This is a genomic window from Burkholderia sp. Ed8, assembly GCF_040761425.1.
Lineage (GTDB): Bacteria > Pseudomonadota > Gammaproteobacteria > Burkholderiales > Burkholderiaceae > Burkholderia > Burkholderia seminalis.
Genome location: NZ_CP142885.1, coordinates 2,450,756 through 2,506,443 on the forward strand (window position 1 = coordinate 2,450,756; position 55,688 = coordinate 2,506,443).

57 protein-coding genes (2 of these 57 running past the window's edge) are annotated in these 55,688 nt (G+C 68.9%); 27 read left to right on the top strand and 30 right to left on the bottom strand.

All coding sequences use genetic code 11. The features are described from left to right. The 7 genes from VXM69_RS11210 to VXM69_RS11240 form a co-directional block, all read right to left on the bottom strand. Positions 1–476 carry the 5' portion of a DUF3156 family protein gene (locus tag VXM69_RS11210; RefSeq protein WP_034189466.1) on the bottom strand. Its footprint begins 112 nt before the window's first position, so the window shows 476 of its 588 coding nt (coding positions 1–476); its start codon is at positions 474–476; the stop codon falls past the left edge of the window. Beyond that, positions 473–1,975, bottom strand: a complete 1,503-nt coding sequence (locus VXM69_RS11215; RefSeq protein ID WP_034189465.1) for an APC family permease — start codon at positions 1,973–1,975, stop codon at positions 473–475. The genes VXM69_RS11210 and VXM69_RS11215 overlap by 4 nt, the downstream gene beginning before the upstream one ends. A gap of 239 nt (positions 1,976–2,214) precedes the next feature. Then, the gene (locus tag VXM69_RS11220) at positions 2,215–3,555 is read right to left on the bottom strand and encodes an aspartate aminotransferase family protein (RefSeq protein ID WP_034189464.1); all 1,341 of its coding nucleotides are present in this window, start codon (positions 3,553–3,555) and stop codon (positions 2,215–2,217) included. 63 nt (positions 3,556–3,618) lie between these two features. Continuing rightward, a complete protein-coding gene (locus tag VXM69_RS11225) occupies positions 3,619–5,121 on the bottom strand; it encodes an aldehyde dehydrogenase family protein (RefSeq protein WP_367188597.1) in 1,503 nt (500 codons plus the stop codon). A 179-nt stretch (positions 5,122–5,300) separates the two neighbouring features. After that, entirely contained in the window at positions 5,301–5,540 is a 240-nt protein-coding gene (locus VXM69_RS11230; RefSeq protein WP_226194094.1) for a hypothetical protein, read from the bottom strand. 37 nt (positions 5,541–5,577) lie between these two features. Then, the gene (locus tag VXM69_RS11235; RefSeq protein ID WP_200088836.1) at positions 5,578–6,306 is read right to left on the bottom strand and encodes a LuxR family transcriptional regulator; all 729 of its coding nucleotides are present in this window, start codon (positions 6,304–6,306) and stop codon (positions 5,578–5,580) included. 161 nt (positions 6,307–6,467) lie between these two features. Beyond that, entirely contained in the window at positions 6,468–7,349 is an 882-nt protein-coding gene (locus VXM69_RS11240) for a neutral zinc metallopeptidase (RefSeq protein WP_034189460.1), read from the bottom strand. 401 nt (positions 7,350–7,750) lie between these two features. Between VXM69_RS11240 and VXM69_RS11245 the strand changes: the two genes are divergently transcribed. From VXM69_RS11245 to VXM69_RS11265, 5 genes are all read left to right on the top strand, one after another. Beyond that, complete coding sequence (locus VXM69_RS11245; protein ID WP_367188598.1) at positions 7,751–8,542, top strand: SDR family NAD(P)-dependent oxidoreductase; 792 nt, start codon at positions 7,751–7,753, stop codon at positions 8,540–8,542. A gap of 171 nt (positions 8,543–8,713) precedes the next feature. Continuing rightward, positions 8,714–9,757 carry a LysR family transcriptional regulator gene (locus VXM69_RS11250; protein WP_367188599.1) on the top strand — a complete coding sequence of 348 codons (1,044 nt, stop codon included), beginning with the start codon at positions 8,714–8,716 and terminating at the stop codon, positions 9,755–9,757. 99 nt (positions 9,758–9,856) lie between these two features. Continuing rightward, complete coding sequence (locus VXM69_RS11255; RefSeq protein WP_367188600.1) at positions 9,857–10,546, top strand: hypothetical protein; 690 nt, start codon at positions 9,857–9,859, stop codon at positions 10,544–10,546. Positions 10,547–10,629: 83 nt separating this feature from the next. Further along, positions 10,630–11,937, top strand: a complete 1,308-nt coding sequence (locus VXM69_RS11260) for an MFS transporter (RefSeq protein ID WP_049033354.1) — start codon at positions 10,630–10,632, stop codon at positions 11,935–11,937. A 46-nt stretch (positions 11,938–11,983) separates the two neighbouring features. Next, the gene (locus VXM69_RS11265) at positions 11,984–12,685 is read left to right on the top strand and encodes a DUF2848 domain-containing protein (protein ID WP_034189531.1); all 702 of its coding nucleotides are present in this window, start codon (positions 11,984–11,986) and stop codon (positions 12,683–12,685) included. Positions 12,686–13,033: 348 nt separating this feature from the next. Here the strand turns inward: VXM69_RS11265 and VXM69_RS11270 are convergent, their stop codons facing one another. Beyond that, positions 13,034–14,014, bottom strand: coding sequence for an NAD-dependent epimerase/dehydratase family protein (locus VXM69_RS11270; protein ID WP_226227693.1), 981 nt, complete (start codon positions 14,012–14,014; stop codon positions 13,034–13,036). Positions 14,015–14,112: 98 nt separating this feature from the next. On the opposite strand from VXM69_RS11270, the gene VXM69_RS11275 reads away from it, so the two are divergent. Then, a complete protein-coding gene (locus VXM69_RS11275) occupies positions 14,113–15,015 on the top strand; it encodes a LysR family transcriptional regulator (RefSeq protein ID WP_049033348.1) in 903 nt (300 codons plus the stop codon). A gap of 31 nt (positions 15,016–15,046) precedes the next feature. Here VXM69_RS11275 and VXM69_RS11280 read toward each other — a convergent pair whose 3' ends face one another. After that, positions 15,047–15,367: a hypothetical protein gene (locus VXM69_RS11280; RefSeq protein WP_367188601.1), complete on the bottom strand. Its 321-nt coding sequence runs from the start codon at positions 15,365–15,367 to the stop codon at positions 15,047–15,049. 60 nt (positions 15,368–15,427) lie between these two features. Next, on the bottom strand, positions 15,428–16,300 hold the full coding sequence (locus VXM69_RS11285) for a LysR family transcriptional regulator (protein ID WP_034189453.1): 873 nt from the start codon (positions 16,298–16,300) through the stop codon (positions 15,428–15,430). 144 nt (positions 16,301–16,444) lie between these two features. On the opposite strand from VXM69_RS11285, the gene VXM69_RS11290 reads away from it, so the two are divergent. Further along, on the top strand, positions 16,445–17,905 hold the full coding sequence (locus tag VXM69_RS11290) for an MFS transporter (RefSeq protein WP_367188602.1): 1,461 nt from the start codon (positions 16,445–16,447) through the stop codon (positions 17,903–17,905). A 66-nt stretch (positions 17,906–17,971) separates the two neighbouring features. On the opposite strand, the gene VXM69_RS11295 is transcribed toward VXM69_RS11290, so the two are convergent. After that, positions 17,972–18,169: an oxidoreductase-like domain-containing protein gene (locus VXM69_RS11295; RefSeq protein ID WP_034189451.1), complete on the bottom strand. Its 198-nt coding sequence runs from the start codon at positions 18,167–18,169 to the stop codon at positions 17,972–17,974. A gap of 161 nt (positions 18,170–18,330) precedes the next feature. Between VXM69_RS11295 and VXM69_RS11300 the strand changes: the two genes are divergently transcribed. Next, positions 18,331–18,753, top strand: a complete 423-nt coding sequence (locus tag VXM69_RS11300) for a RidA family protein (protein WP_034189450.1) — start codon at positions 18,331–18,333, stop codon at positions 18,751–18,753. A 76-nt stretch (positions 18,754–18,829) separates the two neighbouring features. Here VXM69_RS11300 and creD read toward each other — a convergent pair whose 3' ends face one another. From creD to VXM69_RS11325, 5 genes are all read right to left on the bottom strand, one after another. Beyond that, positions 18,830–20,215, bottom strand: coding sequence for a cell envelope integrity protein CreD (creD, locus tag VXM69_RS11305; protein WP_367188603.1), 1,386 nt, complete (start codon positions 20,213–20,215; stop codon positions 18,830–18,832). A gap of 103 nt (positions 20,216–20,318) precedes the next feature. Continuing rightward, the gene (gene creC / locus VXM69_RS11310; RefSeq protein ID WP_367188604.1) at positions 20,319–21,770 is read right to left on the bottom strand and encodes a two-component system sensor histidine kinase CreC; all 1,452 of its coding nucleotides are present in this window, start codon (positions 21,768–21,770) and stop codon (positions 20,319–20,321) included. Between the two features lie 15 nt (positions 21,771–21,785). Continuing rightward, positions 21,786–22,496, bottom strand: coding sequence for a two-component system response regulator CreB (gene creB, locus VXM69_RS11315; protein WP_124670307.1), 711 nt, complete (start codon positions 22,494–22,496; stop codon positions 21,786–21,788). A gap of 79 nt (positions 22,497–22,575) precedes the next feature. Then, on the bottom strand, positions 22,576–23,289 hold the full coding sequence (locus VXM69_RS11320) for an SDR family NAD(P)-dependent oxidoreductase (protein ID WP_069245965.1): 714 nt from the start codon (positions 23,287–23,289) through the stop codon (positions 22,576–22,578). Between the two features lie 56 nt (positions 23,290–23,345). Further along, positions 23,346–24,254, bottom strand: a complete 909-nt coding sequence (locus VXM69_RS11325; protein WP_367188605.1) for a sterol desaturase family protein — start codon at positions 24,252–24,254, stop codon at positions 23,346–23,348. Positions 24,255–24,894: 640 nt separating this feature from the next. Here VXM69_RS11325 and VXM69_RS11330 point away from each other — a divergent pair. The 6 genes from VXM69_RS11330 (at position 24,895) to VXM69_RS11355 (ending at position 30,312) form a co-directional block, all read left to right on the top strand. Continuing rightward, complete coding sequence (locus VXM69_RS11330) at positions 24,895–25,971, top strand: hypothetical protein (RefSeq protein WP_367188606.1); 1,077 nt, start codon at positions 24,895–24,897, stop codon at positions 25,969–25,971. A 91-nt stretch (positions 25,972–26,062) separates the two neighbouring features. Continuing rightward, the gene (locus VXM69_RS11335; protein WP_367188607.1) at positions 26,063–26,368 is read left to right on the top strand and encodes an EF-hand domain-containing protein; all 306 of its coding nucleotides are present in this window, start codon (positions 26,063–26,065) and stop codon (positions 26,366–26,368) included. Between the two features lie 45 nt (positions 26,369–26,413). Further along, positions 26,414–27,127 (top strand): response regulator, encoded by a 714-nt coding sequence (locus VXM69_RS11340; protein ID WP_034189445.1) that lies wholly within the window; start codon positions 26,414–26,416, stop codon positions 27,125–27,127. Next, positions 27,127–28,473, top strand: coding sequence for an ATP-binding protein (locus VXM69_RS11345; RefSeq protein WP_367188608.1), 1,347 nt, complete (start codon positions 27,127–27,129; stop codon positions 28,471–28,473). Before VXM69_RS11340 ends, VXM69_RS11345 begins: the two co-directional genes overlap by 1 nt. A 227-nt stretch (positions 28,474–28,700) precedes the next feature. After that, positions 28,701–29,468 carry a DUF4410 domain-containing protein gene (locus tag VXM69_RS11350; protein ID WP_367188609.1) on the top strand — a complete coding sequence of 256 codons (768 nt, stop codon included), beginning with the start codon at positions 28,701–28,703 and terminating at the stop codon, positions 29,466–29,468. A gap of 151 nt (positions 29,469–29,619) precedes the next feature. Continuing rightward, complete coding sequence (locus tag VXM69_RS11355; RefSeq protein WP_367188610.1) at positions 29,620–30,312, top strand: dihydrodipicolinate reductase; 693 nt, start codon at positions 29,620–29,622, stop codon at positions 30,310–30,312. A 104-nt stretch (positions 30,313–30,416) separates the two neighbouring features. On the opposite strand, the gene VXM69_RS11360 is transcribed toward VXM69_RS11355, so the two are convergent. Both VXM69_RS11360 and VXM69_RS11365 read right to left on the bottom strand, forming a co-directional pair. Beyond that, positions 30,417–31,226: an SDR family oxidoreductase gene (locus tag VXM69_RS11360; protein WP_367188611.1), complete on the bottom strand. Its 810-nt coding sequence runs from the start codon at positions 31,224–31,226 to the stop codon at positions 30,417–30,419. Further along, positions 31,223–32,056, bottom strand: coding sequence for a molybdenum cofactor biosynthesis F family protein (locus VXM69_RS11365; protein ID WP_049029534.1), 834 nt, complete (start codon positions 32,054–32,056; stop codon positions 31,223–31,225). Before VXM69_RS11365 ends, VXM69_RS11360 begins: the two co-directional genes overlap by 4 nt. Positions 32,057–32,226: 170 nt before the next feature. Here VXM69_RS11365 and VXM69_RS11370 point away from each other — a divergent pair, with 170 nt between their 5' ends. From VXM69_RS11370 to VXM69_RS11380, 3 genes are all read left to right on the top strand, one after another. After that, positions 32,227–33,021, top strand: coding sequence for a helix-turn-helix domain-containing protein (locus VXM69_RS11370; RefSeq protein ID WP_367188612.1), 795 nt, complete (start codon positions 32,227–32,229; stop codon positions 33,019–33,021). Between the two features lie 180 nt (positions 33,022–33,201). Continuing rightward, complete coding sequence (locus VXM69_RS11375; RefSeq protein ID WP_367188613.1) at positions 33,202–34,155, top strand: DMT family transporter; 954 nt, start codon at positions 33,202–33,204, stop codon at positions 34,153–34,155. Positions 34,156–34,342: 187 nt separating this feature from the next. Continuing rightward, positions 34,343–34,891 (top strand): hypothetical protein, encoded by a 549-nt coding sequence (locus VXM69_RS11380; RefSeq protein WP_049030176.1) that lies wholly within the window; start codon positions 34,343–34,345, stop codon positions 34,889–34,891. 97 nt (positions 34,892–34,988) lie between these two features. Here VXM69_RS11380 and VXM69_RS11385 read toward each other — a convergent pair whose 3' ends face one another. Then, a complete protein-coding gene (locus VXM69_RS11385) occupies positions 34,989–35,123 on the bottom strand; it encodes an entericidin A/B family lipoprotein (RefSeq protein WP_021158165.1) in 135 nt (44 codons plus the stop codon). Positions 35,124–35,356: 233 nt separating this feature from the next. On the opposite strand from VXM69_RS11385, the gene VXM69_RS11390 reads away from it, so the two are divergent. Then, complete coding sequence (locus tag VXM69_RS11390; RefSeq protein ID WP_034189438.1) at positions 35,357–36,652, top strand: aspartate carbamoyltransferase; 1,296 nt, start codon at positions 35,357–35,359, stop codon at positions 36,650–36,652. Positions 36,653–36,783: 131 nt separating this feature from the next. Here the strand turns inward: VXM69_RS11390 and VXM69_RS11395 are convergent, their stop codons facing one another. Together VXM69_RS11395 and VXM69_RS11400 are read right to left on the bottom strand one after the other, a co-directional pair. Continuing rightward, positions 36,784–37,203, bottom strand: a complete 420-nt coding sequence (locus VXM69_RS11395) for a type II toxin-antitoxin system VapC family toxin (protein ID WP_367188614.1) — start codon at positions 37,201–37,203, stop codon at positions 36,784–36,786. After that, on the bottom strand, positions 37,200–37,439 hold the full coding sequence (locus tag VXM69_RS11400) for an Arc family DNA-binding protein (RefSeq protein ID WP_367188615.1): 240 nt from the start codon (positions 37,437–37,439) through the stop codon (positions 37,200–37,202). The genes VXM69_RS11395 and VXM69_RS11400 overlap by 4 nt, the downstream gene beginning before the upstream one ends. Positions 37,440–37,760: 321 nt before the next feature. Here VXM69_RS11400 and VXM69_RS11405 point away from each other — a divergent pair, with 321 nt between their 5' ends. From VXM69_RS11405 to VXM69_RS11440, 8 genes are all read left to right on the top strand, one after another. Further along, positions 37,761–40,004 carry a TonB-dependent receptor gene (locus VXM69_RS11405; RefSeq protein WP_367188616.1) on the top strand — a complete coding sequence of 748 codons (2,244 nt, stop codon included), beginning with the start codon at positions 37,761–37,763 and terminating at the stop codon, positions 40,002–40,004. A gap of 3 nt (positions 40,005–40,007) precedes the next feature. Then, positions 40,008–40,763 carry a tetratricopeptide repeat protein gene (locus tag VXM69_RS11410; RefSeq protein ID WP_034189434.1) on the top strand — a complete coding sequence of 252 codons (756 nt, stop codon included), beginning with the start codon at positions 40,008–40,010 and terminating at the stop codon, positions 40,761–40,763. Then, positions 40,760–41,443: a Fe2+-dependent dioxygenase gene (locus tag VXM69_RS11415; RefSeq protein ID WP_034189433.1), complete on the top strand. Its 684-nt coding sequence runs from the start codon at positions 40,760–40,762 to the stop codon at positions 41,441–41,443. The genes VXM69_RS11410 and VXM69_RS11415 overlap by 4 nt, the downstream gene beginning before the upstream one ends. A 120-nt stretch (positions 41,444–41,563) precedes the next feature. Next, positions 41,564–41,803, top strand: coding sequence for a type II toxin-antitoxin system Phd/YefM family antitoxin (locus VXM69_RS11420; RefSeq protein WP_048245635.1), 240 nt, complete (start codon positions 41,564–41,566; stop codon positions 41,801–41,803). Further along, the gene (locus VXM69_RS11425) at positions 41,800–42,195 is read left to right on the top strand and encodes a type II toxin-antitoxin system VapC family toxin (RefSeq protein ID WP_059556955.1); all 396 of its coding nucleotides are present in this window, start codon (positions 41,800–41,802) and stop codon (positions 42,193–42,195) included. Before VXM69_RS11420 ends, VXM69_RS11425 begins: the two co-directional genes overlap by 4 nt. 186 nt (positions 42,196–42,381) lie before the next feature. After that, complete coding sequence (locus VXM69_RS11430; RefSeq protein ID WP_051701010.1) at positions 42,382–43,020, top strand: M15 family metallopeptidase; 639 nt, start codon at positions 42,382–42,384, stop codon at positions 43,018–43,020. 102 nt (positions 43,021–43,122) lie between these two features. After that, on the top strand, positions 43,123–43,707 hold the full coding sequence (locus tag VXM69_RS11435) for an NTP transferase domain-containing protein (RefSeq protein ID WP_034189431.1): 585 nt from the start codon (positions 43,123–43,125) through the stop codon (positions 43,705–43,707). A gap of 178 nt (positions 43,708–43,885) precedes the next feature. Continuing rightward, a complete protein-coding gene (locus VXM69_RS11440) occupies positions 43,886–44,026 on the top strand; it encodes a hypothetical protein (protein WP_021158153.1) in 141 nt (46 codons plus the stop codon). Between the two features lie 68 nt (positions 44,027–44,094). Here the strand turns inward: VXM69_RS11440 and VXM69_RS11445 are convergent, their stop codons facing one another. From VXM69_RS11445 to panE, 8 genes are all read right to left on the bottom strand, one after another. After that, positions 44,095–44,853 (bottom strand): SDR family oxidoreductase, encoded by a 759-nt coding sequence (locus VXM69_RS11445; protein WP_367188617.1) that lies wholly within the window; start codon positions 44,851–44,853, stop codon positions 44,095–44,097. After that, entirely contained in the window at positions 44,850–46,394 is a 1,545-nt protein-coding gene (locus VXM69_RS11450) for an FGGY-family carbohydrate kinase (protein ID WP_367188618.1), read from the bottom strand. The genes VXM69_RS11445 and VXM69_RS11450 overlap by 4 nt, the downstream gene beginning before the upstream one ends. A 31-nt stretch (positions 46,395–46,425) precedes the next feature. Beyond that, positions 46,426–47,514: an alcohol dehydrogenase catalytic domain-containing protein gene (locus VXM69_RS11455; protein ID WP_059556778.1), complete on the bottom strand. Its 1,089-nt coding sequence runs from the start codon at positions 47,512–47,514 to the stop codon at positions 46,426–46,428. 46 nt (positions 47,515–47,560) lie between these two features. Beyond that, positions 47,561–48,568 carry an ABC transporter permease gene (locus tag VXM69_RS11460; RefSeq protein ID WP_367188619.1) on the bottom strand — a complete coding sequence of 336 codons (1,008 nt, stop codon included), beginning with the start codon at positions 48,566–48,568 and terminating at the stop codon, positions 47,561–47,563. Further along, a complete protein-coding gene (locus VXM69_RS11465) occupies positions 48,555–50,075 on the bottom strand; it encodes a sugar ABC transporter ATP-binding protein (RefSeq protein WP_367188620.1) in 1,521 nt (506 codons plus the stop codon). The genes VXM69_RS11460 and VXM69_RS11465 overlap by 14 nt, the downstream gene beginning before the upstream one ends. A gap of 62 nt (positions 50,076–50,137) precedes the next feature. After that, positions 50,138–51,082, bottom strand: coding sequence for a substrate-binding domain-containing protein (locus VXM69_RS11470; RefSeq protein ID WP_069245968.1), 945 nt, complete (start codon positions 51,080–51,082; stop codon positions 50,138–50,140). Between the two features lie 119 nt (positions 51,083–51,201). Beyond that, a complete protein-coding gene (locus tag VXM69_RS11475) occupies positions 51,202–52,161 on the bottom strand; it encodes an AraC family transcriptional regulator (RefSeq protein ID WP_034189425.1) in 960 nt (319 codons plus the stop codon). Between the two features lie 239 nt (positions 52,162–52,400). Further along, positions 52,401–53,348 (bottom strand): 2-dehydropantoate 2-reductase, encoded by a 948-nt coding sequence (gene panE / locus VXM69_RS11480; RefSeq protein WP_367188621.1) that lies wholly within the window; start codon positions 53,346–53,348, stop codon positions 52,401–52,403. A gap of 253 nt (positions 53,349–53,601) precedes the next feature. Here panE and VXM69_RS11485 point away from each other — a divergent pair, with 253 nt between their 5' ends. Next, entirely contained in the window at positions 53,602–55,155 is a 1,554-nt protein-coding gene (locus VXM69_RS11485; protein WP_367188622.1) for a methyl-accepting chemotaxis protein, read from the top strand. A gap of 25 nt (positions 55,156–55,180) precedes the next feature. On the opposite strand, the gene VXM69_RS11490 is transcribed toward VXM69_RS11485, so the two are convergent. Continuing rightward, positions 55,181–55,688: the 3' portion of a response regulator transcription factor gene (locus VXM69_RS11490; RefSeq protein WP_049030065.1), read on the bottom strand. Its footprint extends 170 nt past the window's final position; only the last 508 of its 678 coding nucleotides appear in the window; its start codon lies off the right edge, out of view; it ends in the stop codon at positions 55,181–55,183.

The following is a 55,688-nucleotide window of genomic DNA, read 5'->3' on the forward strand; positions in this document are numbered from 1 at the left end:
TTCACGACCTCGCTGCCGCCGAACGGCACGATCGCGAGCGTCCAGCGGCCGTCGCGCGCGCCGATCGTGCACTCGGTCAGGTGCAGCGGCCGCAGCGCGTCGACCAGCGACGGCTCGGCGACCAGCGCGGTCAGCGTGTCAGCGAATACGGGGTCGCATTCCGAGTCGCGTACCCCGTCGATCCCCGTCCGGCGCAGCCAGCCGGTCTGCCGCACGCGGGCGCTACCCTGCGCGGCCGGCCCGCGCACGGTCGCGGCCACCTTCACGCTGACCGTATGCATCAGGAACTGCCGCTCGACGCGCTCGTCGACACTCACGCGCACGCCGTTCGGCAGGCACGCCGTGGCGCCGCCCATATCGTCGGCCTCGCGCGCGGCCTGCAGGTCGGCCAGCACCCGCGCGGCGATCGCGCCGGGCCGATGACCGGGCGGCGGCGCGTCGGGCGCCGCGCGCCAGCGGGCGAGCGCGGCCTTCACGACGCAACGTGCTCGTTGCGCAGCACTTCCTCGACCGGCACCGGCCTGAACGGATGCCGGCGCTGCACGACGAGCGTCCAGAACAGCGCGTACAGCGCGGTGAGCCCGAGCATCGCGCCGAACGGCACGTAGATGTCGCGCGCGTTCATGCCCGGCGGCGTGATGTACCAGATCGCGAGCACGATGCCGACGCTCGACACGATCTGCGGCAGCGGGAACAGCGGCGACCGGTACGGGCGCGGCAGGTCCGGGCGGCGGATGCGCAGCATCACGACCGATGCCGTGACCAGCAGGTACGCGGTGCCCCACGCGCAGGTCGCGGCGAGCACGAGGTGCAGGATGCTGTCGAGATTGCCGTTGATCAGCCACGCGTGGAAGATCGGCACGATCGCCGCCGCCACGATGCCGACCACGGGCGTCTTGAAGCGCGGATGCAGGTATGCGAAGCAGCGCGGCAGCGCGCCGTCGATCGCCATCCCGTACAGGATGCGCGGCAGCCCGGCCATCAGCGTATTGATCGTCGCGGCGCCCGCGCACAGGAACGCGATGCCGAACCACACGCGGCCGAACGGGCCGAGCACCTGCAGCGCGAACGCGGGAATCGCGCCCGGCGTGTCGAGCAGGTGCGTGAGGCCGTCGGGGCTCACCGGCACGTTCGCGACCTGGCGGCGGATCGCCGCGCCGTACAGGAACATGCAGATCGCGACGCCGACGAGGCCGAGCGCCATCGCGCGCGGAATCGTCCTGCCCGGCGCCTTCATTTCCGGCGCGAGCGGCGTGACGAACTCGCAGCCGACGAACATGAACATCGCCATCCCGACGAGCGACAGCACGGCCGGCACCGACGTGCCGACTTCCGAGCCGCCGAACCAGCCGTCGAGATGCACGGCGGGCGCGGCCGCGAGACCGAGGATCCCGAAGATCATCAGCGACAGCCACATGCCGGCCGTCAGCACGATCTCCAGCTTGCTGAACACCTTGATGCCGACGATGTTGGTGACCGCGAACGTGACCACGAGGCCGACGCCGACGAGCCACGAGCTGTTGTGCTTCTCGAACGCCGCGTTCAGCGATTCGAAGTTGACCAGCGCCATGATGCCGCTCAGGATCGTCTCGGCCGTGCCGGCGAACACGTGCACGAGGAAATACGCGGAAATCGTGCCGGTGATCGCCCAGAAGCGGCCGAGCCCGCACGACAGATAATCGTAGACCGAGCCGGCCGTCGGCAGCATCGCGGCGGCTTCGGAGAACGTGGTGGCCTGCGCCTGCATCATCACGAACGCGATGATCATCGCGACCGCGAACGCCCAGCCGCCCATCCCGAAGCCCGACGTCGCGGTGAGGATCACCGGGCTCGCCATGATGAGGCCGACGGCGCTCGCCAGCGCGGTCGGAAAACCGACCGCACCGGCCTTCAGCGCGGTGCCGCCGCCCGCTTGCGCCGGCGAGCCGGCGGACGTGTCGCCCGCGGCGCCGGAAACGCCTGACCATCCCGACATCTTCGTCTCCTTCCAGTGCTGGCCCGAACCCGCGCTTCGTCGGCGGCTGGTGCCAAATTTGCCTTGCGATCGGCCCGGGGCGGCGCTTCAGCGCTTCGTTCCCGGACCCCTGTCGATCACGGCGTGATCCGATGTCGAAAAAATACGCAGGCAAAAAAACCAGGTCATAGCGCAAATCGGCAAACCCGCGGCGGCGTTCGCGCGTCCCGCCGCCGGTTTGCCTTCATGCGGCTACGCCGTCACGCGAACGGCACGGCCTCGAAGCCCGCCGCGAGGGCGTCGACGATCCGGTCGAGCTGCTCGCGCTGGATCACGAGCGGCGGCGACAGGATGATCTTGGTGCCGACCGGGCGCACCAGCACGCCGTTCTCGCGGGCGACTTCCGCGACCGCGTTCGCATAGCCGGACAGCGGGTCGATCGGCTCGCGCGTGTCCTTGTTCGCGACGAGGTCGAGCGCGAGCATCAGCCCCTTGCCGCGCACCTCGCCGACCGCCGCGAAACGCTCCGCGAACGGCTTCAGCGCCTCGAGCAGATACGCCCCCTGCTTCGCCGCATTCGCCGGCAGGTCTTCCTTCACGACGATGTCGAGGCTCGCGATCGCGGCCGCGCATGCGACCGGGTGGCCCGCATACGTATAGCCGTGCATGATCGCGCCGCCGAAATCGGCGTTCGCCGCGAATGCCTCCTCGATCCGCGCGTTCACGACCGTCGCGCCGAGCGGCACGTAGCCCGACGAGATCCCCTTCGCGAGACACATGATGTCCGGGCGCACGCCCCAGCCGCGGCTGCCGAACAGGCTGCCGCTACGGCCGAAGCCCGTCACGACCTCGTCGGCGATCAGCAGCACGCCGTAGCGGTCGCACACCTCGCGCACGAGCGGCCAGTAGTTGGCCGGCGGCACGATCACGCCGCCCGCGCCCTGGATCGGCTCCGCAATGAACGCGGCGACCGTGTCGGGGCTCTGGAACTGGATCTCGCGCTCGAGCAGTTCCGCGCAGATCCGGCCGAGTTCCTCGGGATCCTGCGTGAACGGGTTGCGGTACAGCCACGGCGTCTCGACGTGGAAGCAGCCGGGCAGGTTCGGTTCGTAGTTGCGGCGGAACACCGTGTTGCCGTTGACCGATGCGCCGCCGAAGTGCGTGCCGTGATAGCCCTGCTTCAGCGAAATGAACTTCGTGCGGTCGGCCTGGCCGCGCACCTTCCAGTACTGGCGCGCGATCTTCAGCGCGGTCTCGATCGAATCGGAGCCGCCCGAGCTGTACAGCACGCGGCGCATCCCCTCCGGTTCGAGCATGTCGATCACCTTCTTCGACAGTTCTTCCGCGCGCGGATGCGAAATGCCGTCGAACAGCTGGAAGTATTCGAGCTCGTCGAGCTGGCGCACGATCGCGTCCTTCACCTCCTGGCGGTTGTGGCCGACATTCACGTTCCACAGGCCCGCGACGCCGTCGACGAGCTTGCGGCCCTGTTCGTCGAACACGTAGCAGCCGTCGCCGCGCACGATGCGGATCGGCTTGCGCTGCTTCATCTCGTTCGGGTGCACCATCGGGTGCCAGAATTTCGCTTCGTTGTAGCTCATTGCAATCTCCACTGTCGGATCGTTTGAACCTGGGTCGTTCGGATTCGGGGGCCGCACCGCGCGTCAGTGCGCGATGCAGACGGATTTGGTTTCGGTGAAGCCTTCGATCGCGTACTGGCCGAATTCGCGGCCGATGCCCGATTGCTTGTAGCCGCCGAACGGCATCGACGGATCGAGCGGGATATGGCAGTTCACCCAGACGGTGCCGGCCTCGATCTGCGGCACGAGGTTCATCACGCGCTTCAGGTCGTTGCTCCAGACGCTCGCGGCAAGGCCGTACGGCGACGCGTTCGCGAGACGCACGGCGTCGGCCGCGTCGTCGAACGGCACCACGACGATCACGGGGCCGAACACCTCGTCGCGCACGATCGCGCTGTCCGGATGCGGATCGGCGATCACGGCCGGCTTCACGTAGTAGCCGGGCAGGTCGTCGGCCGGCGTGCCGCCCGCGAGGAACGTGAGGCCCGCGCGGCGCGCGCCTTCGATGTGCTGGACGACCTTGTCGCGATGATGCGCGGACACGAGCGGATTGATCTGCGCGGTCGTGTCGAGGCCCGCGCCGAGCTTCATCGACTGCGCGACGCCGGCGAGGCCGTCGGCGAGCTGCGCGAACTTGCTGCGGTGCACATAGAGGCGCGACGCGGCCGCGCACACCTGCCCCTGGTTGAAGAACGCGCCGGCAGCGACGCCGTCGAGCGCCTGCGCGACGTCGACGTCGTCGAGCATCACGATCGGGTTCTTGCCGCCGAGCTCGAGCGAGAAACGCGTCATGTTCTGCACGGCCGCCGCGCCGACCAGCTTGCCGGTCGCGGTCGAGCCCGTGAACGAGATCTTCGCGATCGACGGGTGGCTCGCGAGCGCCGAGCCGCAGACGCGGCCGCCCGTGACGACGTTGAACACGCCGGGCGGCACGCCGGCCTCGCGGGCGAGTTCGGCGAGGCGCAGCGCGGTGAGCGGCGTTTCCGGCGACGGCTTCAGCACGATCGTGCAGCCGGCCGCGAGCGCGGGAATCAGCTTCCACACGGCGATCATCAACGGGAAATTCCACGGCACGATCGCGGCGACCACGCCGACGGGCTCCTTGCGCGTGTAGGCCGTATAGCGCACGCCGGGCGGGAACGGGATCGACACGTCGAGCGTCTGGCCGGTGATCTTGGTCGCCCAGCCTGCCATGTAGCGCACGTATTCGACGCTCGCGCCGACCTCGATCGCGCGCGACACGTGGATCGACTTGCCCTGGTTCAGCGTTTCCAGCTGGGCGAGCGTCTCGGCGTCGCCTTCGATCAGGTCGGCGAGTTTCAGCAGGATGCGTTCGCGGTCGGCCGGGCGCAGCCCGCTCCATACGCGCGTGTCGAACGCGCGCTTCGCGCTGGCGACCGCGCGGTCGACGTCGCGAGCGTCGGCGTCCGCGACCGTCGCGAGCCGCTCGCCCGTCGCGGGGTCGTACACGTCGAGCCGCGCAGCCGATTGCGCGGGCTGCATGTCGCCGTCGATGAAGAGGCCGAAATCGCGCGCGACGAAGGTGCGCACGGTGTCGCTGACGGCGACGAAGTTCGTGTTGCTCATGGGCGTCTCGATGATTGTCGTGGCTGGACCGCGTGCCGGTGAGGCACGCGGGCGTCGGACCACTGTATCGACGAGGGATCGCGCCCGGTGAGCGCAAATTGGCAGCGCGTGACGGAAGGCGGCGGGTTCGAACCCCGCGGGTCGGATGGCGGGGCGTGACGAAGGAACCGACCGACAGGCTAGTTCTTGAAACCCTGCGACATAGACGCGAGGAAGTCGTATGCCTGGTAGTCCAGCCAGTACACCCCGAGTGCCAGCGGGATCAGAAAATACAGCGAATCGTACGTCCCGCTTCGCACGGTTCTGACGATGAAGATCGGCAGCGCAATGCTCAACGCGACGACCACCAGCGAAGCGGCAGTGAGTGCGACATCCATTTTCCCGGCCCTTTGATTGTTATCGAAACGACGATCGTGCATGGTACTGCACGACGTCGGGGCCCCGCTTGCAGGACGACTACAGAAACAGCGCCCCGACCAGTTCGGTACGGTTCGACACGCCGAGCTTGCGATACATGCGCATCAGGTGGGTCTTGATCGTCGGTTGCCCGAGCGCTAGATCGCGCGCGATCTCCTTGTTCGAGCGCCCGTCCCGCACGAGGCGCGCGATCTGTTCCTCGCGATAGGTGAGCCGCTCCTCGCAGCCGATTCGGTGGATCCCCCGCCGCGCGCGCAGCAGCGGGCCCAGCGCGGCTTCGGCCATCGGCTGCAGCCGCGCGAGCGCGTCGATTTCGCCGGGCGCGAACCGCCCTGCCGTGCTGTGGCCGGACGCGTCCCCGGTCCCGAAACGCAACAGCGAAAACGCGCCGATCGTGCGGCCCGCGTCGCGCAGCCAGATCTCGACGACGTCGGCCACGTCGTGGCGCCGCAGGAAACGGGTCCAGTACGCGGACGCCTCGCGTCTTTCGTCAGGCAATTGGGAGGCGAGCGTCACGACCGCGCGCTCACCGGCCGCGCAGCGCGACGGATGCAGCGGATCGAGCATCCGGTAGCGGGCGACATAGGTGCGATGCATCGATTCCGGCATCCCGAACAGCTCGAAATCGGCCGGTTCGCCGCTCTGGTCGAGCCGGTAGAACACGATCGCGGACGGGCTCGCGAACGCGTCGAACACCTCCACGCACGCGCGCAGCGCGCGCGGCCAGTCGGCGGCGGCGTGATCGACGGGAACGGATGGGATCGGCATGGTGGAATCGGCGGCGGGCGAACGGATCGAATAGCGAAGTCCGGGCCAGCCTACCGGCGCCGAAAAGCGCCGGTGAGCACAAATCGGCAAATCGTCCCGGTCCGGCGACGGTGGCCGGTCCGGCCGGGACGATACGCGCGCGACGATGCGCGCGCCATCATTCAGCGCGCGTTCGCGGAGAACGTGTCGCAGGCGCTCACCTCGCCCGATTCCATCCCGCGCCGCAGCCAGTACACGCGCTGTTCGCTGGTGCCGTGCGTGAAGCTTTCCGGCACGACGTAGCCTTGCCCCTGCTGCTGCAGGCGATCGTCGCCGATCGCGGCGGCCGCCTTCAGCCCCTGCTCGAAATCGCCGGGCTCCATCAGCCGCTGGTTGGCGCGCTGCGCATTGTTCGCCCACACGCCGGCGAAGCAGTCGGCCTGCAGCTCCATCCGCACCGACAGCGCGTTCGAGCGCGCCTGGCTCGACCGGCGGCGCGCCGCATCGACCTTGTCGGAAATGCCGAGCAGGTTCTGCACGTGATGGCCGACTTCGTGCGCGATCACGTAGGCCTGCGCGAAATCGCCGCCCGCGCCGAAACGCTTGCGCAGTTCGTCGTAGAAACCGAGGTCGATATATACCTTGCGGTCGGCCGGGCAATAGAACGGCCCCATTGCCGTCTGGCCCGTGCCGCAGGCGGTCGGCGTCGAGTTCGTGAACATCACGAGCTTCGGCGCCTGATACTGCGCGTGCAGCTGGGTCGAGAAGACGCCCGTCCACGTGTCCTCGATGTTGGCGAGCACCTTGCGCGTGAACACCGCGCCCGGATCGGCGGCCGGCGCGCCCTGGCGTTGCTCCGGCGCGGGTTGCGCCTGCTGCTGGCGGCCCTGCAGCGCCGACGCGCCCTCGAGCACCACGCGCGGGTCGATCCCGAAGAAATACGACGCGGCCAGCGCGACCACGATCGTGCCGATGCCGATCGTCGCACCGCGCCCGCCGCCGAAACCGCCGGCGCCGCGGCGATCCTCGACGTTCATGCTTTCTCTTTCGTCGTCCAGCCTCATTGCCGGCCCCTCCCTGTCCTTGTCGATGGTCCGGCCGCGCCAGCGCGCAACCGGGCGATACGTCGCGACGACTCGATCCAGCGGCGGACGCGATACCCGCGCAGCGGATGCACGCTCGCGCCGTTCCTGCCGGCCCGCCGCGCCGCTCGCACGACGGAATCGGCCGGCCGACGCGCCGCGCGTCGATGCGCGCGTACGCCCGCGCTATTTTGCCGGGCTTTCGCGACTTATCCCAAAAATGTGGAGGATAGAGCGATTCGGCGCCGGACATCGTCAGCCTTTGCAAAATGGGCAGGACCGAACCGGCCGTCCGGACGGCCTTCATTCATCCTTTCGGCGGATACCGCCGCGTGCCGGCGCCGCCTAAAGTGGCCGCTCACGACACCTTTCCGGAGAACGACATGACGCACCCGCCCTCCCGCACGATCGCGATCACCGGCGCGGGCACCGGCATCGGCGCCGCGTGCGCGCGCCGCTTCGCCAGCCGCGGCGACCGCGTCGTGCTGATCGGGCGCCGTCAGGCGCCGCTCGACGCGCTGGCCGCCGAAACGGGCGGTCTCGCGCTCGCGGGCGACGCCGCGAGCACGGCCGACTGGGCCGGCTTCCTGCCGCGGATCGCCGAACGCTTCGGTCACGTCGACGCGCTCGTCGCATGCGCGGGCGGCCACGGCACCGGCCGCGCGGACGAAACCGACGATGCGCGGTGGCGCGACGCGATGCACGCGAACCTGGACACCGCATTCGTCAGTGCACGCGCGTGCCTCCCCGACCTGATCGCGCAGCGCGGCAGCATCGTGCTGGTCGCGTCGATCGCGGCGCTCGCGGCCGGGCCCGGCGTATGCGGCTACACGGTCGGCAAGCATGCGCTGATCGGGCTCGCGCGCTCGCTCGCGCGCGACTATGGCCCGCAAGGCGTGCGCGCGAACGCCGTCTGCCCGGGCTGGGTCCGCACGCCGATGGCCGACGCGGAAATGGAGCCGCTGATGGCCGCGCACGGCGATTCGCTCGACGGCGCGTACGCCCGCGTCAGCGCCGACGTGCCGCTGCGGCGGGCGGCCGATCCGGACGAAATCGCGGCCATCTGCGCGTTCCTCGCGTCGCCGGATGCGTCGTTCGTCACCGGCGCGACGCTCGTCGCCGACGGCGGCGCGATGGCCGTCGACGTGCCGACGCTCGCGTTCGACCGGCTTTGATGCAAGCCGGCACACCGCCCGCGTGACACCGGGTGGCAGCCGGCGAGTCGGCCGCCGGCCGCCCGTACCCGCGACGACACACGCGGCGCCCGTCCGTTTCCCACCCCGGAAATCCGCTACCATCGACCGATCCCGCCGCCGCTCCCGGCCGGCCTCTGCGTTCGGACATCGATGAACATCCGGTTTCTTGAAACCTTCGTCTGGCTCGCGAAGCTGGAAAACTTCCGGCTCACGGCCGAAAAGCTGCACACGACGCAGGCCGCCGTGTCGAGCCGCATCGCATCGCTCGAGGAGGCGTTCGACGTGCGCCTGTTCGATCGCAACACGCGCTCGGCCACGCTCACGCCCGCGGGGCGGCGCATGCTGGCCTATGCGGAGCGCATCGTGCGGCTCGACGGCGAAATGCGCCGCGACATCGATGCGGCGAGCGACGCGGGCCTGATCCGGATCGGCGTGATCGAATCGATCGTGCACAGCTGGTTCCCGGCGCTGATGGCGCAACTGCGCGAGCGCTATCCGCGCCTCGACGTCGAGATCACGAGCGACACGACGCTGCACCTGACCCGTCTGCTCAGCACCGACGGCGTCGACCTGATCCTTCAGACCGACCCGGTGCCGGGCCCCGACTTCACGAACCTGCCGCTGTGCGAGTTCCCCGTACGCTGGGCCGCGAGCCCGCGCCTCGGGCTCGGCGGCCAGCCGCTCGACGTCGCGCGCCTGGCCGGGTTTCCGATCATCAGCTTCTCGCGCCACTCGGGTCCGCATGCGACGATCGAGCGCCTGTTCGCGGCCGTCGAGCGGCCGGCCAGCATCAACTGCATCACGTCGGTCGCCGCGATGATCCGCCTCGTCGCCGACGGCTTCGGCGTCGCCGCGCTGCCGCCCGCGATCATCGGGCGCGAGCTGCAGGAAGGCGCGCTCGAACTGCTCGACGTCGAACCGGAATTCCCCGCGCTGCCGCTCGTCGCGACGTACCGCAGCCAGGGGCTGCCGGTGGCCGCGCGCATCGCCGAACTCGCGAGCGAAGTCGCGCGTGCAACGGCCCCGGCTACGAGCTTCGCAAAGCCTGCCGCCCCGGCCGCGCCCGATCGCATCGACACGGCGGCGGCACGCAAGGCAAGCCGGACGACAACAGCAACGCCGACAAAAACGAAACGCACGACGCGAGCCGCACCGGCGTCCCCCGCCGCGACACGCCGCCCGCGCCGCTCATAAGAAAACCTGTTCACCGCGAATTTGTTTTCTTGTTGGACGGGCGCGGCCCGTCTTCGGGACACTGCGGTTCCTGACACCCCCGTCACAAGGAACCCCGCGATGACCCGCCTTTCCCTCCCGCACGGCCAGCTTTGCGTCTGGACGGATATCGACCCCGCGCACGAAGCCGACTTCAACGCGTGGTACGACCGCGAGCACATGCAGGAACGTGTCGCGATTCCCGGCTTTACGCATGCACGGCGCTTTCGCGCGACCGACGGCGGCCCGCGCAAGTACCTCGCGCTGTACGTGACGGAGGCGCTCGACGTGTTCCGCGGCGACGCGTACCGCCGCGCGTTCACGCAGCAGACCGCCTGGTCGCTCGCGAACTTCGAACGCATGACGGGCACGCAACGGCGCGTCGGCGAGCTGACGATCGAGGCCGGCGACGGCGAAGGCGCGCATCTCGCGCTGTTCGTGCTGCCGCCGCAGCACATCGACGTGCCGCCACTGCGCGCGCGCTTCGACGACGCGCTGCACGAACCGGGCATCCACGCCGCACGACTCTTCCGCACCGCGCCCGACCTGTCCGCGCCGATCGGCGCGGATGCGGCCGCCCGCCCGGCCGCCGATGCACTCGTACTGGTCGAAGGCAGCGACGCAGCCGTCACGCGCCGCGTGGCCGCCGCGCTCGCCGGGCACGACGACGTCCGCACGTTCGACCTGCTGTGGCGCGCCGCCGCGCCGCCGCGGGTTGCGTACCGTGACGCCGAAGCCGAACCGGCCGCCGCGGCCGCATTGCCTGCCTGAACGCCGACACCGGCGCTCGCCGCACCGCACGCGGTCCGCACGCCGGTCCCTCTCCCGTCATCCGTCACGACCCGCCCGATACCATGAGCACTCTCGCCCAGCCCGCCGCCCACGCGCCCCGCCGCGTCCGCACCCGCCGACTCGCGACCGCGAGCATGATCGGTACGTCGCTCGAGTGGTACGACTTCACGATCTACAACACGCTCGCCGCGCTCGTTTTCAATCACCTGTTCTTCCCGTCGGTCGATCCGCTGGCCGGCACGATCCTCGCGTTCTCGACCTATGCGGTCGGCTACGTGTCGCGCCCGCTCGGCGGTTTCGTGTTCGGCAACCTCGGCGACCGCATCGGCCGCCGCGCGGTGCTGATGCTCACGCTCGTGCTGATGGGCGTGACGACCGCGCTGATGGGTGCGCTGCCGACCTACGCGCAGGCCGGTATCCTGAGCCCGGTCCTGCTCGTCGCGCTGCGTTTCGTGCAGGGCGTCGCGCTCGGCGGCGAATGGGCCGGCGCGGTGCTGCTGTCGGTCGAGCATGGCGACCAGAAGCGGCGCGGGCTGTCCGCGTCGTGGACGCAGATCGGCCCGTCGTTCGGCACGCTGCTCGGCACCGGCTGCATCGCGCTCGTGACGCTGTCGACCACGTCCGACGCCTTCCTGTCGTGGGGCTGGCGCGTGCCGTTCGCGGCCAGCGCGCTGCTCGTCGTGTTCGGTTTCTGGCTGCGGCGCGGCGTCGACGAAACGCCGCAGTTCGAGCAACTCGCCGAATCGCACGCGACCGCCGACGTCCCCGTCGCCGACGTGCTGAAGTATCACTGGAAGCGTCTGCTGATCGCGGGCGGCTCGCGGATCGGCTCGGACGTGCTGTATGCGCTGATCGTCGTGTTCACGCTGACCTATGTGACGACCGTGCTGCACCTGTCGCGCCCCGTCGCGCTGACGGCCGTGATGATCGGCACCGCGTGCAACGCACTCGCGGTGCCGTTCTTCGGCGCGCTGTCGGACCGCTTCGGCCGCCGGCCCGTGTATCTCGCCGGCGCGCTGGCCGGCATCGTGTGGGCGTTCGTGTTCTTCGCGATGCTCGATTCGGCGCGCCCCGGCGCGATCGTCGCGGCGGTTGCGGTCGGTCTCGTGATCCATGCGGTGATGTATGGCCCGCAGGGCGCGTTCGTGACCGAACAGTTCCCCACCCGCGTGCGCTATGCGGGCTCGTCGCTCGCCTACACGCTCGCGGGCATCGTCGGCGGCGGCTTCGCGCCGCTCGTGATCGCCACGCTGTTCCGGCAGACGGGCACGACGACGGCCGTGTCGCTGTACGTCACCGCCGCGCTCGTCGTCACGTCGATCGCGCTGCTCGCCGCGCGCGAGACCGCACACCGGGCTCTCGAGGATTGAGCGCCGCCAGCCGATTCATTGCTTCGCACTTCAAATGGATATCCGCATGCAAGCCCTGTCGTTCAACGTGATTTCCCTGCAAGATGCACCGGCCGCCGTCGACGTCGACATCGAGCGCGTCGTGATTGCCGGCTGGGCCGGCCGCGACCCGGCCGCGATCCAGGCGCATATCGACGAACTCGCAGCGCTCGGCGTCGCGCCGCCGTCGACCACGCCGTGCTTCTATCGCGTATCGTCCGCGCTGCTCACGCAGGCGCCGTCGATCGGCGTGCTCGGTACACGCTCGGGCGGCGAGATCGAGTGCGTGCTCGTCGACAGCCCGGCCGGCACGCTGGTGACGGTCGGGTCCGATCACACGGATCGCGAGGTCGAGGCGTACGGCGTCGCGGTGTCGAAGCAGGTATGCGCGAAACCGCTCGGCCGCGATGCATGGCGGTATGCGGACGTCGCCGGTCACTGGGACGCGATCGAGATGCGTGCGTGGCTGATTGCGCGCGATGGCGAACGGGTCGCGTACCAGCACGGCGCGGTGAGCGGCCTGCTCGCGCCGGACGTGCTGTGGCGGCGTTTCGACGACCGCCGCACGATGCCCGCGCGCTGCGCGATGTATGGCGGGACGGTCGCCGTGCATGGCGCGATCGCGGCGATGGGCGACGGCGATGCGTTCGAGATGGAACTGCACGATCCGGTGCTCGGGCGCAGCCTGCGGCACCGGTATGCGGTCGAGGTGTTGCCGGTCGTGGCGTAACGGCAGCGGAAAACCGCACGGGACGCGCGCGGCGGCGTTCGGCCGGCGCGCCCGTTCCTACCTGTACGATTCAAAGCAGCGGTAGTCCGGGAAGTTGAACTGCGAGTTGTCGCAGTACAGCACACCTGCCAGGTTGGTACACCCGCTCAATGTGAACACGATTGCTCCCGCAACCGACGCTTTCCATCCGAATTGCCACATCGCGCCCCCGTTTTCGCATGATCGGTATCACCGACATGATGCGCATCGGACGTGCGCGGGTATGTGGAGAATTGTTGTCCCGCGGGTGCTTCAATGCGCGACGGCGCTTTCCCGTGCCCGGGCGAAGCCCGTCGCAAGGGCCCAGGCTCACTTGAGACACCCCAGCCCCGCCAGCGTCGCCTCCACCGCCGTATCGAGCGGCGTCACCGGCTCGCGGCCGAGCACCGCGGTGACGCGTGCGTTGTCCATCCGCAGCGGCTCGCGCCACAGGTAACGCATCTCCAGCATCTCGCGCAGCGTCGTGACGAACGGCGCCGCCGCCCACACGAGCCACCACGGAAAGCGCCGCACCACCGGCCGCGCCCCGTGCCGTTGCGCGACGCGCTGCACGGCCTGCGCCATCTGCGTGCCGTCCGCATCCCAGTGCCCGCCCAGATGAAAACGCGCGAACGGCTCCAGCGCATCGCGCCGTTCGATCAGTTCGACCATCGCGCGGGCGGCGTCCGGCAGGTACGACCACTGATGGCCGACGCCCGGCCGCCCCGGTACATTGACGGTCGCGACGGGCCGTCCGGGCTTGATCAGCCCCTGCGAGAACCAGTTGTTGCGGGCGCTCGCCCCGAAGAAATCGCCCGCCCGCACGATGATCGTGCGCACGCCCCGCGCGGTCGCGTCCTGCAGCCGCCGCTCCATCTCGACGCGGATCGCGCCCTTGCGGGTCGCCGGATGCTGCGGGGCATCCTCCCGCAGCAGCGGGAACGCATCCGCGCCATAGTTGTAGACGGTCCCGGGCAGCACGATGGTCGCCTGCGCCCCCGTCGCCGCCGCGATCGTGTTGTCGATCATCGGCAGCACCTGGGTCGGCCAGTTCCGGTATCCGGGCGGATTCACCGCATGCACGATCACGCTGCAGCCGCGTGCGGCACGGACCACCGCGTCGCGATCCAGCGCATCGCCGCGCATCCACACGATGCCGTCGCGCTCCACGACCTCGGCATCGAGCCCGCGCTTGAGCGCACGCACCTGCCAGCCTGCATCGCGCAACTGCCGCGCGACTTCCCCGCCAATCCCGCCGCTCGCACCGAGCACCAGTACCTGCCGGTGCGCCATGCCTGTATCCGTCGTCATCGCCGCTCTCCTTGAATGAACCATCGTGAGACGCATTCTGGCGTGCCGGCGACTAACAATAAATTGCCCAACCTCGAAGATCGGCTATACATTTATGTATGACCATCGATCTGAACTGGGAACGCTACCGGACCTTTCTCGCCGTGCTGACGGAGGGCTCGCTTTCCGGCGCGGCGCGCGCGCTCGGCATCACGCAGCCGACGGCCGGCCGCCACGTCGCGGCGCTCGAAGCCGCGTTCGGCCAGACGCTGTTCACGCGCTCGCCGTCGGGCCTGCTGCCGACCGAGGCGGCGCTTGCGCTGCGCGGCCACGCCGAAGCGCTGCGCAGCGCGGCGGCCGCGTTCGAGCGCGCGGCCGCGAGCCACGGCGCGGGCGTGCGCGGCATCGTGCGGATCTCGGCCAGCGACGTGATCGCCGTCGAGGTGCTGCCGCCGATGCTCGCGCGGTTGCGGCGCGAGCATCCGGGGCTCGTGATCGAACTGGTGCCGACCGACCGCATCCAGGACGTGCTGAAGCGCGAGGCCGACATCGCGGTGCGGATGGCGCCGCCCGCGCAGGAGGCGCTCGTCGCGCGGCGCATCGGCGAAATCGAGGTCGGGCTGTATGCCCGCGACGACTACCTCGCGCACAACGGGACACCCGCGACGATCGATGCACTCGCGCATCATGCGCTGATCGGCTTCGATACGGTCACGCCGTTCATCCGTTCGGCGGGGCGCGGGATGCCGTCATGGAAACGCGACGCGTTCGCGCTGCGCACCGACAGCAACCTCGCGCAACTCGCGATGATCCGCGCCGGCTACGGAATCGGCTTCTGCCAGTCGGCGCTCGCGAAACGCGACGCCCGGATCGTGCGCGTGCTGCCGGACGCACTCGCGATGCGGCTGGAAACCTGGGTCGTGATGCACGAGGACCTGCGGACGAGCCCGCGCTGCCGTGCCGTGTTCGACGCGCTCGCCAACGGGTTGCGTGCTTATGTCGATGGCGAAACCGCCGAGTAGACGGCGGCTGGCGTGAATCGCGCGGGCCGCGCTATTCGTAGCTTTTTCCGGCGAACAGGATGTCCGCGAGACGGCGCCACGGGTTCTCGAGCACGTCGTAGAACCGCAGCCCTTCCTCCGACGCCTCGGCCCAGTCGACCATCGCCTCCAGGTACTCGCCGATCGAGCGGTTTTCCCAGCCGAGCGCGGCATGCGCGTACGGCGACGGCGGCATGTCGGCCTCGAGCTGCCGCTCCTTGTGCCAGTCATGGCCGAGCACGCGCAGGAAGTGGATCAGCGAGCGCTCGTCGACCACACGCTCCAGCGCATCCTGCAGCCTTTCGGCCATCTGGTTCTTCAGATCGTCGTTCATGCCTGTGGTCCCCTGGCGCGCCTCCCGGATACGCGCCGCCGCGTGTCGCGCGGCAAGGTTTTACATCAGCAGCTGGCGCGACAGCACTTCGCGCGCCTGGGTGACGGTCTCGCGTTCGCCCGGCATCGGCGGCGTCAGCGAAAACACCGCGTCGGGCAGCGGCGGCAAGCGGAATTTCGTGCCGAGCCGCATCAGGCCGTCGCCGATCGCCGACGCGCACAGGCAGCCGACCCCAAGCCCGGCCGCGAGCATCGACTGCAGCCCCGCGACCCCCGATGCGCTGTGCACCAGCACGTACGGCGTGTGCTGCTCGTCGAGCGAGCGCACGGCGACCTGATGCATCATGCAGTCGTCCGGCAGCAGCACGAGCGGCAGCGGCTCGGGCAACTGCTCGGCGAGCGCGGGCGACGCGACCCACGACAGCGGCTCGCGCCGCAACACCCAGCGCGCATCGGCCGACGCCGGCCGGAACGGCCCGCTCGACAGGTTCATCACGACGCCGAGATCGATCTGCCCGCGCGCGTGCGCGGCCTCGATGTCCACGCTCTTCATCGCGCTCACGTGCAGGCTCAACTGCGGATAGCACTCGCGCAGCCGTGCCAGCATCCCCGCCACTTCATTCGTGCGGTAGTAGTCGGTGATCGCGACGCGCAGCTCGCCCTTGATCGCCTGCCCGCGCAGCTCGTCGAACGCGGCCTCGTTCAACGCGACGATGCGCCGGGCGTGCTGCAGCAGCCGCGTGCCGGCCGGCGTCGGCTCGACGCCGCGCTTGCTGCGCACGAACAACGGCACGCCGGCGCGCGATTCGAGCTTGCGCACCTGCTCGCTGACCGTCGACTGCGACAGGTGCAGCAGCGGCGCGGCGGCCGACAGGCTGCCGGCGTCCGCGACCGCCGCGAAAGTGCGCAACTGATCCAGGTCGAAACCGCGCATCGCCCTCTCCATCCATCGAATAACCCGATGGATGCTACCACTCTTTCCCGCTTTTCCGAACCATAGGCGATCGCCAGAATACGGGGTCAACGGCCTGCGTGCGTCGCCTGCACATACGGCCCTCATTTTTTGGACCCTGCTGCCATGACGAACCCCACCCTTGCTCCTTGCGCGCCAGCCGGCGCGGCCGCCGCGGCGACGCCGCGCAGCCATCACGGCTGGGCGCTCGTGGTCCTGCTGGTCGGCGCCATTCTGCCGCCGCTTGACTACTTCATCGTGAATCTTGCGTTACCGGCCATCCGCGACGGCATCGGCGCGCGCCCCGCCGAACTGCAGCTCGTCGTGTCCGCGTACGCATGCGCGAGCGCGGTCGTCCAGATCACGGGCGGCCGCCTCGGCGACCTGTACGGCCGCAAGCGCATGTTCATGACCGGCATGGCCGGCTTCGTGCTCGCGTCGACGCTGTGCGGGCTCGCCGGCAACGGCACCGTGCTCGTCGGCGGCCGCGTGCTGCAGGGCCTGTTCGCCGCGATCCTCGCGCCGCAGGTGCTCGCGACGATCCGCAGCGTGTTCAGCCCGCAGGAACAGGTGCGCGTGATGGGCTTCTACGGGTTCGCGTTCGGCCTCGCGGCCGTGATCGGCCAGCTGGGCGGCGGCGCGTTGATCAGCCTGCATCCGTTCGGGCTCGGCTGGCGCGCGATCTTCCTCGTCAATCTGCCGATCGGCATCCTTGCGCTGATCGGCAGCTGGCGCTTCATTCCGGAGAACCGGCCGCCGCGCGGCCAGCGCATCGACGTGCCCGGCACGATGCTGATGTCGCTGTTCCTGCTGATGCTCGTGTACCCGCTCACGCACGGCCGCGAGGCCGGCTGGCCGCTGTGGATGATCGCGTGCCTCGTCGGCGCGCTGCCGATGCTCGGCGCGCTGCTGGCCGTCGAATCGCGCCGGCTCGCCGGCGGCCGCGATCCGCTGCTCGACGTGCGCCTGTTCCGCAACCCGGTCGTCGCGCTCGGGCTCCTGCTCGCGTTCCTGTTCTACATGCTGAGCGCGTTTTTCCTGAGTTACGGGATCTATCTGCAGGGCTGCCTGAACTGGTCGCCGCTCGCGTCCGGGTTCGCGATCCTGCCGCTCGGGCTCGGCTTCCTCGCCAGTCCGCTGCTGATGCCGCGCCTCGTCGGCAGGTTCGGCGGCCATCGCGTCCTCACGCTCGGCTTCGTGATGCTCGCGGCCGGCGTCACGACCGCTGCCGCGCTCGCGAGCGAAGGCGCGCCGGGGCCCGGCTTCTATGCCGGCATCGCGGCGATCGGGATCGGACAAGGGCTCGTGTTGCCGTCGGTCGTACGGATCGTGCTCGCGGAAGTCGACGCGGCCCGCGCGGGCGTCGCGTCCGGGATGGTCAGCGCGATGCTGCAGATCGGCGCGGCCGTCGGTGCCGCGACGATCGGCGGCGTGTTCTTCGCCCGGCTCGGCAGCCATCCGGCCGCGGTCGATTACGTGCAGGGATTCAGGACGTCGATGTTCACGCTGACGGTCGTGTTGCTGGCGTGCATCGCCTTGTCGACGGCGCTCGGGCCGCTGCATCGCCGGCTGCATGCCCGCGCGTGAACGGGAGCGAGACGGACTCGCCCGCAGGCCGACCGGGCCGGGAACAGGCCCCCCGGCGCCCCCGGTTCAATGCGGTTGCTTGCGCTGCGCTTGTCGCGCCTCCCATTCGGCCAGGTCGATGCGATACTGCGCAAGCGCCTCGTCATACAGGTCGAAGACGCACGGCGAGCAGCCGCTGTTGCAGCAGTCTTCCAGTTCGGGCTGGATGGGCGGGGTCGGACGGGGATCGTCGACGGAAGGATCCTCTGAAGCTTGATTCGGCACGGCGTGTTCCGGTGATGTGGAACGGTCAGTATAGGGCGATCCGGGCCGCCGCCGCTTTCGGCAAGCCTGGCGGATCGACGATCAACGCATCCGTCACGGCGCGACTGCCGACCGCGGCACTCCGCTGCGTTCGCCCCATTTCCCCCAACAGGAGCCGCGCGATGGCCGAAGCCGTGAATCCACCGGAAGTCTGGGCGCCGTTCGGCGCGTTCTCGATGGCCGTGATCCAGGGCGACGGCCGGATCGTGCATCTGAAAGGGCAAGTCGCGCTCGACCGCGACGGGCAGGTAGTCGGTGCCGGCGACATGCGCGCCCAGGTTCGCCGGACACTCGACAACGTCCGCGATGTGCTGGCCGCGCTGGGCGGGCAGATGCGCGACGTGATCTCGCTCGTCCATTACGCCACCGACATCGAGGCATTCATGCAGGCCGGCGACATCCGCAACACGTACTTCGCCGCACCTTATCCGGTGACGACGACCGTCCAGGTCGAGCGTCTCTACCATCCCGACCTGCTGATCGAGATCGCGGCCATCGCCGAGATTCCGGCGGCGCGGTTTCGTCGCCCGGAGACGGCCGTGTGACGGGCATCGGCCCGCGTGGGATCGCGCGCCGGCGCGGCATTCCCGCCCGGCGCGCGCCTGCTCGCCACCCGCCCGCTTACTTCGCCGGCCCGCCGGTCTTCGCGGCCCCCGGCTTGTCGGCCAGCGGCTGCCACGCGGCACCGAGCGAATACCAGTCGACGCGGCGCGTGAGCGTCATGATGCCGGCGAGGATCGCAAACAGCAGCAGCGAACCGAGCATCAGCGCATTGTCTTCCGACAACAGCAGCCCGTAGAGCGCCGCGTACAGCATCGCGAGCAGCACCGCGAACAGCGCGCCACGCTTCGCGCTGTGCAGCACGAACGACAGGTAGAAGCCGAGCAGCCCGATGCATGCGCTGCTCGCCGCGAGATACGCATAGCCGAACGCGATGTGCTCGGACAGGCTCAACAACAGCAGGAAGAACAGCGCGAGCGACAAGCCGACCAGCGTGTACTGGATCGGGTGAATGCGCAACCGCTTCACGAGCTCGTACATGAAGAAGCTCGCGAACGTGAGCAACACGAACAGCGCACCGTACTTCGTCGCGCGTTCGGCCTGCAGATAGACGTTCACGGGCTCGATCACCGACACCGACGCCATCTCGATCGCGCCCTCGCCGTTGCCGTTGCCCGACGCGACCTGCTCGCGCGCCTTCGTGTTGAACGACGTCACGTGCCAGTTGCTGGTGAAGCCGTTTGCATCGATCGTGCGCTCGCCCGGCAGGAACGCGCCGCCGAAGCTCGGATGCGGCCACTTCGACTTCAGCGAGAAATCGTTCTGGTCGGCCACCGGCGCGAACGCGACCGATTCCGCGCCGACCAGCGGCAGGTCGATGCTGAACGGCACGACCGCGCCCGCTTTCGCGAGCGCCGCGAGATCGACGTTCGCATGCACGCCCTGGTGCAGGCTCTCCAGCCGCGTGCCCTGCTCGATCTCGAGCCGCTCGCCGCCGATGCGCAGGTCGGGCTGCGCCTTCAGCCCGCGAATGTCCCCGATGCCGAGCGCGACATACGCGTCGTCGATCGCGAAGCTCACGTGGCCGTCCGCCTGCGGCAGCTTCTTCAGGTCCGGCAGCGCGAGCGTGCCCGTCATCCGGCTCGCCAGGTCGTACACGAGCGCCTTGTGGATGCCGCGATAACGGACCTTGATGTCGAGCGCACCGTCGACGTTCAGCGTCTTCGGAAACACGAGCATGCGTTTCGTCTCGCTTCTGAGGCTCGTCTTCGGCGCGCCGCGCGGCGGCGCGCTGTCGCGCACGCGCGTGACTTCCGTGTAACGCACGACGAGCACCGGCCCCGTCACCGTCTGCGGGCCCGCATAGCTCGCCCAGATGCTCTGCAAGGCGCTCTCGCGATACTCGGCGCGTTCCCGCACGATGCTCTGGACCATCTGCAGCGGGATCAGGATCGCCAGCGCGAGCAACGCGGTGATCATGGATTTGAACAACAGGACTCGATTCATTGCCGACCGACACCGTAGTGGAAGATGCGGTCAGCATGAGCGGCCCCGGTGAAGGGCGATTGAAGCCGGTGTGAAGCAAATGTGTGGCGAACGTGAAGTGCGTTCAGCCGGCCGACGGCAGCGTGAGCGTCGCGCACGCGCCGCCTTCGTCGCGGTTCGCGAGCGCAACCTGGCCGCGGTGCAGCATCGCGACCTCGCGGACGAAACACAGCCCGAGGCCCGTGCTGCGATCCTGCCCGTCGGGGCGCGGCAGCGAATAGAAGCGCTCGAACACGCGCGACAGCGCGTAGTCGGGCACGCCGGGGCCGTCGTCGTCGACGCGCACGACCGAGACGTGCGCCCTGCCCGCCGCCCGCCGTTCGAGCGCGATCCGGATCGTGCTGCCCCGTGGCGCGAAATCCAGTGCATTGTCGAGCAGGTTGCCGAGCGCCTGCCGCAGCAGGAACGGATCGCCTTCGACGACCGCCGGATCGGCCGCCTCGTTCGCGTCGATCCGCAAGCTCACGCCGCGCTGCCGCGCGCGCGGCTCGATATCGTCGACGAGCTGGTCGAGCACCGACCGCAGCGCAACCGGTTCGCGCACCGACAGGCGCTGCTGCTGCTCGACCTCGGCCAGCGCGAGCAGCTTGCGGATCATCTGTTCGAGGCGGCCGGCCTGGCGGCGGATGTTCTCGGTGAAACGCCGGCGGTTCGCGACCGGCATGTCTTCCTGCAGCAGTTCGGCCGCGCCGCTGATCGCGGCCAGCGGGCTTTTCATCTCGTGCGTGAGTGTGTGGATGTAGGTTTCGACGTACTGCCGGTCCTCCAGCCGCCGATGCATGCTTTCCACCGCGCGCCCCAACTCGGCCAGCTCGTTCGCGCCCTGCAGCGGCATCACCGCGCGCTCGCCGGCCGCGATCGCGCGCGCATAGCGCTGCAGGCGCCGCAGCCCGAGCACCAGCCACCACGTGCACGCCACGCCGATCAGGATCGCGCCGCCCATCAGCAACGCGCCGTACAGCATGATCTTGCGCTGGCTGCGCGCGATGAACGGCGCGACCGTCTGGTTCGGCTTCGCGATCGTCAGCACGCCGATGATCTCGTTCCCGCGCCGGATCGGCGCCGCGACGTGCATCACGGTGCTGCCGTCGTCGTTCGGATCGCTGCGCGTGCTGCGCGCGCCGTATTCGCCGCGCAGCGTCCGGTACACGTCGTTCCAGCGCGAATAGTCCTGGCCGACCGCGCTGCCGGACGAGTCGTAGCGCACGATGCCGTGCGCGTCGGTGACGTAAAGGCGGTAGCCGATCGCGTTCTTCTGGATGCCCCACACGTTCGCGCTGACCGGACGCTCGTGCAGCTTGCCGAGCTGACGCGCGAACGCGCCGTCGGCGATGTGCCCGTTCGCCAGGTCGTCGGCGGCCAGCGCCGCGAGTACCTGCGCGGTATCGACGAGCGTGTCCTCCATCGCCTCGCGCACGCCGGGCTTCACCTCCTGCACGAACACGCGCAGCGTGATCAGCGCGGCGAGACCGACAATCAGGAAAAAACCGAAGAAGATGCGCAGGCCGATATGCATGGGCGGTGCCGGTCGTTACGGTTGCAGCGAATAACCCATGCCGCGATGCGTGCGGATCGGGTCGCGCCCGGGATCGATCGCGCGCAGCTTGGCGCGCAGTGTCTTGATGTGCGTGTCGACCGTGCGATCGGCGGAATCGAATGCCTCGTGCCACACGAGGTCCATCAGCTGTTCCCGCGAGTAGATGCGCCCTGGATGCCGGACCAGCAGCGCCAGCAGGCCGAATTCATAACGCGTGAGGTCCAGCGCGTGGCCGAGCCACGATACGCGCGCGCCGTCGGTGTCGAGCGTGAAACCCGGCGCGGTCGGTTCCGCCGGCGCCGCCGCGGGCCCGGGCGCCGGTTCCGGCGCGGCCGTCCGATGGAAGCGGCGCAGGATCACACGTACCCGCGCCGCCAGCTCGCGCGGCGAGAACGGTTTGATCACGTAATCGTCGGCGCCGATCTCGAGCCCGACGATCCGGTCGATCTCGTCGTGCCGCGCGGTCAGGAAAATCACCGGAATGTCGGTAAACGTGCGCAGCCGCCGGCACACTTCGAAGCCGCTGAGATCCGGCAGGCCGACGTCGAGCACCACGAGATCGAAGCGCGTGTCGCGCAGATGGTCGAGCGCCGCCTGTCCGAGCGTGCAGTGGACGGTCTGCATGCCGTCGGTGCCGAGGGCGTAGACGATCGTGTCCGCGATCGCCGTTTCGTCTTCGACGATCAGGATATTGGGCTGATTCATGGTCTCGGGTCTGGGTCGCGCAATCCGGTGCGACATTGTACGCACGACCGGCCGCGCGAGCCCCTTCCCGGCCGGTGCGCTACGCCACGCGGCCGCTCACCGGAATCGATGCGCCGGTGATCGCCTGCGCGTCGGCCGACAGCAGGAACCCGATCGTCGCCGCGATCTGTTCCGGCCGCACCCAGCGCGTGAAATCCGCGTCGGGCATGTCCGCGCGGTTCGGCGGCGTATCGATGATGCTCGGCAGGAGGGCGTTCACCGTCACGCCGCGGTCGAGCAGCTCGGCCGCCAGCGCCTCGGTGAGGCGCGCGACGCCGGCCTTCGCGGCCGCATACGGACCCATGCCCGCGCCCGCCTTGAAGGCCGCGCCCGCGCCGATGTTGACGACACGGCCGGCCGGGCTCGCCAGCAGGTACGGCAGCGCGGCTTTCGATGCGTTCAGCGCCGTCTTCACGTTCAGTTCGTACATGCGGTCCCACGTGGCGGCATCGCCGTCGGCGATCGTCTGCCACACGAATGCGCCCGCGATGTTCAGCAGCGCGTCGACCCGGCCGAATTCGCGGTTGACCGACTCGAGTGCCCGCGCGGCCGCCTGTGGATCGACGAGATCGATGCCGCCGATGCGCAATGCATCGGCCGGCACGCCGGGCAGCGCCGGTGCACCGGGGGCCGCGCCGCGGCCGATCAGCGCGACGCGTGCGCCGCGCGCGCCGAGCCATGCGGCTGTCGCGACGCCCAGATGGCCGAATCCGCCGGTGATCGCGACTGCCTTGCCTTTCAGGTCGTGTTCCATCGATGCGTTCTCCTGGATCGAGGGTGATTGACGAAGATCCGACAGCGTAGCGCCGTTCACGCATCCGTGCGCACGGCGACGAGGCTGCGGCGGCGCAGCTCCTCCGTCGTTTCGCCCTGGTTGCCCGGCCGCCAGCCCGGCGGCAGCACCACGAAACGGAACGCGGTCCACACGTCGCGGGCCGTCGCGACGTCGCGTGCCAGGCTCGCCCAGTGCTCGAGCTCGACGACGAACGGATTGCGCGAACGCGTCGGCGTGACGAGGCCGTAGCGGCACGGTTCGTCGTCGCGCTCGGCGACATAGGTGCCGAACAGCCGGTCGAACACGATCAGCACGCCGCCGTAGTTCGCATCGAGGTAATCGAGGTTCGACGCATGGTGCACGCGATGCGCGGACGGCGTGTTGAACACGTATTCAAGCCAGCCGAGCTTCGGCATCCACGTGTTGTGCAGCCAGAACTGGTACATCAGGTTGAACGACAGGATCGCGAGCACCGCTTCGGGACGCACGCCGAGCCACACGAGCGGCGTGAAGAACATCGCGGCGCCGGCGATCTTGCCGGTCCAGCCGAGGCGGAACGCGGACGACAGCGTCAACTGGTTCGGCGAATGATGCACCGCATGCGTCGACCAGAAGAAGCGCACGCGGTGCGACGCGCGGTGATACCAGTAGTAGCAGAATTCCTGGCCGACGAACACGAGCAGCGCGAGCGCGACGCTGTGGAGCGTGATCGTGAAGAGCCGGTGCGCCCATGCCAGATCGAACACGGGCGTGGCGAGCGACAGCGGCACGAGCGCGAGCAGCTTGCGGCCCGCGAGATCGGCAAGCGACAGCCACACCTCGTTCCAGTCGAACGGTTCGGGCTGGCGGCTGCGGCGCCAGGTGAGCACGGCCGCCTCGACGAGCGAGACGGCAACGATGAAGAGCGTGACGATGTACGCGAGCTTTCCGGTGGTGGTGAGCATGATGGGCCTTTCCTTCGGTTGAGTCGGACGCGTCATGGGCAGCACATGCCGCTATCGCGTCGAATGGAACGCACTGTAGGGGGCAAGGAACGGAAAGGCCACGCAGGAAATATGTCGCCGTATGTCGCGATGAAGTGGGTTCGCGCGGCCGGCAGCGGTCGCGGACGCGTGTGGACTGGAGATCGGGCCGGCGGAAGGCGAACGCGTGCGTGTCCGGCGAAAAATATGTCGCGGTATGTCGTGGTATGTCGCGGTTGAGCCGGCCGGCGGCGTGTGCAACAGGTGTTCGATGGAATCGGCAGCGACTGGACGACATATGTGGATCGGCGCGGTGCATGCATGAACCGGTCGGCAAATATGTCGCCGCATGTCACCGCGACACGTTTGCGCGCCGTGAATTGGATGCGCCGCCCCCTGCCGTCAAACCTCCCCGCTCGTGACTGCATCGCCGTGATCCGTTGCCTGGCGCGGCACGCCCGCGATCGACGCGGCCGACGCAAGCATTCGTCGTACCGAAAAACACCGCGCCGCGTGTAACACCGCGACATCTTTCATGACGCGACGGATGCGCGTCGCCGTCCTAAAGTTCGTCCCGTCGCCACGCCACCGCGTGCACCGCAACGAACCGCAAGGACACCCGATGAAAAACCGCTTCCTCGTCACCGCCGCCGCCCTCGTCACACTCGCCAGCGCGCCGGCCTTCGCCGGCTGGTCCGGCCACGGCACCGCCTACACGCCGCGCGGCACCTACAGCGGCGCGCATGCCGGCTCGTGCGGCGGCGGCAGCTGCTCGCATGCCGGCGGCGTGATCGGCCCCGGCGGCGGCCTCGCCACCAATACGGGCACCGTCACGCGCACCGCGCCCGGCCAGTTCTCGAACAGCGGCACGGCCGTCGGCCCGAACGGGCGCTCGGTCGAGCACGGCGGCGACACGAGCTGCGCGGACGGCACCTGCTCGCACACCGGTTCGCTGACGGGTTCGGACGGCCGCAGCGCGTCGACGTCCGGCAGCGTGACGCGCAACGGCCCGGGGCAGTACACGTCGAGCGGCACGATCACGGGTTCGGGCGGCAACACGGCCAGCCACGCCGCATCGACGAACTGCGCGGGTTCGACCTGCTCGCGCTCGGGCACCGTGACCGGCACCGACGGCGGGAGCGTCACCCATTCCGGCAGCGCGACGCGCGTGGCGCCGGGTGTCGTAACGACGTCGGGCGGCTCGACGATCGTCCACGGCGGCACGGTGTCGACCGGCGGCACGACGGTGATCCACGGCGGCACGGCGGCAGGCGGTACGGTCGTCGTGGCAGGCGGGACGGCGCCGGTACCGGTGCCTGTCGCGCCGCCCCCGCCGGCCGCCGTGATCGTGGCCGCGCCGCCGGCAGCCGCCACGGTCGCCGTTGCCGCGCCTGCGCCGGCACCTGCCGCAGCCGTGGCCGCGGCACCGCCGCCCGCACCGGCTGCCGTCATCGTCACGCCGCCGCCCCCACCGAAAGTCGTGCATGTCGCGCCACCGAAGGCCGTCGTGGTCGCCGCCGCGCCACGCGTCGTCTACGTCGCACCGCCGCCGCCGAAGGTCCTGTACCTCGCGCCGCCGCTGCCCCGGGCCGTGTACGCCGCCCCGCGCGCCGTCTATGTCGCTCACCCGCCGCGCGCCGTCATCTGGGTGCCCGCTCACTGGGCCGGCCGCGTCTGGGTCCCCGCGCACTGGGCGTAATTCCGCCGAAGCCCGTTTCGCATTCCACCCGATTCCGTTTCATCAACCACCCGGCCGGCGCAGACCCGTCGGCCACGCAAGGAGAAACCCCATGAAGTCCATCAAGAAGATGATTGCCGCCGTCGTTTTGTGTATCGTTTCTGCAGCAGCGTCGGCCCAGCAGGTGCCGCCGGGTGCGGCGGCTGGCGGCCTGCGCGCCGAACATGCGCTGATGCAGTTGCAGACCCGTTTCGCCAGCGCGAACACGACGCACGACGGCAAGCTCACCCGCGAGCAGGCCGCCGCGGGCATGCCGATGGTCGCGCAGCATTTCGACGAGATCGACGTGCGGCACAACGGCTACGTCACGCTCGCGCAGCTCGCCGGCTTCATGCGCCAGCGCATGGCGGCCCGCTGATCGCGGCGCGCGTCCGGCCCCGCAGTACGCACCGGGAGGCAGCCAATGGAACAGCCTTGCAGGATCGTCGTGCTCGACGACGAAGCCGAGTTGCGCAACATGCTGCAACGCTTCCTGACCGGCCACGGCTTCCAGGTGCGCGCGGTGGCCGACGGCAAGCGGCTCGACCGCCTGCTGCAGCGCGAACCGTACGACCTGCTCGTGCTCGACCTGATGATGGAACCCGAGGACGGCCTGAGCGTGTGCCGGCGCCTGCGCGCCGAAGGCCAGACGCTGCCGATCCTGATGCTCACCGCGAAAGGCGACGCCGCGGACAAGGTCGTCGGCCTGGAGACGGGTGCCGACGATTACCTGGCCAAGCCGTTTCTCCCCGACGAACTCGTGGCCCGCATCCGTGCGCTGTTGCGACGGCAGAGAATGGCGGCCGGCGAACCGACGGTCACGTCGCAGCGCTTGCGTTTCGGCGCGTTCACGTTCGACGTCGGCCAGCAAACCCTGATGCGCGACGGCGTGCCCGTCGAGATCCATTCGGCGCAGATGCTGCTGTTGCATGCGCTCGGTTCGTCGCCGAACCGCGCGGTGAGCCGCGAAAACCTGCTCGCCCGCGCGCGCGGCCGCGACCACGCCGCACTCGACCGCAGCGTCGACGTGCAGATCCTGAGGCTGCGCCAGATCGTCGAGGACGATCCCGGCAAGCCGCGCTTCATCAAGACGGTCTGGGGCATCGGCTACATGCTGGTGGCCGGCGTCGAATCGTGATGCGCATCCCGCTGCCGCGCTCGCTGCTCGCGCGCAACATCGCGCTGCTGGTCGCGCTCGTCGCGCTGTCGCTCGTCTGTTCGCTCGGCGTGCTGCTGCACTACGTGCAGCGTCCGCGTATCGAGCGCGCGTCGATCATCTTTTCCGACTACGTGCAGTTGCTCGACCGGGCACTCGCCGGCATGCCGCCCGATGCGGGCCGCGCGCTCGTCGTGCAGCTCGGCGGGCGGGCCTCGCCGCCGCCGGCGGCGCCGCCGCATGCGCCGGACCTCGCGGCCTTCTTCCGCACCTGGCAGCGCGACGTGTTCATGCAGGCGCTCGAACGCCACCTGCCGTCCGACCTGCCGGCGCGCTGGCAGTCGGGCGACGACGAACGCCTGTGGATCCGGCTCCATGCCGCCGGCTCGCCGGTGTGGGTGCCGCTGCCGATGGCCGCCGACGCGCAGGCGAGCGGCATCACGACGGCCCTCGTGCTGTCGGTCGCGCTGGCGCTGCTCGCGGCGCTGACCGGCTACCTGATCCAGCTCCACCTGAACCGGCCGCTCGATGCGCTGGCGCGCGCGGCGCAGCGAGTCAGCGCGGGCGAACGCCCGCCGCCGCTGCCCACCGACGGCCCGACCGAAATCGCCGACGTGAGCCGTGCGTTCAACAGGATGGCCGATGCGCTGCAACAGGCGGACGCAACCCGCTCGCTGATGCTGGCCGGCGTGTCGCACGACATCCGCACGCCGCTCACGAAATTGCGCCTGGCGATCGCGATGGCGCTGCCGCGCGGCACGCACGACACGCTCACCGCATCGACCGAGCACTACCTCGACCAGATCGATACGATCCTGCAGCAATTCATGGATTACGCCGGCAGCGGCGAGCGCGAGACCCCGCAAACCGGCGACCTGAATGCGCTGATCGGCCAGCTCGTTGCGGATTTCGCGGGGCTCGGACACGCATTCGAATTCGACGAAGGCGACGTGCCCGCGTTTGCGTTCCGCCCGATCGGCCTGATGCGGCTGCTGATGAACCTGATGCAGAACGCGGTCGTCTACGGTCGCACGGGCCTCGGCGTACGGACCTGGACCGAGCACGGCATCGCGTATGCGGTCGTCAGCGATCGCGGCAACGGCGTCGGCGCCGCCGAACTCGAACGGCTGAAGGCACCGTTCAGCCGCGGCGCGAACGCGCGCGGCCATGCGGGCGGCACGGGGCTCGGCCTTGCGATCGTCGAACGGATCGCCCGCCTGCACGGCGGTTCGCTGACGTTTCGCGACCGCGATGGCGGCGGCCTGGAGGCCGTCGTCGCGCTGCCGCTCGATCCGCCTGCGCCGGCCCGGCCGCCGCTGTCGGCGTGACGGCCTGACAGCCCGACTGCGCGGCGCATGTCGCGCGCCGGCGCGTGACATGCGCCGACATAATTCCTGCGTGGCGCGCGACACCCGACCTCAGCATACTTGCGCCTGCGTGTTGCGCAGCGGCATGAACCCTCTCCCTCGCCAGCGATCACGCCCCGCTTCCGATCGTTCGCGTTCCTGAATGCCGCGATGGTATCGGCACCTTCATCCAGACCTCGGAGATCGACATGTTCCCTTCCCTTCGCGCATTTGCCGCCCATGCCAAACATCTGACCCGCGTCGCGCTGATTGCCGGCACGCTCGCGATGACCGGTTGCGCATCGACCGCAACCACGACCACGGCCGCCGCGCCGGCAGCCCGCACGCTGCCGCGGGTTCATGCCGAGGTCGTCTACGTCTCCGCGTTCGACGTGGGCACCACCGACGTCCAGGTCGACGGAGGAATGATCCACACGCTCGCGACGCTCGCCACCGGTTCGTCCGCCGACGCACAGCGCCAGCAGCGCGCGCTGAAGACCCGCGATCAACTCGCCGATGCGCTCGTGCGTGAACTCCGGGCGCAGGGCATGCCCGCGCTGCGCGGCCCGGTACCCGACGGCCGCGACGCGCTGGTGATCGAAGGCCGATTCGACACGATCGACGCCGGCAACCGTCGCCGCCGCATCCTGATCGGGCTCGGCGCGGGCAAGAGCGAAGTGGGCGCATCGGTCACCGTGCTGTTTCAGCCGGCGCACGGCATCGCGCAGCCGCTCGGCACGTTCTCGGCCAGCGCGAACAGCGGCCACCTGCCCGGCATGATCGAAACCGCCGGAGTGGGCGCGGTGGCCGGCCGTCTCGCGACGTCGGCGGCAGTCGGCGCCGGCCTGCATGGCGCGTCGGAAGCAAAGCACGACACGGTGGCTTCCGATACGGACCGCCTCGCGCGTTCGATCGCGAAGCAATTCGCCGTGCAGAATGCGGCGAATGCATGGCTGCCGACCACGTCGGCAAGCTGACGCGCCGCGACGTCTCGCGCACGGCCCGGCCGGCACGGAGGCGGACGGCCGGGCATAATGCGCGAGGCCAGCGCGCCGCGCCGCCGTACCGGGCCACCCGCCGGCCCGCGTCGACCGCGGCCCGAATCCCGAATCCCAACCCGTCAAGTCCATGCAAGTAATCGTCGTAGGAACCGGCAAGCTGGCCCACGAACTGCTCGATGCGCACACGCTCGACCCGGCAATCTGTCGCGTGCTGCCCTGGGCGGACAGCACGCGAACCGACACCCGAGGTACCGACGCCCGATCGATCGTCGTGCACGCCGGTTCCGGCCGCGAACTCCCCGCCGCGATCGCGTTTTGCCGGGCCACCGCGTCGCCGCTCATCGAGTTGTCCACCGGCTCCGACCTCGAAACCGCGTCGCACGATTTTCCGGTCGTGCTCTGTCCGAACACGAACATCCTGATGCTCAAGTTCATGAGCATGCTGGAAACCAGCGGCCACCTGTTTCGCGGTTGCGAGATCAGCCTGACCGAGTCGCATCAGGCCGCCAAGACGTCCGTCCCCGGCACGGCCGTCGGCATCGCCCAGTCGCTCGGCGTGCCGGCGGAGGACATCCGCTCCGTGCGCGACTCGGACGTGCAGCGCGGCGAATTCGGCATCCCCGACGATCAACTCGGCCGCCATGCGGTGCACCGGATACACATCGACGACGGTGCATGCAGCCTGCGGCTCGAATCGCGTGTGTACGGCGCGACCCCTTACGCGGACGGCGTATCGCGCATCGTCGAAGCCGTCCGGCAACATGATCTCGAGAACCGCCGGTATTCGATCGTCGAATTCATCCGCAACGGCTGGCTGTAGTCACGGCGACGGGCCGGCCAGCGGTGACGCCGCCCGCCACGCCCGCCACGCCTGCCGGCCGCGGCCTTCCCGCCGTGGCGGCTTGCGGCGGTTCGCGCCCGCCGTCAGGCGTCTCCCAGCACCGCACCGCTTTCCGGCAAGGTCGCCCCGCCGTCGACGACGATCGTCTGCCCCGTGATGTACGCCGCGTCGGCCGATGCGAGAAACAGCATCGCGTTCGCGATGTCCTCCGGCTCGCCCATCCGCGCGAGCGGGATATCGCGTGCGATCTGCGCCGCGACCGACGCGTCGCCGAGATTGCCGGCCGCCGGGGTACGGATCATTCCCGGCTCGACGCCGTTCACCGTCACGTTGCGACGCGCAAGCTCTAGCGCCGCCGCGCGAATGAAGCCGTTCACGCCGGCCTTCGACGCCGCGTAATGCGCGAGCCCCGGATAGACGACGCGCGGCCCCGTCACCGACGACGTGACGAGCAGCCGGCCGGCCCCCGCGCGCTCGAACGCCGGCAACGCGGCCTGCGCGAGCCAGAACAGCGCCGACAGGTTGACCGACAGCGTGCGCGCGAGCGTCGGCTCGTCGATGTGCGTGAACGGCGTCAGCGGAAAATACGCGGCGTTGTGAACGACGACATCGAGCCGGCCGCCGTCGCGCTCGACTGCCGCGACGAGCACGCCCAGTTCGTCCCGGCTGGCTGCGTCGACCCGGTACGCCCGCGCGTCGCCGCCCGCGCGGGCCAGCGCTTCGGCCTGCGCGGCAGCCGCGTCGCCGTTCAGGTCGGCGACGGCGACGAACGCATCGGACTCCGCGAAACGGCGTGCGATCGCCGCGCCGATCCCCTGCGCGGCGCCCGTGACGAGCACGACGCGCCCGCTGAAATCCGCGCGCAGGCGGCCGCTGCCCGGCACCGCATTCATCGTTGCGCCTCGCCGCCGAGCGGGTGCACGGTTTCGTTCAGCACCTGCGCGTACGCGCCGATCTGGAAGTTCGACAGCGACCCGAAATCGCCGCCCTGATAGCCGAAGATCTTGCCGTCGGTCTTGCGCTGCGCGAGATCGATCAGGACGACGCCAAGCGTCGGCACCACCTTTTCGCGCCACACGAACAGATACAGCTCGTCGGCGATCCTGAAGTAGTGACAGCGGTCGACATCGGCCAGCCCGCCCTCGACGCCCTGCAGGCACTGCCACGCGTAGAAGTTCTCGTTCAGGTAGATGTGCTCGTAGCATTCGGTCGGGCTGTAACGGTACATCGTGCGCTTGCCGATCAACTCGCGCGTGGGCGCGTGCAGCGGCCCCGGCTGCGCGTGGCCGCCGAGCGTGCCGTGCCGGAATGCCGCGTCGACACCCGTCAGCGGCAACCCGCGCGCGACGCGCGTGAAGGCGTCGATGCGCGTGTCGGCTTCGGTCGGCAGCACGCCGACGACCGACGTCCATACGCCCTGGTCAAGATCGATCACGAGACTGACCGACGTCGCGCGGGCAGCCGTGTCGATGTAGTCGACGAAGTACAGCCCCTCGCGCAGCCGCGTCACGCGGCACGGCTCGCGGCCGCCCGTGTCGGTCGCCGCGTCGCGCCACTGCAGCGCGCCCGGCTCGAACGAATAGACGCGCCATGCGCCCGCTGCATCACCGAGCACGAGCGTGCGCCCGGCGAGCGCGTCGACGGACGCGAGGATGTTCGCTTCCGGCGCGAAGCCGTCCGCGAGCGCACCAACCTGAATGAATACCGGATCCTGTCGTTCCACCTGCCGTCTCCCGCGCAGCTTCAGGCCCGACGGGCCGTGTACGCTGCCGATATGCACATGGTGCGGGCTGCGCATGCCGCGCGGTATCCGCCAAAAGGATGAAGGGCGCGCGGCACCGGAACGCGCTAAAGTGCACGTGATCCGCGCCGCGACCGGCGCGAGGAGCGCACATGCACCGTGTCACCCACTACCGACGCACCGGCGAAGGCATCGAGGCGATCAGCCTCGAATCCGACCGCGCGTTTCCGCGTCACGCGCACGACGAATTCGGAGTCGGCGTGATCGTCAGCGGCGCGCACCGGTCGTGGAGCGGCCGCGGGCAGGTCGACGCGCTGGCCGGCGATGCGATCATGGTCAACCCGGGCGAAATGCACGACGGATCGCCGATCGATGCCGGCACGGGCCGGCGCTGGCGGATGCTGTACCTCGCACCCGCGCTGGTGGCGGGCGTCGCGACGGAAGAAGGCCTCGGCGGCGTCGAGCTGGCGCATCCGGCCGTGCGCGACGCGCGGCTCGCGGCCGCAGTCGGCCGGCTGCATGCTCGCATCGTCGCCGGCGCATCCGAGTCGATCGCCCGCGACGAGGCGCTCGTGATGCTCGTCGCCGGGCTGCTCGCCCGGCATGCGAACCGCACGCTGCCGGCGGCCGGCGTCGCACCGGCGGTCCGCGTGGCCCGCGAGAGGCTCGACGCGGCGCCGGCCGCGCCCGTTTCGCTCGCCGAACTGGCCGGCCTGAGCGGGGTGAGCCGCTTCCAGCTGCTGCGCGGCTTCGCACGCGAGCTCGGCATCACGCCGCATGCCTACCTGATCCAGTCGCGCGCCCGGCTGGCGCGCGCGCTGCTCGCCAGCGGAATGCCGATCGCCGATGCCGCGGCCGAAGCCGGTTTTGCCGACCAGAGCCACCTGACACGCGCATTCACGCGCCAGTTCGGGATCACGCCCGGGCGGTTCGCACAGGCGGTTTGACGCGAGCGCCCTCTTGATGCGCCGGGCCCAGTCGCACCGCATTTGAAGGCAGTCGCCCGCACGACGGTCACCGGTGGTCCGCGGATCGCCGGCGCACGCAAGCAGCACACCGCAATCAGGCCTCCGTCGCTGCAATTTCATTCAAGACGCACGTGGCCGCCGCACGCGACGATGCGGCGCATGAAAACACGACTGATCGGCTATCTCTATCTCGCCGCCGCGATGGCGGGCGTCGGCAGCACCGTCATCGCGAGCCGTCTCGCGGCCGGCGGCCTGCCGCCGTTCGCGGCCACGGCACTGCGTTTCCTGATCGCGACGCCGCTGCTGTTCGCGCTGATGCGCGCGCAGCGCATGCGCTGGCCGCGCCTTTCCGCGCGCGACGCCGTCCTGCTCGTCATTCAGGCCGCGGCGGGCGGCGTCGGCTATACGGTGCTGCTGATCAGCGGCACGCAGTTGTCGTCGCCGCTCGACGCGGGCGTGATGCTCGGCACGCTGCCGGCCATGTCCACGCTGATCGCGGCCGTCGTGCTGCGCGAGCGGCAGACGCCGCGCGACTGGGCGGCCGCCGCGCTCGCCACGGCCGGCGTGCTGTTCGTCACGTTCGCACCGGGCCACGCGATGCCGTCGTTCCAGACGCTTGCCGGCGACGCGCTGGTGCTGGCCGCCGTCGCGTGCGAAGCCGTCTTCATCCTGCTCAACCGGCGGCTGGCCGCGCCGCTGACGCCGCTCGCGCTGTCCACCGCGATGTCGGGCCTCGGCTTCGTGCTCGCACTCGTGCCGGCGGCATTCGAATGGCGCGCGGCCGCGCATGGCTGGACCGTCGGCGCGGTATCGGCGATCGCCTACTACGCGCTGGTACCAACCGTGCTCGGCTACCTGTGCTGGTACGCCGGCTCGGCCCGCACCAGCGGCACCGAAGCCGCGCTCTTCACGGCGGTCGCGCCGGTCTCGGCCGTGCTGTTCGCGGTCGCGCTGTTCGGTGAAACGCTGACCGGCACGCGAGTGGCCGGCATCGCGCTCGTCGTCGCGGGCATGCTCGTCGGTGCGACTCGGCGGCGCGAGCGCCGCGCAGACACGCGCGATGCGAAGCCCTCGAGCCCCGCGCCCACCACCGCGCGAGCCGCCGCCGACTGACCCGCGCCCATCGCGGGATGACGGCAACGGCGGCCGCTTCCCGTCGTCATATGGCCCATCGCCCGCACGCTCCGGCAACTGTAGGAATGTGTCCGCGGGCCGCAAATCGATTGCGCGCCACCTCGCAAGATGCAATATTCGCGTGGCCGGAACCTTTGACAACCACCGAACGACAATCCGCCCAGCAATGAACAGGAAGGAAGCCAAAACGAGAATCGCGGTGCTGCTCTCCGCGGGAACGAGGAAGGCCGACGCACTGGCCGAACTGTCAGGACAGGGGCTCAAGGATCGCGTGCTCGCGCACCTGATCGCGTCGCGCCCCGACCCCGAGCGCTGCCGCAAGAACAAGGTGCACATCCGGATCCTGGTCGCGCTCGGTATCGCCCAGCTGGCGATCAGCCTCATGCTCGCGTATTACTTCTTCGCAAGCGGCGCCGGCAATGTCCTCGTGCTCGTGTTCCTCGCGTTGACCGTGCCGCTGTCGCTGCTGTTCATCTGGGGTTTTGCGACGAATCGCGTCGGCGCCTATCACGCGTTCATCCTGCTGTCGCTGCTGCAGTTGCCGAAGACCATCGCCGAGCTCGGACGCGACCCGTCGACCGCGCTGCCCAGCCTCTTGATCACGGCTCTGCTGGTGGGCTATGTGTGGTACGTGCGCAACCGGATGTTCCCCGACTACGGCTGGTTCACGCCGCGCAAGGTCGAAGGCCGCTACGCGTTCGTCGAACACGCCTGACGCCGCACCCGCGCCGACGCCAGACACAAAAAAGGCGCCGGGCCGCCCCGCAATCGCGGGACGGCCCGGCGCCTTCTGCATTCCGGAACCGGTCGCCTTACTTGGCCTTTTCGGCCGTATCGCTGATCGCCTGACCACCCTTCGAAATGTCCTGGCCCACGCCGGCGACCGTATTGCATCCGGCGAGCGCGGCGGTCACCACCAGCAGCATTGCAGCAATCGTACGCGTCATTCTCATTCTCCTTCGAATCAACAAGCCCGACCGGGCGAATCGTGTGTGGCCCGGCGCACGACAGCATGCCGGACACGGGGCCTGACCTGATTATACGGAGACGGAAGCGGCGCGCCAGCACCAACCCGCCGCGTGTTACCCGCGCCACACAGCCGGTCGCGCAGATTTTCCTTGACTTCATTGCGCCACGAACTAATATACGCACCGCGTATATTTTCCGTCAGGAGCCGCCGATGACCGTTCCCCAGCAAGCCTTCCTCCGCGACGCGATGCGCCGCCTCAACATGACCCGCGAAGCGTTCGCCAATCGTATCGGCGTCAGCCGGCGCGCGCTCGATACGTGGCTGCTGCCCGACGACTCGCAGGAATCGCGCGGGATGCCCGAGATCGTCGAGCGCTTCGTGTCGGAAATCGTCGAGCGCTCGGCACCGGATGGCGGGGACTATACGCAAAGCGTAGACAAGCAAGGACTCTCGAAGCAGTTCCTGTTCGAAGGCAAGCCGCAGCTGATCTCGGTCGACCAGTTCTCGCGGGACTCGGTCGAGGCGCTGTTCCGCGTGGCCGACGTGATGCAGCCGATCGCGCGCCGCCACAAGATCTCGCGCGTGCTGGAAGGCGCGGTGCTCGGCAACCTGTTCTTCGAGGCCAGCACGCGCACCCGCGTATCGTTCGGCGCGGCCTTCTGCCGGCTCGGCGGCTCGGTATGCGACACGACGGGCTTCACGTTCTCGTCGATGGCCAAGGGCGAATCGATCTACGACACGAGCCGCGTGATGGCCGGCTACGTCGACGCGCTCGTGATCCGCCATCCGGAGAAAGGCTCGGTGGCCGAGTTCGCGCGCGCCACCAACCTGCCCGTGATCAATGGCGGCGACGGCCCCGGCGAACATCCGAGCCAGGCGCTGCTCGATCTCTATACGATCCAGCGCGAGTTCTCGCGGCTCGGCAAGATCGTCGACGGCGCGCACATCGCGTTGGTCGGCGACCTGAAGTACGGCCGTACCGTGCACTCGCTCGTCAAGCTGCTCGCGTTGTACCGCGGGCTGAAGTTCACGCTCGTGTCGCCGCCGACGCTCGAGATGCCGGCGTACATCGTCGACCAGATCGCGACGAACGGCCATGTGATCGAGCAGACGACCGACCTCGCGGCCGGATTGCGCGGTGCGGACGTCGTGTACGCGACGCGGATCCAGAAGGAGCGCTTCACCGACGAATCGTTCGAAGGCTACACACCGGATTTCCAGATCAACCAGGCGCTGGTCGATTCGGCGTGCAAGCCCGACACACTGATCATGCACCCGCTGCCGCGCGACAGCCGGCCCGGCGCGAACGACCTGTCGGTCGACCTGAACCGCGACCCGCGTCTAGCCATCTTCCGGCAGACCGACAACGGCATTCCGGTGCGGATGGCGATCTTCGCGGTGCTGCTCGGCGTCGAGAATCTCGTTCAGCATTCGATGCGCGACGCGACGTGGCGCCCGCCTGCCTACCTCGGGCCGGAAGACGCGGTGTTTCACGGGGTGGACTGACATCGCACCGGACATTTAGCGCCCACCCGTCATCGCTGCGGGAGCGCGCCGGATTGACCTGATGCGGAACGCGCCGTCTTGCACGGCGCGTTTTCAATTTCGGCGCAAGGAAAGAGGCTGAAAATCGCGAACTATCGCGCCCAAGGGTCGATGACGCGAAGCCCGAGCGCCTTGAACGGCGCGACGTCGCGCGTGGCCACGATCAGCCCGTTCGCCTCGGCCGTGGCGGCAATGTAACCATCGGCGACGGCGATCGCGTTGCCTGCGGCACGAGCCCGCGCGCAAAGGCTCGCATACGCTTTGCTCGCCGCATCGTCGAACGGCAGGATCCGACCTCGAAACAGCGGAACGACGCGCTGCTCGATGCCTTGATGCAGCCAGTCCCGCCTGCGCCCCTCCGGCAACGCGGCGACGCCGAACCGCAATTCCGCAAGACTGACCGCCGACAGGAACAGCGTCTCGACGTGCTGCGCATCGAGCCACTCGACGACTGCCGCGCTCGGCTCGCGCCGCAACGGCTCCGAAATGACGTTCGTGTCGACCAGGATCATTCGAAGCTCATCGGAGCGGCTGGCGCCTTGTCGCGCTGGATGCCGAAATCGCCATCGCCTGCCTCCGGCCCGAATTCCGCCAGCAATGTTCCCAGCTTGAGCCGCCCCTCGGGCAGAACGGCTTGTTCGAGGATGTCGCGCACCTCGGCTTCGGTACTGCGACCACGCCGGGCAGCACGAATCCGAAGTGCGCGATGCACTTCGTCGGGCAAATTTCGAACGGTGAGCACTGGCATGACGCGTTCCACCAAGATTGCTTTCAATGCAGTCATTTTATCATCTTGCAGTCACACGGACCGAGTCGAGTCGCAACCACTCTAGTCCGCCCGATACCCGCGCCATACTCGGCCGATCGGCCATCTCTCCGCGCATCGCCGGCCCGCAGCCCTCCGACACATTCGTTGACGATTCCGTCACAAATACAAACAAGAACGCTTCTCATTCAACATGAAATTACATAGAATGCCGCCTGAAAACAAATCGTAATAATTCCCGGCGGCATGCACATTCCTGCACCACACCGTCTCCGGGGCCACCTCGCGAGGTCGAAGCGCATCATGAAGTCCCGTCCCGACGAGCTGAAGCTCGGTACATTCACCACCCTCTGCGGCGTGCTCGCCGCGAGCCCGGCATTCGCCGACGGCACGCCGCCCGCGGCCCCCGCCAGCACCGAAGGCCATCTCGCGCCGATCGAGATCCAGGGCAAGACCGAGCCCAGCTACAAGGCCGACTTTTCCGCTTCCGCGAAATTCACCGCGCCGCTCGTCGACACGCCGAAATCCGTCACCGTGATCCCGCAGGAACTGATCCGCAGCAGCGGCGCGTCGACGCTGACCGAAGCGCTGCGCACCGTACCCGGCATCACGTTCGGCGCCGGCGAAGGCGGCAACCCGCTCGGCGACCGTCCGTTCATCCGCGGCTACGACACGCAGGGCAGCCTGTTCGTCGACGGCATGCGCGACACGGGCGCGACCACGCGCGAGATCTTCAACACCGAGCGCGTCGAGATCACCAAGGGTTCCGACGGCGCCTACGGCGGCCGCGGCGGCGCAGGCGGCAGCATCAACCTGATCACGAAGGCCCCGCACCTCGGCACGACGGCCGCCGCGAGCGCGGGCCTCGGCACCGACCGCTACCGCCGCTTCACGGCCGACGGCAACTGGCAGTTCGCCGATCACGCCGCGTTCCGCCTGAACCTGATGAGCCACAACAACGACGTCGCCGGCCGCGACGCCGTCAACAACGAGCGCTGGGGCGTCGCGCCGTCGATCGCGTTCGGCCTCGGCACGCCGACGCGCGTGACCGCGAGCTACTACCACCTGTCGACGGACGACATGCCCGACGGCGGCATCCCGTACTTCTACACGACGTCGAACAAGCCCGCGAACGTCGACACGATCTATCCGGCGCCCGTCGACCGCCACAACTTCTACGGCCTGATCGACCGCGACTTCCGCAAGACGACGTCGGACATCAGCACGATCAGGATCGAGCACGACATCACGTCGTCGCTGACGATCCGCAACACCACGCGCTACACGGAATCGACGCAGGACTACATCTGGACGCAGCCGGACGACAGTCAGGGCAACGTGGTGAACGGCAAGGTCTGGCGCCGCAACAACAACCGCAACAGCTCGATCAACAGCCTCGCGAACCAGACCGAACTGTTCGGCGAATTCCGCACGGGCCCGTTCAAGCACAGCTTCAGTACCGGCATCGAGCTGTCGCGCGAATGGGGCAAGCGCGATTCGTACACGGTCGCGACCGACACCGGCAAGATCTGCCAGAAAGGCATCGGCGCCGCGTCGGGCTACAACTGCACGAGCCTGTGGTCGCCGAACCCGAACGACCCGTGGGCCGGTTCGATCACGCGCAACAACGACTACGCGCATGCGCGCACCACGACGAAGTCGATCTACGGTTTCGACACGATCGAGATCACGCCGCGCTGGCAGGTGAACGCCGGCGTGCGTGTCGACGACTACTCGACCCGCTTCACCGACACCAAGGCCAACGGCGGCAAGACCACCACCCGCGACGACACGCTGTTCAACTGGCAAGCCGGCCTCGTGTTCAAGCCCGAACGGAACGGCAGCATCTATGCGTCGTATGCGACGTCGTCGACGCCGGCCGGCATGATGCTCGGCGAAGGCAGCGAAACGCAGTCGCTCACGCCGGGCCGCGGCGGCGTCGGTGCGAACGCCGATCAGCTGTCGCCGGAAAAGAACCGCAGCATCGAGCTCGGCACGAAGTGGAACGTGCTGAACGACAAGCTGTCGCTGACGGCCGCACTGTTCCAGATCGACACGACGAACGCGCGCGTGACGCTGCCGAACAACCAGTACGCGATGGTCGGCAACAAGCGCGTGCAAGGCCTCGAACTCGGCCTCGCGGGCCAGATCACGAAGCAGTGGCAGGTGTTCGGCGGTTACGCCTACATGAAGAGCGAGCTGCGCGACAACGGCAAGGACCGCGCGAACAACGGCAACCGCTTCCCGAACACGCCGAAACACAGCCTCACGATGTGGTCGAACTACGACGTGACGCCGAAGTTCACGGTCGGCGGCGGCGCGTTCTACATGTCGGAAGTGTTCGGCGATCCCGCGAACCTGCGCGCCGTGCCGTCGTACTGGCGCTTCGACGCGATGGCGCAGTACCGGATCAACAAGAAGCTGGATCTGCAGCTGAACGTGAACAACCTGTTCAACCGCACGTACTTCGATCAGGCGTATCCGGCGCACTATGCGTCGATCGCGCCGGGCCGCTCGGCGTTCGTCACGCTGAACGCGCGCTACTGATCGATGGAGGCCGTGTCGCTGAAGGCGCTCGCGTCGGTATCGCCGCGCGAGTTCGCCGACATCCTGGCCGGGCCGCCCGAGCGCGCCGCCGCGTGGGTCGCGGCGGCCGCCGGCCACGGCATCGTCGATGCGCAGGCCGTCTACGGGCAGTACCTGCTCGACGGGCACGGCGTCGCGCGCGATCCGGCGGCCGCGTTCGACTGGTTCCGGCATGCGGCCCGAGCCGGCCATCCGATGGCGATGAACATGCTCGGCCGCTGCTACGAGTTCGGCTGGGGCACGGCCGCCTGCGCGCCGGTCGCCGTGTACTGGTACCGGCTCGCCGCGCAGGCGGGGCTCGACTGGGGCATGTACAACTACGCGACGGCGCTCGCGCTCGGCAACGGCGTCGACGAGAACCGCCCCGACGCGCTCGACTGGTTCCGCCGTGCGGCCGCGCTCGGCCATGCGAAGTCGATCAACCTGATCGGCGGCTTCTACGAGGATGGCTGGGTCGTACCGGTCGACACCGGCGCCGCGTTCGACCACTATCGCCGCGCGGCCGAAGCCGGCGACTTCCGCGGCCAGTTCAACTATGCGCGGCTGCTCGCCGAGCGCGGGCACATCGACGAAGCGCTCGACTGGCTCGCGCGCGTGCCGGCCACCGCGACGCCCGCGTTCGTCGCGAAGATGCGCGCGTATCTCGCGTCGTCGCCGGTCGACGCCTTTCGCTCGGCAGCCATGCAACTGGCGCCGCACCCGATGGAATCCGCATCATGATGCTTCATGTCCCCGGTGTACTGACCCAGGCGCAGGTCGCGCAATGCCGCGACCTGCTCGATGCCGCCGAATGGGTCGACGGCAACGCGACGTCCGGCGCGCAGTCGGCGCTCGCGAAACGCAATCGGCAGTTGCCGGAAGGCTCGCCCGTCGCGCGTGCCGTCGGCGACGCGATCCAGGATGCGCTCGCGCGCCATCCGCTGTTCTTTTCGGCGGCGCTGCCGTTGAAGGTATTCCCGCCGCTGTTCAATCGCTATGCCGGCGGCGAGACGTTCGACACGCACGTCGACAACGCGATCCGGCTGCTGCGCGGCACCGATTTCCGCGTGCGCAGCGATCTGTCGGCGACGCTGTTTCTCGCGGAACCCGATGCGTACGACGGCGGCGAGCTGTGCGTCGAGGATACGTACGGCGTGCATCGCGCGAAGCTGCCGGCGGGCGATCTCGTGCTGTATCCCGCGTCGAGCCTGCATCACGTGACGCCGGTGACGCGCGGCGAGCGCGTCGCGTCGTTCTTCTGGATCCAGAGCATGGTGCGCGACGACGGCGACCGCACGCTGCTGTTCCAGCTCGATACGCAGATTCAGGCGCTTTCTGCGGAAAAAGGCGCGAAGGATCCGATGGTCATTGCGTTGACGGGGATTTATCACAACCTGTTGAGGAAGTGGGCCGATGCGTAGCGCGAACCGGTAACGCCGCCCTTTCCGGCGCCACGCGTTGCGCACGCGTGACGCCCGGCGCTTGCGTCGGGTCGAAATGCGGGCCTAAAATGACCATCGTCAAATGACCATGCTCATATCATGATGCCTCACGCTCCCGTATCGAAATCCGAATTCAAGGCTCGCGCACTCGAATACTTCCGGCTCGTCGAGTCGTCGGGCGAAAGCCTGATCGTCACCGATCATGGCAAGCCGACGCTCGAAATCCGGCCGTATCACGCACGCGAGGCTCAGCCGTTGGACATATTGCGCGGCTCGGTCATGCGCTACGACAATCCTCTCGATCCGATTGCGGAAGATGATTGGGAGGCGTCGCGGTGATCGTGCTGGATACGCATGCATTGGTGTGGTGGGCGGCGGGCGACGCATCGCTCAGCAAGAAAGCGCGCAGCGCGATCGATCGCGCACGCAGCGAAGGCGGGCTCGCCGCGTCCGCGATCTCCGCGTGGGAGATCGCCATGCTGGTGCGCAACGATCGCCTCGCCCTGACGATGGATGTCGACGCGTGGCTCGCCACCGTCGCGCAGATCGACGGCATGCGGTTCGTGCCCGTCGACGCCGACATCGCCGCGAAATCCACCGACCTGCCCGGCACGTTCCACAAGGATCCGGCCGACCGCATGATCGTTGCAACCGCGCGGCGGCTCGGCGCGCCGCTCGTCACCCGAGACGAAAAAATCCGCGCGTACGCGCACGTGAAGACACTCTGGTAAGCATCGCCCGCCTGCGGGCCCAATCGTCGCGCGTCCCCGGCCGGACTCTGGCATATTGACGATTCGTCTGACCAGAACGACCACGGCCGCCTCACCCCATCGGTTCGTGGCCTGCCACCGTCGTCGCGCCACTTGCCCGCTACCGTGATATCGCTCTCCGATCCCGCCGTCCGGTCGATCCCCCTGATGGAGTCGCACGAAGGGTTCGTCGATCTCGCTTCCTTCGATGAACGCATCGCCGTCGACCACTCGCGCAGCGTCGTGGCGAACACGAGTCCGCATTTCCTGAAGGTTCGCCGCGGTGTCGCGCAAAGGCTGACCGCCGCCGCGCACGCGCTCCCGGCCGGCCTGCGCCTGTATGTGAAGGAAGGCTATCGCCCGCTCGCCCTTCAGCGCGAATACTTCGCCAGCCACCTCGCGGCGCTGCGCGCGACGCTGAATCCGCTGCCGTCCGACGACGTGCTGGTCGAACTCGCGAGCCACTATGTCGCGCCGCCCGAGGTCGCCGCTCACCCGACCGGCGCCGCCGTCGACCTCACGCTGATTTCGGCAGACGGCGTCGAAGCCGACATGGGCAGCATCATGAACGCCACCGACCAGGAATCGTCCGGTGCGTGCTACACGCACAACGCGTTCATCAGCCGCCCGGCCGCACGCAACCGCCAGATATTGAGCGCCGCGCTGGCCAGCGCCGGCTTCACGAATTACCCGTCCGAATGGTGGCACTGGTCGTTCGGCGATCGCTATTGGGCCCTCATCAAGAACGAATCGCACGCCATTTACGGTCCTGTCGAGGAAAGCATGCTCGACGAGACATCGCGATGACAGTCTTGCCGGCCTGACGGGCGCGCCTCGGTAACATCCTCACTTGCCGATCCCCGCCCGCTCCCGCACAATCGCAGCACCTGCCTCACTCCCCCCGCGCCGATGTCCTATGCATCACTTGCCACCGGCGTCCTGCTCGCGGGCGGCCTTGGTCAACGCTTCGACCCGAGCGGCCTGCACAGCAAGCTGCTCGCGGTGCTTCCCGACGGTACGCCGGTGGCGGTCGCCGCCGCCCGCCGTCTCGCGGTGGCCACGGCCGACGTGATCGCGGTCGTCCGTCCCGGCGCCGAGAAACTCGCGATTCTGCTGAACGAAGCCGGCTGTCAGGTCGTCTATGCGCCCGACGCGTTGCGCGGCATGGGCGCCAGCCTCGCGGCCGGCGTCCGCACGGCGCCCGACGCAAGCGGCTGGCTCGTCGCGCTCGCCGACATGCCGTGGATCGCCGCGGCCACCTACGAAACGGTCACACGCGCGCTCGAAGCCGACGACGCCTCGATCGTGGCGCCCGCCTATCGCGGCGTACGCGGCCATCCGGTCGGTTTCGCCGCGCACCATTTCGATGCGCTCGCCGCCCTCGACGGCGACACGGGCGCCCGCGCGCTGTTCGCCAGTGCGCCGGTGAAACTGCTCGAGGTCGACGATCCCGGCATCCTGCGCGACGTCGATACGCCTGCGGATTTACGCTGACCGCGATCGCGCGGGAGCCCGCGCCCGGCACGATCCCGCACGCAAACGGCCCACGCGCGAACTTCCCCGACGCTCGCCGACCGGCGGCAACAATCCCGCTGCAAACGTGCGCCCGATTGGCTATAACGGAGACGAGGCGCACCCGCCGCGCCGCCGTCACGCACTGCGCGAGTTCTCCATGACCGACCACACGACCCCGACGCCCGAGCCCCCGGCCGACCCGAACCGCGATCCGGAAGACGACCCGCTGTCGTCGCCGCCCGGTCATCACGACAACCCGCAACAACCGGACGGACCGCCGAGCAAGGACCCGGTTTAGCCGCGCATCGGCTGCCGCGCGCCTTCATGGCCGCGTTTCCGTCATGCGCGATCGCCGCGTGACGCGGCCTAGCGCGCCGTATACCCGCCGTCGACCGGCAGCGACACGCCGCTGATCATCGACGCCGCGTCGCTCAGCAAAAACAGGATCGGCTCGACGACTTCGTCGGGTTCCGCAAAGCGCCCGAGCGGAATCGCGGCCAGCATCGGCGCGCGCTTCTCCGGCTCGCTCCACGCGAACTGCGCCATCGGCGTGAGCGTGACGGTCGGGTTCACGCTGTTCACACGAATGCCGTGCGGCCCGAGTTCGATGCACAGCACGCGCGTGATCGCGTCCATCGCCGCCTTCGACGCGCAGTAGCTCAAATGCGCGGGCAGGCCGACCAGCGCGGCCTGGCTCGACACGTTGACGATGCTGCCCCGTGCACGGGCCGCGCCGCGCGCGTCGCGTTCGATCATCTTCCGCGCGACGGCGCGCGCGACGAGCGCCGCACCGCGCGCATTGACGGCCATCACGCGATCGAACTGTTCGGCGCCGACCTCGAGCGCCGGTTCGAGCGACGCGATCCCCGCGCAATTGACGAGGCCGTCGAACGCATCGTGCGCGGCGAGCGCCGCGTCGATCGCACGCTCGTCGCCGCCGACGTCGATGCGCAATGTCTCGCACGCGGTCTCGCCGGCCAGCGCCTCGAGCGCGGTCATGTCGCGCGCCGCCGCGACGACCCGCGCACCGGCCTGCGCCAGCGCGACCGCGCACGCGCGCCCGATCCCGCTCGATGCCCCCGTGACGAGCACCCGCGCACCACTGAAATCGAATCGTGTGTTCATGATGTGCCCAGCCTGTGCATGATCGGCTTGAGTGCCGGATACAGCCCCGAGTAGAGCGAGAAACGCGCGTCGTACGTCGCGGCGCGGCCGGCGTCGGGCCGCGCACGCTCGACGAGCGTGACCCAGCCCCCTTGCGCCTCGTCGTGCGGCACGAGCCCCGCCCCGACCCCCGCGAGCAGCGCGGCGCCCATCGCGGCTTCGACGTCCTGCTCGATCGTCCACACCGGAAAACCCGTCACGTCGGCGATGATCTGCATCCACAGCGCCGAATGCGCGGCGCCGCCGACAACGATCAACCGGTCGTCCAGCGCAACCGCGCCGCGCCGGCCGGCCTCGATGTTGTGGCGCAACGCGAACGCGACGCCTTCGAGCACCGCGCGATACAGGTGCGCGCGCGTATGCGCGAGACTCAGCCCGACGAATGCGCCGCTGGCCTTCGCATCCCACACCGGGCTGCGCTCGCCCATCAGATACGGCAGGAACAGCACGCCGTCGGCGCCGGCCGGCACGCGTTCGGCCGCCGCCTCGAGCAGCACGTGCGGATCGCCGTGCGGCAGCAGGCGCGCCGCATCGATTTCCGCCTGGCAGAACTGGTCGCGGAACCACGCAACCGACGCGCCGGCCGTGATCGCGCCGCCGAACACGTACAGGTCGCGCTGCCCGTCGAACACGTGCGGCATGCTGACGAGCCCGTGCCGCGCATCGACATGCCGGCTTACGTAGCCCCAGCACATGCTGGTGCCGATCATCGCGACATGCTGCCCGGTACGCGTCGCGCCGGCCGCGAAGGTCGCGACGGCCGCGTCGACACCGCCCGCGACGACGGGCGTGCCGGCCGGCAGGCCGAGCTGCTCCGTCCACTGCGACAGCAGCCCGCCGACGATCTCCGTCGAATCGACGAGCCGCTCGGGCATCATCGTCGCCGGAATGCCGAGCATGTCGAGCGCGTCGTCGGACCACTCGCGGCGCGCGACGTCGTACACGCCGCCGATGTTGCCGGCCGAACTGTGATCGACCGCCACTTCGCCGGTCAGCAGGTAGATCACGTACGCGTTCGGCGGCAGGAAATAGCGCACGTTCGCCCACACGTCCGGCCGCTGGCCGCGCAGCCACAGCATCTTCGTGAAACCGTAGTAGCTGTCGACGCCATTGCCCGTGATCACGCGCAGCCGCTCGACGTTCACGTGTTCGTTGACCCAGTCGACTTCCGCGGTCGCGCGCCGGTCCATCCAGATCAGGCACGGATGCAGCGGCCGCATGTCGATGTCGACCGGAATGCCCGAGCCGCCGTACAGGCTGCTCACGCACACCGCGCGGATCGCAGCGGCCGGCACGCCCTGCGCACGCGCGTCGCGCACGCACCCCGCGATGCACTCGAGCACCGCGTCGAACCAGACCTGCGGCCACTGCTCGGCCCACAGCGGGCGCGGCGTATCGGGCTGGTAGCCGGCCGCGTGCCGCGCGACGATCGCGCCATGCCGGTCGACCAGCAGCGCCTTGGTGCTCTGCGTGCCGATGTCGACGCCAATCACGTATTCCATGATGTCTCCGGTAACGCGCACGCCGGCCGCATCAGCGGACCGGCTTCAGCAGCACCTTGATCGATTCGGGCGATTTCGCGACGCGGATCGCGTCGTCCCAGTCCTCGAGCGCGAAATCGTGCGTGACGATGCCTTTCGACGTGACGAGCCCGCGCGCGAGCAGGTCGATCGCGACCGGATAGCAGTATGGCCCCAGGTGCGCGCCGCGCACGTCGAGCTCCTTGCGGTCGCCGATGATCGACCAGTCGACCGTCGCATCCTCGCCGAACACGCTGAATTCGACGAAGCGGCCGAGCTTGCGGATCAGGTCGAGCCCCTGGTTCACGCCGACCGGCGCACCGGTCGTCTCGATGTACACGTCGCAGCCGTAGCCGTCGGTCAGCGCGCGGACGATCTCGCGCGCATCGTCGCGCTTCGGGTTGATCGTCACGTCGGCGCCGTACTGCCGCGCGAGTTCGAGCCGTTCGTCGATCAGGTCGATCACGACGAGCCGCTTCGGCGTCTTCAGGTGCGCGACCTGCGTCATCATCAGCCCCAGCGGGCCCGCGCCGGCAATCACGACGACGTCGTCGAGCTGGACGTCACCGCGGTTCACGGTGTGGATCGCGCACGACAGCGGCTCGATGATCGCCGCATCCTCGAGCGATACGCCGAGCGGGATCTTGTGGACGATCGCGGTCGGCGGGATGCGCATGTAGTCGGCCATCCCGCCGTCGGCGACCTCGCGCTGGAAGCCGAAGATGTTGTGCACTTCGCACATCCAGTACTGGCCCGACTTGCAATAGCGGCACTTGCCGCACGGCACGATCTGCTCGGCGATCACGCGGTCGCCCGGCGCCACGCCGAAATGCTCGGCCGCGCCTTCGCCGAGCGCTTCGACGTAACCGAAGAATTCATGGCCGGGAATCACGGGCGCCTTCACCCACGGGCTCGGGCCGCCCCAGAACATCTTCGCGCCGGTATAGCACTTGCAGTCGCTCGCGCAGATCCCGCACGCGGCGATGCGGATCACGAGCTCGTTCGCGCCGGGGCGCGGCTTCGCGACCTGCTCGACGCGGTAATCCTCGGGGCCGTGGCAGACGACCGCGGTCATCCGCGGCTGGGCTTCGGGTGTCGTCATGAGTTGTCTCTTTCGTTGATGATTCGGAAGACCGATGAATCGATCGTTACCGCGACCGTTCGCGGCTGATGTAGATCGCGAGCAGGATGATTCCGCCCTTGATCACGTTCTGCACATACGGGTTCACGCCGATCATGTTCAGCCCGTTGTTGAGCACGCCGAGCAGCAGCGCGCCGACCAGCGTGCCGAGGATCGCGCCGCGCCCGCCGGAGATCGACGTGCCGCCCATCACGACGGCCGCGATCGCGTCGAGCTCGAAGCCGACGCCCGCGTTCGGCTGCCCGCTCATCAGCCGGCCCGTCAGCACGATCGCGGCCAGCGCCGACGTGACGCCGGCCAGCGTGTAGACGATCAGCTTCACGCGCGCGACGCGCACGCCGGTGAGCCGCGTCGCCTGCTCGTTGCCGCCGATCGCATACACGTAGCGGCCGAACGGCATGCGGTCGAGCAGCAGCCACGCGATCGCGTACACCACCAGCATGATCAGCACGGGCGCCTGGATGCCGAGCACCTTGCCGCTGCCGAAGAACGCGACCCAGTCGGGCAAGCCGTCGATCGGATAGCCGCCCGTATAGATCAGCGCGAGGCCGCGCGCGATGCCCATCGTGGCAAGCGTGACGATGATCGGCGGCATCCCCGCGAACGCGACGAACACGCCGTTCAGGAAGCCGAAGCCGAGGCCGACCGCGATGCCGATCGCGAGCGCGGCGACCGCATTGACGCCCGCGACCATCAACCCGGCCGCGAGCGTGCCCGACAGCGCCATCACCGAGCCGACCGACAGGTCGATCCCGCCGGTCAGGATCACGCAGGTCATGCCGACCGCGATGATCGCGTTGATCGACACCTGGCGCAGCACGTTCTCGAGGTTCGCGGCGGACAGGAAGCTCGGGCTCGCGATCATCATCGCGATGCATACGACGATCAGGCCGACGAGCGGATAGAACAGCGTCGAGCGCCGCAGCTGCGTCCACAGCGCGCGTGGCGGCGGCGCGTCGCCGGCCGTCGCCGCGAGCGTCGTGGAAGGCGTGGAAGAAGAATCAGGCAGGTTCATGGGTCGCTCCTCGCGTGCCGGCCGTGGCATAGGTCATGACCGTGTCGGGATCGATCTCGTCGCCGGCGAGCGTCGCCTCGATGCGTCCTTGCCGGAATACGGCGACGCGATCGCACATGCCGACGATTTCCGGCAGCTCGGACGAGATCATGATGATGGCGTAGCCGCGCGCGGTGAGTTCGCGCATCAGCCCGTAGATTTCGGCTTTCGCGCCGACGTCGATGCCGCGCGTCGGCTCGTCGAAGATCAGCACCGACGTGTGATGGTTCAGCCAGCGCGCGATCACGACCTTCTGCTGGTTGCCGCCGGACAGCGTCGCGACTTCCGTGTGGATCGACGGCGCCTTCACGCCGACGCGCCGCATCACGTCGTGCGTCGTGCGCGCCTCGCTGCCGCGGTCGATCAGCCAGCGCATCGACCGGTACTTGCCGAGATTGTTCAGCGAGATGTTGTCGCGGATCGAGAACGACGTGACGAGCCCTTCCGTCTTGCGGCTCTCCGGCAGGATGCCGATACCGGCGCGCAACGCATCGGCCGGATCGGCGAGCTTCGCCGCCGTGCCGCGTACACGCACGTCCTTGCGGTGCGCACGCGTCGCGCCGATCACCGCGAGCGCGGTCTCGGTGCGGCCCGAGCCGACCAGCCCGGCGAAACCGAGAATCTCGCCGGCTCGCAACGTGAAGCGGTTCACGGGGCCGTCGCGCTCGATCTGCAGCGCGTCGACTTCGAGCACGGCCGGCGCGTCGCTCGGCAACCTGGGCTTCGGCGGAAAGCTGCTCTCGATCCGGCGGCCGACCATCATCCGCACCAGTTGCTCGACGTCGGTGCGCGCGACGTCGGTCGTCGCCACGTACTGGCCGTCGCGCAGCACCGTGATGCGGTCGCACACCGCGAAGATCTCGTCGAGATGGTGCGAGATGAAGATCATCGCAACGCCCTGGCGCTTCAGCTCGCGCATGATCGCGAACAGGTGCCCGGCCTCGGCCGGTGTGAGCGTGGCGGTCGGCTCGTCGAGGATCAGGATGCGCGCGTCGAGCAACAGCGCCTTGCCGATCTCGACGAACTGCTGCTGCGCGACCGACAGCGCGCGGATCGGCGCATCGAGATCGATCGCGACGCCCAGGCGCGCGAAGATCGCGGCGGCCGCGCGGCGCATCCGCTTGCGGTCGCGCGCGCCCCAGCGGTTGCGCAACTCGCGGCCGAGGAACAGGTTGTCGACGGCATCGAGGTGCGGAATCAGGCTGAATTCCTGGAACACGATGCCGACGCCCGCCGCGACCGCGTCGTGATAGTCCGCGAAATGGCGCGCGGTGCCGTCGATCTCGATCGTGCCGGCATCCGGCTGATGAATGCCGCACAGGATCTTCATCAGCGTCGACTTGCCCGCACCGTTCTCGCCGAGCAATGCATGAATCTCGCCGCACGCGATGTCCAGATGAATGTCGGACAGCGCCTTCACGCCCGGAAAGCTTTTCGTGATGTGGCTGAGCCTGAGTATCGTGTCCATCGGCTTCTCCGTGCGAAGGGCCTCGGCCGTGCCGCCGCCCTTCGCGTCGCGTCGCACGTCGTTCACCAGCTGAAGCCCTTCGCGTTGCCGCGATCGACCACCTTCACGTCGACCGGGATCGCCTTCGGCACCGTCGCGCCCCACTTGCGCGCCATCGCGATGCCGAGCGCGATGCGCACCTGGTCGGCCGGGAACTGCGCGGTCGTCTCGATGAACTTCGAGTTCGGCTTCTGGATCGCGGCGATCGCCTCGGGCGCGCCGTCGACGCTCGTCAGCTTGATGTCCTTGCCCGACCCTTCGATGGCCGCGAGCGCACCCATCGAGCCGCCGTCGTTCACGCTGAAGATGCCCTTCAGGTTCGGATGCGCGGAGATCATGTTTTCGGTGACCGACAGCGCGGTCGCGCGCTCCTGCTTGCCGTTCTGCGTGTCGACCAGCTTCACGTTCGGGAATTTCGCGAGCCCGGCCTTGCAGCCGCGCACGCGTTCGAGGATCGGCACGACCGGGATGCCGTCGAGGATCGCGACCTCGCCGCTGCCGCCGATCGCCTTCGCGAGGTATTCGCACGACATCACGCCGGCGTCGTAGTTCTTCGAGCCGACGAACGAGTCGACCGGGCCGTTCGCGTTCGCGTCGACGGCCACCACCACCGCGCCGGCCTTCTTCGCCTGCGTGATCGCCGACTGGATGCCGGTCGAGTCGGTCGGGTTCACGAGCAGGATGTCGATCTTCTTCTGCAGCATGTCCTCGACGTCGCTCACCTGCTTGCTGACGTCGTGATGCGCATCGGTGACGACGACCTGCGCGCCGATCGACGCGGCCGCGTCGTTCAGCGCCTTCTGCATCGTCACGAAATACGGGTTGTTCAGCTCCTGGAACGTCATGCCGATCCGCAGCGGCGCGGCCTGCGCGGCCATGACGGGCAGCCACGCCGCGGCGGCGAGCGCGGCAACGGCCGCCATGCGGGCGGCGCGACGGGGGAATGAGGCGGGCGATGCGTGCGTCATGACGGTGTCTCCAGAATTGTGTGCGGCTTTTTCGTGGGTGAATACGCCCCTCGCGACGTGAACGGCGCGATCGGCTGGGTGAAACGGAGGGGAAACTCAGGCGGGCAACGGCCTGGCGATCATCCGGGCTGCGGGGCGAGTTCGGGCGCGCCGGGCGTCAGCACGCGCGGCGGCATCGGGTTGCCGGTCGGCGCCGCATGCAGCGCCAGGTCGCGGCTGCGTGCGTTCAGGCGCTGCAGCGCACGGAATTCGGACGGCGCCATCCCCTTCACCGCGCGGAACTGGCGGTTGAAGTTCGACACGTTGTTGAAGCCGGCCTGGAAGCAGATGTCGGTGATGTTCGCGTCGTCGGCGAGCAGCATCTGGCACGCGGATTCGATCCGCAGACGATTCACGTACTGGACGAACGGCATGCCCGTCTGGCGATGGAACGCGCGCGAGAACGCGCTGACGCTCTGCCCGGTCAGCTGCGCGAGATCGGATTCGCGCAGCTCGGACGCGAGGTTCTTGCCGATATACGACAGCGCGTGGCTCAACCGCGTCGGCGTGACGTCGGTCTGGTCGTACGCGGGACTCGCGAGCAGCGTGCGTTCGGCCGCGCCGCACAGGCGTTCGAGGATCGTCATGAACAGCGCGATGCGGCGCATGCCGCGCGCCGCCAGCAATGCGTCGAACAGCGGCGCGATCGCGGCACTCGTCGCGGCGTCGAAACCGACTCCGCGGCGCGCATCGTCGAGCAGCGCCTGCGCGTCGCGGCATTCGGGAAACGCGTCCATGCAGCGCCGGACGAACGCCGGGTCGAACTGGATCACGAGATTGCGGCGCTCGACGGTTTCGCCTTCGGCCATGTCGCTGACCCAGTTGTGCGGCAGGTTCGGGCCGAGCAGCACGAGATGGCCGGGGCCGAACGAGCCGACGTGATCGCCGACGAAATACTTGCCGTGCGTCGCGACGATCAGGTGCAGCTCGAATTCGGGATGGAAATGCCAACGGATCGTGCGATACGGATAGCCGTGCGACCAGACCTTGAACGACTCGTCGCGTCGCACGTCGACCACTTCGAGATCGGGGTGCATCATGTTGGCGTCTCCATTCCCATGTATCGCTGGCCGGCCTGTTCGGCGGCGCGCCGCGTGTTGCCGCGTTCCGCGCGGCGACGCGACCGGTCGCATGGGAAGCAATGTAGGTCGATCGCGTACGCGGCTCCACCAACTTTACGCCTGATTTCCGATACTTTTTTGCGCGATCCGGCCGCAAACGGCGCCGGACGGCAAATTTGTGCAGTGCGGAACGGCCGTGCGGCCGCCCGCGCCGGCGCCTACGCGCTCGCGTGCTCGCGCGCGGTGCGCACCTCGTACGCTTTCAGGTGGTTGTACGCGATCCGCAGCAGCGACAACGCGTCGGCCGCCTGCGGGTCGCGCCGCGCGAGCAGGTCGCCGATCACGTGATCGGCTTCGACACGCGCATGGTTCTCGACGTCGCGGAGCATCGACGCGGTGAGCGGCGACGGCGTCAGCACCATCCGCTGCATCCGTTCGATGGCGACCGGATCGGGCCGGTGGCCATTGTGTTCGGCGATCGCGCTACATTCGGCGAGCATCGTCTCGAGCAGGCGGCGGCCATCCGGCGCGGCCAGAATGTCGCCGACCGAGCCGCGAAACAGCGACGTGCTCGCGGCGAGCGTGGCGAGGAACACCCATTTTTCCCACATCCGTGCGGCGACGTCGTCGCTGAGCGTCGCGTCGAAGCCCGCGCCGCCGAGCACGTCGGCAACCACCCGCACGCGCGGCGATTCGCCGCCGGCGAGCTCGCCGAACGTCACGCCGTGCGTATCGTTCAGGTGCACGATGCGCTGCTCGCGATCGAGCGTGGCCGCGATCACGCACAGCCCGCCGAGCACCTGCGCGGCGCCGAAGCGCTCGCGCAGCACGTCGAGGTGGCGCATCCCGTTGAGCATCGGCAGGATCAGCGTCCGCGGCCCGACGAACGGCGCGAACGACGCAATCGCGTCGTCGAGGCTGTATGCCTTGCAGCTCAGCAGCACGAGGTCGAACGGCGCAATGCCCGCGTTCGCGTCGGCCGCGCGCACCGTCTGCACGTTCGCCAGCGTCAGGTCGCCGCGCGGGCTGCGGATCAGCAACCCGTCGCGTGCCAGTGCCGCGGCCCGGCCGTCGCGCACCAGGAACGTCACGTCACGCCCTGCCGCGGCCAGCCGGCCGCCGAAGTACCCGCCGACCGCGCCGGCCCCTACCACCAGAATTCGCATCGTTGCCTCCTTTCGGTTTCGTTCAGCGCCCGCGCCGGCGCCAGCCCGGGCGCGCAGCGCGTACACCATCGCCCGACAGTATAGCGATACCCTTTATGCATATGCATAGATACCCTTACCGGCAGCGAAGGGATGGGCGGCGGCACCGATTCCTAGGGATAACCCGTCTACGGTAACGCGCATCGAGCGCCGTCAAGATACTTATCCCGTCACGCCGCCCCGGCGAGCCTCCTCGACTGACCGACCACACACCATGCGCAACCTTTCGCTGAATCAGAAACTCGCCTCGATGATCGTCATCCTGTGGCTCGGCCTGCTCGTGATCGCCGGGCTCGGCGCATGGCAGACGCGCGCGTCGATGATCGCGGACCGCCGCGACCAGTTGGCCTCGCTGGTCGCGCAGGCCGCGAGCGTGACGGACCATTACTACAAGCTGTCGCAGCAGAACGCGCTGCCGGAAGCGGATGCGAAGCAGAAGGCGCTCGAGGCGATCGCCGCGATGCGTCACGGCGCCGACGGCTACATCTCGATCAACGATTCGAAGCCGGTGATCGTGATGCATCCGATCAAGACCGATCTCAACGGCAAGGACGTGTCGAACTTCACCGACCCGGACGGCAAGCACCTCTTCGTCGAGATCGTGAAGGCCGGCAACGCCGAGGGCGGCAAGGGTTTCGTCGAATATCTGTGGCCGAAACCGGGCGCCGACAAGCCGCAGGAGAAGACCAGCGCCGTGCAGCGCTTCGCGCCGTGGGACTGGTATCTGGTGACGGGCATGTACATGAACGACGTGCGCACGGAGGTGCTCGCGAGCATCGGCCGCTGGTTCGCGATGACGGCCGTGCTCGGCGCGATCGCGACTGCCGTGATGGTGATGGTGCTGAAGAGCGTGCGCGCGAACCTGGGCGGCGAGCTCGAAGTCGCGCTCGACGCCGCGCAGCGCATCGCGCAAGGCGACCTGACCGCACGCGTGACCGTGAAGCAGGACGATCGAGGCAGCCTGCTGCATGCGCTGTACACGATGCAGGGCGGGCTGATCGACATGGTGTCGCGCGTACGGACCGGCACCGAGAACATCAACGTCGGCGCGAGCGAGATCGCGTCCGGCAACACGGACCTGTCGCAGCGCACCGAGGAACAAGCGGCCGCGCTCGTGCAGACCGCGTCGAGCATGGACCAGATGACCGCGAACGTGAAACAGAACGCGGACAGCGCCGCGCAGGCCGCGGCACTCGCCGGCCAGGCCGCGCAGGTCGCGACGCGCGGCAGCGCGGTGGTCGACGACGTCGTGCGGACGATGAACGAGATCACCGACCGCTCGCACAAGATCGGCGACATCATCGGCGTGATCGACGGCATCGCGTTCCAGACCAACATCCTCGCGCTGAACGCGGCCGTCGAGGCGGCGCGCGCGGGCGAACAGGGCCGCGGCTTCGCGGTGGTCGCGGCCGAAGTGCGCTCGCTCGCGCAACGCTCGGCGACGGCGGCGAAGGAAATCAAGTCGCTGATCGTGTCGTCGAACGAGACGGTCGAACACGGCGCGGCGCTCGTTTCCAACGCGGGCGAGACGATGTCCGAGCTCGTGCAGTCGGTGCGGCGCGTGAACGAGATCCTCGACGAAATCAGCCATGCGTCGCGCGAGCAGAGCGCCGGGATCGAACAGGTCAATCGCGCGGTGGGCGAGATGGACCAGGTCACGCAGCAGAACGCGGCGCTGGTCGAACAGGCGGCGGCAGCCGCGCATTCGCTGCGCGATCAGGCCGAGGCACTGCGCGACGCCGTCACGCGGTTCGCGTTGCCGGCCTGAAGACGCCCGGCGGGCGCGGGCATGCTCAAGCGGCGCCGCCGGCCGGCAGCGCGCCCGCCCCGCCGCCGAGCCCCAGTCCGGCCGCCCGCTGGATCAGCTCGACGTCGTTGCTCGCGCCGAGCTTCTTCATCGCGCTCATCTTCTGCGCGCTGACCGTCTGCTTGCCCTTGCTCAGGCGCTGCGCGATCGTCTTGATCGGCACGCCCGACAGGTACAGGCGAATCACCTCGATCTCGCGGGCCGTCAGCTTCACCGGCGCCTCGCCGCGCTCGCCGAGCGTGTCGAGCGCGCGCCTGACGACCGGCGACAGGTACGCGCCGCCGCTGTAGCTCGAATGGATCGCCGTGACGATGTGGCCGACCTCGTCGAACTTGCTGACGACGCTCACGCCGCCGGTCGCGATGATCGACCGGAAAATCAGCGGATTCTCGTTCGCGACCAGCGCGACGATCCCGACGTTCGGCCGCGTGCGGCGCAGCCAGTCGAACAGCGCGAGGCCGTCCATCCGCGCGTCGCCGCGGATCGCATAGTCG

Coding starts and splice junctions, on each gene's coding strand:
- VXM69_RS11435 (WP_034189431.1), top strand. CDS start 43,123: ATGTCCTATGCATCACTTGCCACCGGCGTCCTGCTCGCGGGCGGCCTT.
- VXM69_RS11270 (WP_226227693.1), bottom strand. CDS start 14,014: ATGACGACGGATACAGGCATGGCGCACCGGCAGGTACTGGTGCTCGGT.
- VXM69_RS11415 (WP_034189433.1), top strand. CDS start 40,760: ATGATGCTTCATGTCCCCGGTGTACTGACCCAGGCGCAGGTCGCGCAA.
- VXM69_RS11245 (WP_367188598.1), top strand. CDS start 7,751: ATGACGCACCCGCCCTCCCGCACGATCGCGATCACCGGCGCGGGCACC.
- VXM69_RS11420 (WP_048245635.1), top strand. CDS start 41,564: ATGATGCCTCACGCTCCCGTATCGAAATCCGAATTCAAGGCTCGCGCA.
- VXM69_RS11375 (WP_367188613.1), top strand. CDS start 33,202: ATGAAAACACGACTGATCGGCTATCTCTATCTCGCCGCCGCGATGGCG.
- VXM69_RS11410 (WP_034189434.1), top strand. CDS start 40,008: ATGGAGGCCGTGTCGCTGAAGGCGCTCGCGTCGGTATCGCCGCGCGAG.
- VXM69_RS11460 (WP_367188619.1), bottom strand. CDS start 48,568: ATGAACCTGCCTGATTCTTCTTCCACGCCTTCCACGACGCTCGCGGCG.
- VXM69_RS11470 (WP_069245968.1), bottom strand. CDS start 51,082: ATGACGCACGCATCGCCCGCCTCATTCCCCCGTCGCGCCGCCCGCATG.
- VXM69_RS11240 (WP_034189460.1), bottom strand. CDS start 7,349: ATGAGGCTGGACGACGAAAGAGAAAGCATGAACGTCGAGGATCGCCGC.
- VXM69_RS11395 (WP_367188614.1), bottom strand. CDS start 37,203: ATGATCCTGGTCGACACGAACGTCATTTCGGAGCCGTTGCGGCGCGAG.
- VXM69_RS11330 (WP_367188606.1), top strand. CDS start 24,895: ATGAAAAACCGCTTCCTCGTCACCGCCGCCGCCCTCGTCACACTCGCC.
- VXM69_RS11220 (WP_034189464.1), bottom strand. CDS start 3,555: ATGAGCTACAACGAAGCGAAATTCTGGCACCCGATGGTGCACCCGAAC.
- VXM69_RS11400 (WP_367188615.1), bottom strand. CDS start 37,439: ATGCCAGTGCTCACCGTTCGAAATTTGCCCGACGAAGTGCATCGCGCA.
- VXM69_RS11355 (WP_367188610.1), top strand. CDS start 29,620: ATGCAAGTAATCGTCGTAGGAACCGGCAAGCTGGCCCACGAACTGCTC.
- VXM69_RS11265 (WP_034189531.1), top strand. CDS start 11,984: ATGCAAGCCCTGTCGTTCAACGTGATTTCCCTGCAAGATGCACCGGCC.
- VXM69_RS11390 (WP_034189438.1), top strand. CDS start 35,357: ATGACCGTTCCCCAGCAAGCCTTCCTCCGCGACGCGATGCGCCGCCTC.
- VXM69_RS11280 (WP_367188601.1), bottom strand. CDS start 15,367: ATGAACGACGATCTGAAGAACCAGATGGCCGAAAGGCTGCAGGATGCG.
- VXM69_RS11450 (WP_367188618.1), bottom strand. CDS start 46,394: ATGGAATACGTGATTGGCGTCGACATCGGCACGCAGAGCACCAAGGCG.
- creB (WP_124670307.1), bottom strand. CDS start 22,496: ATGAATCAGCCCAATATCCTGATCGTCGAAGACGAAACGGCGATCGCG.
- VXM69_RS11370 (WP_367188612.1), top strand. CDS start 32,227: ATGCACCGTGTCACCCACTACCGACGCACCGGCGAAGGCATCGAGGCG.
- panE (WP_367188621.1), bottom strand. CDS start 53,348: ATGCGAATTCTGGTGGTAGGGGCCGGCGCGGTCGGCGGGTACTTCGGC.
- VXM69_RS11405 (WP_367188616.1), top strand. CDS start 37,761: ATGAAGTCCCGTCCCGACGAGCTGAAGCTCGGTACATTCACCACCCTC.
- VXM69_RS11275 (WP_049033348.1), top strand. CDS start 14,113: ATGACCATCGATCTGAACTGGGAACGCTACCGGACCTTTCTCGCCGTG.
- VXM69_RS11445 (WP_367188617.1), bottom strand. CDS start 44,853: ATGAACACACGATTCGATTTCAGTGGTGCGCGGGTGCTCGTCACGGGG.
- VXM69_RS11380 (WP_049030176.1), top strand. CDS start 34,343: ATGAACAGGAAGGAAGCCAAAACGAGAATCGCGGTGCTGCTCTCCGCG.
- VXM69_RS11455 (WP_059556778.1), bottom strand. CDS start 47,514: ATGACGACACCCGAAGCCCAGCCGCGGATGACCGCGGTCGTCTGCCAC.
- VXM69_RS11440 (WP_021158153.1), top strand. CDS start 43,886: ATGACCGACCACACGACCCCGACGCCCGAGCCCCCGGCCGACCCGAAC.
- VXM69_RS11350 (WP_367188609.1), top strand. CDS start 28,701: ATGTTCCCTTCCCTTCGCGCATTTGCCGCCCATGCCAAACATCTGACC.
- VXM69_RS11385 (WP_021158165.1), bottom strand. CDS start 35,123: ATGACGCGTACGATTGCTGCAATGCTGCTGGTGGTGACCGCCGCGCTC.
- VXM69_RS11475 (WP_034189425.1), bottom strand. CDS start 52,161: ATGATGCACCCCGATCTCGAAGTGGTCGACGTGCGACGCGACGAGTCG.
- VXM69_RS11345 (WP_367188608.1), top strand. CDS start 27,127: ATGCGCATCCCGCTGCCGCGCTCGCTGCTCGCGCGCAACATCGCGCTG.
- VXM69_RS11485 (WP_367188622.1), top strand. CDS start 53,602: ATGCGCAACCTTTCGCTGAATCAGAAACTCGCCTCGATGATCGTCATC.
- VXM69_RS11260 (WP_049033354.1), top strand. CDS start 10,630: ATGAGCACTCTCGCCCAGCCCGCCGCCCACGCGCCCCGCCGCGTCCGC.
- VXM69_RS11250 (WP_367188599.1), top strand. CDS start 8,714: ATGAACATCCGGTTTCTTGAAACCTTCGTCTGGCTCGCGAAGCTGGAA.
- VXM69_RS11255 (WP_367188600.1), top strand. CDS start 9,857: ATGACCCGCCTTTCCCTCCCGCACGGCCAGCTTTGCGTCTGGACGGAT.
- VXM69_RS11360 (WP_367188611.1), bottom strand. CDS start 31,226: ATGAATGCGGTGCCGGGCAGCGGCCGCCTGCGCGCGGATTTCAGCGGG.
- creD (WP_367188603.1), bottom strand. CDS start 20,215: ATGAATCGAGTCCTGTTGTTCAAATCCATGATCACCGCGTTGCTCGCG.
- VXM69_RS11285 (WP_034189453.1), bottom strand. CDS start 16,300: ATGCGCGGTTTCGACCTGGATCAGTTGCGCACTTTCGCGGCGGTCGCG.
- VXM69_RS11230 (WP_226194094.1), bottom strand. CDS start 5,540: ATGCACGATCGTCGTTTCGATAACAATCAAAGGGCCGGGAAAATGGAT.
- VXM69_RS11335 (WP_367188607.1), top strand. CDS start 26,063: ATGAAGTCCATCAAGAAGATGATTGCCGCCGTCGTTTTGTGTATCGTT.
- creC (WP_367188604.1), bottom strand. CDS start 21,770: ATGCATATCGGCCTGCGCATCTTCTTCGGTTTTTTCCTGATTGTCGGT.
- VXM69_RS11225 (WP_367188597.1), bottom strand. CDS start 5,121: ATGAGCAACACGAACTTCGTCGCCGTCAGCGACACCGTGCGCACCTTC.
- VXM69_RS11340 (WP_034189445.1), top strand. CDS start 26,414: ATGGAACAGCCTTGCAGGATCGTCGTGCTCGACGACGAAGCCGAGTTG.
- VXM69_RS11290 (WP_367188602.1), top strand. CDS start 16,445: ATGACGAACCCCACCCTTGCTCCTTGCGCGCCAGCCGGCGCGGCCGCC.
- VXM69_RS11300 (WP_034189450.1), top strand. CDS start 18,331: ATGGCCGAAGCCGTGAATCCACCGGAAGTCTGGGCGCCGTTCGGCGCG.
- VXM69_RS11235 (WP_200088836.1), bottom strand. CDS start 6,306: ATGCCGATCCCATCCGTTCCCGTCGATCACGCCGCCGCCGACTGGCCG.
- VXM69_RS11325 (WP_367188605.1), bottom strand. CDS start 24,254: ATGCTCACCACCACCGGAAAGCTCGCGTACATCGTCACGCTCTTCATC.
- VXM69_RS11320 (WP_069245965.1), bottom strand. CDS start 23,289: ATGGAACACGACCTGAAAGGCAAGGCAGTCGCGATCACCGGCGGATTC.
- VXM69_RS11430 (WP_051701010.1), top strand. CDS start 42,382: ATGGAGTCGCACGAAGGGTTCGTCGATCTCGCTTCCTTCGATGAACGC.
- VXM69_RS11465 (WP_367188620.1), bottom strand. CDS start 50,075: ATGGACACGATACTCAGGCTCAGCCACATCACGAAAAGCTTTCCGGGC.
- VXM69_RS11215 (WP_034189465.1), bottom strand. CDS start 1,975: ATGTCGGGATGGTCAGGCGTTTCCGGCGCCGCGGGCGACACGTCCGCC.